The organism is Pseudomonas sp. RIT-PI-S (assembly GCF_025642975.1).
In the GTDB taxonomy this organism is placed as follows: domain Bacteria; phylum Pseudomonadota; class Gammaproteobacteria; order Pseudomonadales; family Pseudomonadaceae; genus Aquipseudomonas.
This window is the reverse complement of the sequence record NZ_JANZKJ010000005.1, coordinates 1-56,074: the sequence shown is the minus strand read 5'-3', so window position 1 is coordinate 56,074 and position 56,074 is coordinate 1. Positions and strand designations below refer to the sequence as shown.

Here is a 56,074-nt window from a genome sequence, read left to right as displayed (position 1 = left end):
CCACACGCATGAAAGTCCTGGTGCATGACGGGTTCGGCGTCTGGCTGGCGGCACGCCGGTTGAACCAAGGCAAGTTCCACTGGCCTGGTATTCGCCGTGGTTCTGAGATGGAACTGAATCACGAGCAACTTCAGGCTTTGGTGCTGGGTCTGCCATGGCAACGTGCAGGTTCTGGAGGCTCGATCACACTGCTTTAACGGCTGCCATTAGCCTATCGGTCTATCGCTACGACGCGACTGCTCTGGCAAAATTCGGCGCATGACTTCTTCGCCCAATCTCGACCAATTGTCCCCCGACCAACTGCGTGCTTTGGCAGCGCAGTTGCTGTCGCAAGTCGACACGATGGGCAAGAAAATCAACCGTGATCAAACAGTCATCGAGAAACTGACCTTCGAGATTGCACAGCTCAAACGCTTGAAGTTTGCCAAGCGCAGCGAGCAGATGAGTCCTGAGCAGGCCAGCTTGCTTGATGATCTGATCGACACCGACATAGCCGCGATTGAAGCAGAGCTTCAGGCTTTGCAAACGGTGCCAGCGGCAACCGAGAAAAAGCAGAAGCCCAAACGCACTGCCTTGCCACCGGAGTTTACACGCACACTGATCCATCACGAACCGGATAACACTCACTGCCCATGTGGCTGCGCGCTGAAACGCATCGGTGAAGATATCAGTGAGAAGCTGGATTACACACCGGGCGTCTTCACCGTCGAGCGTCATGTCCGTGGCAAATGGGTCTGTGATGACTGCGAAACGCTGATCCAGGCACCGGTTCCGGCTCAGATCATCGACAAGGGCATCCCGACTGCCGGGCTGCTGGCCCACGTCATGATTGCCAAGTTTGCTGACCATTTACCGCTTTACCGTCAGGAATCAATCTTCGGTCGGGCGGGCCTGGCGATTCCACGTTCGACCTTGGCTCAATGAGTGGGCATGACCGGCGTGCAGTTGCAGCCGCTGGTCGATGCACTGCGCGAAGTAGTCCTTGGGCAACAAGTCATCCACGCAGATGAAACACCGGTGCAGATGCTCATGCCGGGAACAAAGAAAACTCACCGTTCCTATGTGTGGGCCTACGCCACCAACCAGTTCTCGGACTTGGCAGCGGTGGTTTATGACTTCAGCCCCAGCCTTGCCGGAGAGCATGCTCGCAACTTCCTGCAAGGCTGGAGGGGCAAGCTGGAATGTAACGATTTTGGCGGTTACAAAGCCAGTTTCGAACTCGGCGTGACCGAAATCGGCTGCATGGCCCATGCACGGCGCAAGTTTTTCGAACTGCACGCGACGAATAAGAGCACGCTCGCCGAGCAAGCCCTGCGCTTTATCCAGTTGTTATACGAAATCGAGAGCGAATTGCGCGATCTGGAACAGGATTTACGGCGCCGAATACGGCAAGAAAAAGCCGTACCAGTGATGGAGATGCTGCATGCCTGGATGATCGCCCAGCGCAACGTCGTGCCCGAAGGTTCGGCTATCAGCAAAGCGTTGGATTACAGCCTGAAACGCTGGGAAGCACTGTCGCGTTATCTTGAGGGCGGGGCTGTGCCGATAGACAACAATTGGGCTGAAAACCAAATCAGACCATGGCTCTTGGGCGCAAGAACTGGCTCTTCGCAGGATCGCTACGCAGCGGCAAACGGGCGGCGGCGATCATGAGCTTGATCCAGTCTGCGCGGTTGAATGGTCATGATCCGTACGCCTATCTGAAGGATGTCCTCACACGCCTGCCGACGCAGCGGGCGAGTGAAATCGATCAGTTGTTGCCGCATAAGTGGGTGCCAGCCTTGCTTAGGCTAAGTGAATCGGGCGTACGTTAAGAAACCCCTTCGAGTATGACAAATGTTCCAGTCGCAACACCCACGCGCAGGGCCTTGGCCGCTTGGTATTCTGCGCTTTCATAGAAGCGTTTAGCGTCGGCGAACGAATCGAACTCGAATATCATATGCCGCTCATGGGCTGCACCTTCGAGGTTTTCATACTGTCCTCCTGCAATAACCTTCGGGTTGAAAGGTCGCATTGCATCGCCTGCGGCTTTTGCATAAGCGGCGTAGGCCGTTGCATCCGAAATGCTCACGTGCCCGATCAGGTATCCTTTTGGCATGCTTGCCTCTCTTTCAATGGGTATATTCAATTCAACGCAGGGCGTTCAATACAGCCGCCTGCGTCGCGGCTATTGGGTTATAGCTACTGGCTCTGCTTCGACGCCAACGGCCTGAAAGGTACAGGTCGCCTGCTGGCATCCTGGTGATCGACCATCCAACCGGGGTAGTAGGGAGGTAAAGCACTTACTGCCTCCAGACGCGCCAGCTCCTCGTCCTTAAGAACGACATTGACTGCATCCAGGTTATCTTCCAACTGGTCAATCCTTTTGGCGCCGATGATGACGCTCGTGACATGGGGTTTGGCCAGCAACCAAGCGAGCGCCACTCTTGCGACGGAAATACCGCGCGCATCGCCGATGGCGCGCATTTCTGCGACGCAGGCCCAAGCCCGATTCAGATCGACGGGTGGAAAGTCGAAATTACTGCGCCGCGCCCCCTCCTCGGTTGATGCTCCAGGGCCGAACTTCCCCGAAAGCAGTCCCCCCGCAAGAGGCGACCACACGAGTAGCCCCATCTGCTCTTCAATGACAAGCGGCACCAATTCGCGCTCCACGTCACGTCCGGCAATGGAGTAATAGGCCTGAAGCGTCTCAAAGCGTGTGGCATTAAGTGCTGCGCTCAGCCCTAGCGCTTTGCCGATCTTGCCCGCGTGCCAATTTGAAACGCCGACATAACGGACTAGCCCTTGACGCGTTAGGTCGTCCAGGGCCCGCAGCGTTTCTTCTATAGGGGTCACAGGATCACTGGCGTGAATCTGGTAAAGGTCAATATGATCGACCTGAAGGCGTTCTAGGCTTCGCTGCACAGAATCCATGATATGACCGCGCGATGCCCCTTGATCGTTGGGATTAGAGCCCATTACGCCCGCAGTTTTGGTAGCCAGCACAACCTCTCTGCGTGGCACGCCGAGATCTCTCAATGCCTGGCCCAAGATGCGCTCCGACTGACCGAAAGAATAAATATCGGCGGTGTCTATGAAGTTGATCCCTTGCGCCAGAGCGTGGGCGATCAACCTGTTGGCTTCGCCCTGTTCAACCGCGCCGATTGCAGCCCACATACCCGCGTCAGCATTACCACCGAGTGTCATCGTGCCCAGGCACAGCTCGGATACATACAGGCCCGTACGGCCAAGTCGCTTGTATTTCATGACTTCTCCTCCGAGATCGATGGATGAAAATGAGCACAGCAGCGGGCCAGTATCGTCGGCGCGAGTGGACTTCAGACAGACTGAGATTTACCAGCTCGGAACTGTCCGGCAATCAATGCGACGCGCGCGCCATACAGACGCGCTGTCTCCAGATCTCCCGATGACATCTCTTCGGGAGAGGCATCCGCAGGCGTCTGCGCCATGGGTGCGATGTAAGAACCCATGCGGTTCAAATCGTCGCGTTTCGACGCCTTGACGTTCGCGGGTTTGATGTCCAGACCAACCCAGATCCCGGCGTGCTGCCCAGAGAGCAGGAAGAAATACTCAAGTGTATTGAGCTTGTCGCCGTTGATGCTCGCGCTATTGGTGAAGCCGCCAAAGATTTTGTTTTGCCATGCGCCTTCGAACCAGGGCTTGGAAGAGGCGTCTGCAAATTTCTTGAACTGCCAGCTAGGGCCGCCCATGTAGGTAGGCGAACCGAAGACGATTGCGTCTGCGCCTGCGAGTATTTGCCAGGCATCGTCGGGGATATTGCCCTCGGGGTCGATTGCAACCAATACAGAGTCGGTGCCAGCACCTTCGGCGACGGCAGCTGCCATTCGTAAGGTGTGGCCGTAGCCTGAGTGATAAATGATGACAGTTCGGATTGGCGTGGAAGTTGAGTTCATGAGCGCTCCCTTACATGTTCTGGAGTTGTGGACAACCTGAGAGCTACTCTACTGAGTCAAAAATGAGTTATAAATCATCCGAATCTGAACGCACTGTTATCTAATTGGTGAACAATGCCCAATCTTCAGGCACTTATGATTTTTGCCCGCGTTGCGGAAATGATGAGTTTCACGCGGGCCGCTGAAAGCCTGGGAATCCAGAAGGGGCGGGTGTCGACGGTGATTCGTGAGCTGGAACGGGAGATGGGCGCGACCCTCCTGCACAGAACAACACGCAGCGTGCAATTGACCGAAGACGGTCGTAGTTTCTATGCACGTGCTCGTGACCTGCTGGCCGAAGCTCAGGACGTGCAGTCCATGTTCGCGAACAGCGGTGCCCCTCTGAGGGGAAGGTTGCGCGTAGATATGCCGACTGAGTTGGCAAAGACCGTCGTGATTCCCGCTCTGCCGCAACTAATCAAGGCCAATCCTGAGTTGGAGCTGGAACTATCCAGCACGGATCGCCGTGTCGATCTGGTTCAAGAAGGGTTTGATTGCGTGATTCGTCTCGGGCCGATCTTGGACGACAGACTGATCGCCCGCTCGCTCGGCAAACTGCGCATGATGAACGTGGCGAGTCCAGGCTATCTGGCAAAGTACGGCGTACCGCAAACACTCGACGACCTCCTCATCCAGGGTCACCAGATGGTTCACTACACGCCGACACTCGGCGCCCGACTCGCTGGTTGGGAATATCCGGAGGGTGATAGCTACGCATCACTTGCATTGCCAGGGGCGATTCAAGTGAATAACGTGCAGACCTATCATGCTGCGGGCCTAGCGGGGATTGGACTGATTCAGGCCGGTTATTTGGCCCTTGCGCACCACATCAAAAGCGGCGATCTGGTGGAAATTCTGCCCGATCTACGACCAGAGCCACTGTCGGCTTCGCTCGTAGTCGCGCATCGGCGTAACCTTTCCAAGCGCGTCCGGGCCTTCATGACTTGGATTGAGAGTGTATTGGAACCCTATTTTGATTAGCCGCTAGAGTGGGCAACATGTGACATCGTCACTTGTCTCACGGCGGCTGCTTGCAAGACGTATTTACCGTACGCTTACCTTGCAAGGTATGCCATGGCAGGCGCATTAGCGCTTACAACGGCAAGTGGGCGATCACCGCGCTACCCTACGACAGGCTGAGCTTGCGGGAAAAAATCTTGCTCCTTGCCCTCGTATGGTCCGAGGATCACGCAGCTGCCTCGATAGGTGCACTTGCCCGAGTTGGGCAGTTCAGCAACAGCCGTTACGGATGTGCTCGCTACATCGCGCAGTTACGGAAAAGCGGTGTGATCAAGTTGGTCAGGACTGAACGCTGGAAATCAGATATCAAAGACGCTGTGCGCTATATGTTAGAAGCCACAAAGTGGTCGGCCAACGTTGCTGCAGATGAGCTTCATCCCACCCCCATGCCCACCAAGGAACTACTCGAACAGCTTCGAAGCCGACTTGGACACAGAAGTTGGTATTGGTGATGAGGAAACGCTCGTCACCATTATTCGAGAGAATGCAGAGGACGAGGCCATTCAGTACGCTGAGGACCAATTGTATCGCCACAACATGGACATGACAGCTGAAGCCAAAACGCGGGAGGTAATGCGATCCCTAATAGAAACCACTCCATTGGAAAGCACCCTTGCCTCTTCTTGGGAGGCGGCAAAATCCTCACGCAGAGCTTTTGATGAAAAAATCGCCAACAATCGGAAGCATGCGTCGAATATGTTTCCCAACGCAGTCCTGCGCCGGGCGACAGCTAGGGCAGCAAAGCCCGATGCACGGGTCGTGAATCGTAACCCTGAACAGGTGAGTCGACTATCTAGGGTTTTGCATGATCGGATCTTCGGAGGTGATGACGCGTTCTTTGGCTGGCCGTTGTCTCGCTATTACGCTTAAGTGATCATGCCGAGGTTGATCTCCGGTACCAGATCAAGCACCCCACAAAAGCCTTACACGGCGCCGGTCCTGGACAGGCCTAGAACTACCCTGGAAATTATCACCGCAGCTCTACCCTGGGCTCTGGCCGGACACCGAAGCTATGGTAACCCTGCCGTCTCCCGACCTGATTTCGCTGCGCCTAACGAATCCCTACTCGGTGATGAAACAATCCCCGCCGTAGGAGATACAGACTCATAATTGCCTCAGCGTAGTGGATCGCCAGACAACGAACGATCACAAGCAAGCTTTAACAGGGATGCGCTAGACGAACGAATTCTCCTCACTTGCATAAAGCGTCACACGGGTTCAGGGATAATCCATAGCTAAGGCGTACATGTTAGTGCTATTTGCATATGCCTAACCCCATGGCCCAATTCCGTGAAACGGGTAGTCTTCGCAACCGCCACGCGAATGGTGCCAGTGGATGAAATGCCTGCGTGCCTGATCTGACTCGTGATTGGTTAAAGTCCAAGCTAGTCACCAATCTAGGGTAGGCATACGCTCCGCTAATTAGCAGAAGTCTCAGCCGGCGACACGCATCGCGGGCTGGATGACTGGTGGTGAATCCGTGGCTGATCATCGACTAGGTATCATGCCTACCTGCTCTGAAGGAGATGCATTCACGGCGTCGCGTCACAGCGAATCGATGACGTTCACAATTTCCTCGTTTCTTGCAACGGCGAAAAGCATCGCCGCCCTCTCGATCAACAGTACCCCTGTTAAGACGAGCATTGATAGGACAAAAAACGACGGGACTTGACCGAGCGCGGTAGCCGAAAGGCTGGGAAACACATCCAGCAACACTGAAGCAACACTGATGAGTGTTCCGTTGAACTCAAAGAAGTCAATCCGTACACACCCAATGCACCAGAGGCAAGCACAACGCAGTCGTTCCGGTGCTTGAGCTTCGCGCTATGGTTTTAAAGCCGCCTTACGAATTACCAATTCTTTCTTTGTAATCTCTCCCCTATCCAGAACAGCCTGCAAAAGGCCTGCGCCAAATTTGATTCGAAGGATCTCGACCTCTACAAGCTCATCCGAAAATCTGCTGCCACGGGCGATGCGATTGAACAGTCCTCTAAATGTCAAATAACTCGTCTGTTGACGGTCTCGGAGATGGATTGCTCGGATCATGATTACCTGGGAGCTGGTCATGGCCGGCACGAGCTTGACGCAGAGCGCCAACCAACTCTATGGCATGCGCCTACTGTTGGGTGCAGCCCGGGCTTTCATCCGCCTCCATTGCTCGAGCCTGATCACAGCAGTCACTACCCACCTCAGCTTGACATCACGTCCAGCCATTGAGAATGGACTCTGCGGTCAGAATGACGTCTACGAAGCTCGCCCAATCCAGCGATGCTCGGCACCCTCCTCGTCCACCAAAGTATGTTGGTCAACTACTGCGTTAAGTTTTTCTTAGGAACGGCAGGCGCCAAGCCTACATTGAACTGATGCGGTCGCCGCCAGTTGTATCGTTCCATCAGGAACCGGCCGATATCCTGTTGAGCTGGCGAAGCGCTCATGTAGACCTCCGTCGGTATCCATTCAGTTTTCAAGCTTCGAAACCGCTCATTGGCGCGTGGTCATGGCAGTTACCCCGCCGACTGATGCTCTGTGTGAAACGGTATCGCTATAGTCCCTGGCGGAAACTCCGGCTGCCGTATTGGCTGCTCTAATCGCTGTGAAACAGCACATTCTGACGCCGGCCACGCTGCTTATAGGCATATCCAATGCCTTGATCACCAGGGCAGCGTCAGGCCTGCGCCACTGCTCTCTTTGGGGAGAAACGCCTACAGAGGATTAGAAGTACTGCTACTCCGATGGCCATACCTGCCCATACAAGGCGAAGCGAAGCCATCTCATCTCGCAGAACGCCGGCGAAGAAAGGCATTGTTCCAGCGATGAGATATCCTCCCCCTTGGACGAATGCTAACAATGAACCGGCTTCCCCGGGGGACTTAGCATGATCTAGAGTCACGATGAGGGAAAGCGGGAACAATGCCCCAATTCCCAGCCCGAGAAGAATGGTGGCAAGTGTTGCCAGTTCACGAGGCGCGCCGATCAAACATCCTAGTCCTAAGATCACCAGAAATATGGCCAGGGCGAGCGGGGCTCTTCGATCAGGAAATCGATGGATCAAAGATGAAACCATGAAACCTGCAACGACCTCAGTAAGCGTAAGTGCTCCCAAGAGATACCCGGCATTGGCAGCTGGCCAGCCCAATTCGATGTAGTAGGGTGGAAGCCAGGCTAGAACCAACGTGTATGCACCAGTTCCTACGCCGAAAAACGCCATGAGGAGCCAAGCTCGAACATTTCTAGCTGGCAATGCCATGGGATTGCACTGAGCTCGCTTGTCGCCAGCAAAGCCCACCCAAATGGCGAGGGTGATCATCGCGGGAATTGCCGGGACGCCAAGTGTCAATCTCCAGCCGACATGATCGGCAATTGGTGCTGAGGCAGCGGATGCTATGGCCGCGCCTGCCATGATACCGGTGGTAAAGAGTCCCATCAACGTACCTGCGCTCTCCGGGTACATACGCTTGATATATGCGGGCATCAAAGCTTGTGTGATAGCGATACCTATCCCACCCAAGGCAGCAGTAGCGATCAGGCTCGAGGAGTGGTCGACACAAGCCCTTATCCCACTTGCAGCGGCAATAAGCAGCAAGCCAATGGCTACGCCTTTATTTTCGCCTATCCGCCTTTGTAGCCAAGGCCCTCCCAACGCAAACACTCCCATCATCATCACCGGAAGCGCGGTCAGCAGGCTTGCTTGCGTATTTGTCAAGGCTAGGTCTTTTTGGAGGATACCAAGTAGGGGGCCAATAGAGGCCATGATTGGTCGCAGATTGATGCCTATTAATAGAGCCAACGCAGCAATCAGCGTTCTCGATGGGCGACTATCCATGTCATTTTCCTCGCAGAAAATCATTAGTACGACGGTTGAATTCATGAGCGCTGGAAACGTTGAAGACATGTCCACTGCCAGGCACCACGCCGACTACTGCACATCTGATCTGATCTGCAATTCCCCGGGATTCGGATATAGGGCTCATTGGGTCTTCCGCTCCGGCCAGCACAAGGGTTGGCGCGTTGACGAGTCCAAGCTTCTGGCCTACGTCGTAAAACTTCATTCCCTCACACCAGTTGATTTGGTTACGCGAGTCTTGGATCGCTGCTTGTGCATGCCATGCCTGGTACCAGGCCATACCCAGTGGGGAGACAGCGAAGGCCTTGCCGACCAGATCAGTCCAGCTCGATTTAAAGCGCTTGAGACACCCATCAGATTGACGAAGAGCCTCAATCCAAGCATTCAGCATTTGTTGTCGGTTGGGCGTGGCCATTGTTCTGAATGTCCCCGCAACTATCAGTTTGTCGACAGCCTCCGGGGACATTGTTGCCACCTCCAAGGCGACCATTCCTCCGAGTGACAACCCGACAAGGGCCGCGCTCTCCAACCCTAAAAACTCTAACAGAGCTAATGTCGCTTGGCCTTGTTCGTACGCGGTAAACCTCCTTCCAACCGGCCCTGATGCGCCATGCCCAAGTAGATCTGGAACAATGACGCGGTGGCCCAGGCGCACCATTTCAGCGACTTGAGGCGTCCATGCGCGTCCAGTGTTACTCAGTCCATGGAGAAGCAACACCGGTGCTCCAGATCCGGCATCGAAGTAGTAATAGCGGTCTCCACAGTGATCGAAAAATGCCATAAGTGCTCTCTCGTAAAACTGCATTCAGCGACAGGATAGCTTAACGTTAAGATACCTGGAAAGCAGTATGGTCCAAGTGACTTGGGAAATGGCATTGCGTCTACCAGCAAAGGACGGAGGAGCTATGAGAGATCACGTAGATTTTGTGGTGGCCCAGTGGGCAAAAGCGATGCCCAGCGTGGATACATCCTCAATGGAGATCTTCGGGAGGATGGTACGTATCCAGAAGCACCTGGAGCGTCTGAGGGCAGAGGCTTTGACCCAGTACGGGTTCAAGGAAGGAGAATTCGATGTGCTGGCCACTCTTCGTCGATCCGGAGAGCCTTATCGACTCACTCCAACTGAGCTGTATCGATCTTTGTTAGTCACTTCGGGTGCGATGACCAACCGCTTAGCCAGACTAGAAGGCGCGGGTATGGTCGAGCGAATTGTCGATGCTCAGGACAGGCGTAGCGTGCAGGTGTCGCTTACTGTAAAGGGAAGAGCCCTGATTGAGGATGCGGTCGGGACACATACAGAGGTTCAAAATCTCGTTCTTGCACCATTGACGTTTGAGCAGCGTCAGGGACTAGCCGAGCTTCTCAAGACCGTTCTGTCGAGCCTACCCGGCGAGGGTGCTCCCACCAAATAACCATGGATAATTCAGGAGGAATTTCCAATGCTGCACAGCAATTATCTCAAGCAACTGGATCTGCAAGACATCGTCGTTTTTTTGAATCTCCTTGAGCAGCGTAGCGCCAAGCGAACCGCTGAGCTGATGAACATCAGCCAACCTACCGTGAGCTACTGCCTGAAAAGATTACGTGGGTGTTTCGATGACACGCTGTTTGCTTCTGCTCAGGGGGCATTGCTCCCAACAACGAAGGCCGAAAAGATCGCCCCTTATCTGCGCGTGGTCGTCGAGTCTGTGAACCGCTGTGCGGAAGAGGAAACGGGTTGGCCGACGGCGGCAGTCAATAAGGTGTGGCAGGTCTGCGCCCCTGAGCATTTCGAGTTGTTGCTCCTGCCGCGTTGCTTGCAGTCCCTAGCCAAAACACATACGAATGTGTCACTTCATTTAGAGCGGCTGAGCCGAGACCTGCCCATCGATCGATTGATTTCTGGTGATGTCGACATCGCCATAGGCTTCGGTCCCGGGTATCACCAACTACATCCTGAACTTGAGTGGCAATCCATTTTGAACGACGAGTTCTTCTGTCTAACTAGTTATCTCAAGCCAGGTGCTGGGGGCGTTATGAGCCTTGATGAGTTCTGTGCCTCACCGCATGTCTACCCGACACCTTGGCTCTCTGAGAAAAACATGGTCGATGGCTGGCTCGAAAAAATCGGGAGATCTCGACGGGTTTTGGTAAGGGCCAACGGGTATCAAGCGTGCGTAAATATCATCTCGGCGGTACCCGCAACCTTGGCCCTACCGGCCAAACTACTTCCTCTGCTTCGTGTTCCTGAAAACGTAGTGGTCTGTGAGCCACCCATGGGATTCCCGAGATTTACTTTGGACATGATCTGGGCTAAGGAACGTAGCCAAAGCCAGGATATCGCAAGCCTAAGAAGGCTGATCCAGAGCGCTTCAGAGGATATTTTGAAGATTTAGTGAAATACGGTTTTAAATTTTCCGAGACCAGTTCTAATTCTTAAAACCAGTATCAATCGATTTTTTCTTACTGTGTGTGTTCAGCCGGTAGCAACCATCGCTACCAGAACTCACGCTCAAGAAGGAATGTTCGATGCTGGCTCAAGCTCAATCATTAGTTTTCCCGTTCTACCGCCAACCTACTCCAGGCTACGGCTTTGAGTGCATTTATGCCGTTGATGCGGATATCCGGGTACTCACTTCAGTGACCACTGATGAACTGTATGGCGATCTTGCCCACAGTGGCGTGGTAATTTACCGAGACTTCGGTGACACCCTTCAAGATTTCAATGACTTCGTCAGTGCACATTCATCCAGAGTGACCTTTGACCCAGCTCGTAAAACATCAACGGCTAATACTGCCGAAATCGACGCTGGTTTCCATGAAATGGGCTTGCATCGAGAGAATGGAAATTTACCGTTCAACCCGGATATTCAATGGTTTTTCTGCCTTGAGGCTGCTGCTGTAGGGTCTGAAACTACCATGTGTGATGGTCAGAAAGTTTTGTTCGACCTCTCGGCAAAGACCCGTAAGTTGTTCGAATCGCGGGATATAAAATACTCGCGCCGAATCCCATGGAGCAATGTAAAGCGCTTTCTGAGCGTCGAGCTTCAGATCCCATTTGAAAAAATTACCGATGAGCATCTGGAGGTGGTCAACCGCGAGGTGCCGGGGCAAACCCACCGCCGAGTTGACCAAAATTTAATTCATTCTCAGCTGATTATCCCCGCTGTTGAGATCAGCTGCTTCAGTGGTAGAAAAGCGTTTTGCAACTCTATGCTGGGCCCGAGCGTTAATTACGAGCCACCTCGCATCACTTCGGAAAATGGAGATGAGATCTCACTCGACATCTGGGATGAAGTGAAAGATGTGACTTCCCGCAACACCTACAGCCATTTCTGGAACAAGGGCGACATTGTCGTAATTGATAATACGCGGGTGATGCACGGACGCCGGCGGCTTGATGATCCTTCACGTCGTATTTTTGGGGCTCAAAGCTATTCAAAATGGAAGTGGTGCCGGCAAATACCTGCTTAACACTGTCATCAAAACGCTGGCTTTGCATAACTATGGGTTGATGGTACTCACCGCCACCGAGCAGGTTCGGCATATTCTCGGCCAGATCGTCACGAATCTGGATGACCTTGGGGATGCCGAGCCCAGTCGTGTGAAGGATCCGGGGGGCAATTGGGGCACCTATTACGCCCACGCTCCTCGCGTGGTTGTATCCCGGCTGACCTCACCAGCGTCTTGGGCTCATAAACCCTGCACCTTGGTACGCCCGCGAACCTTCGCGCTACCAGCATCCGCTTAACGTAGTTATGCCCGGGGGACAGTGCTCGCCCGGGCATTTGAGGCTTATCTATGAACACAAATAAGCGTTACGAGAATTTCATTGTTTTTCTCGCACCACTGATCAACAGCGTCGGGGGCATCGCTATCGATCTTTATGCACCGAGCATTCCCTCGATAGGCCGAGAATTGGCGGCCAGTCCAATGCTCATGCAAAACACGATCACGATTACGCTGTTGTGCTACGCGGTGGGCCAGCTCTTCTTCGGAATTATGGCCGATGCGTGGGGGCGTAAGCCTGCTGTACTGCTGGGGCTATCGGTGTTCCTGGCGGGGAGCATCATGGCTGCCACGTCGTGGTCTATCGAAATGCTTCTGATCGCTAGGGCTCTTCAAGGTTTTGCCATTGGAGCGTGCCAGGTCGTGGCGCGGGCGCTCCTCGTAGACAACGTCAAGGGGCCTCGCTTTGCAGTAGCGATCATCTATCTGAGTTTGGCCTTTGGATTGGGGCCGGTTGTAGCTCCATACGTCGGCGGTGCAATCGAGGTGCATTTGGGCTGGCGATACAACTTCGTCCTGTATGCCGTTTACGGGTTGGTGGTGTTGGCTTTTGTATTGGCAGGGCTTAAAGAGTCGCTCGCGCCTAAGTGCAGGAGAAGTCCTCTCCAAACATTGGCGGGTTACGGCGTGATCCTCGCAGATACCCGGTTTCGGTCTTCGGTCACCATTTTGGGTGCCAGCTTTTCCGCATTCTTGCTTTGGAATGTCATAGGGCCCTACATCGTGCAGGATCGTCTGGGTTATAGCGCCCAATACTTCGGAACAACGGCTCTGGGGGTGGGAGCTTGCTACCTTGCGGGAACGCTGCTCAATCGCTTCCTGATACGGATTGTATCACCAGGCACCTTAATGTGGGCCGGCGCTGCAATGTTCATCGCGGGGGCAGCGATGATCGCTTCATCGCCCAATGAGCTCAGCCTGCTCAACGTATTAGTTGGCATCATGCTGATTGCCTTTGGCCAAGGCTTTATTTTCTCCAATGCCATGGCGCGATCTATGTCTCTTTTTTCGGATCGGGCTGGAGTTGCTGCGAGCCTTCAAGGTTGCCTGATGCTCGCGTTCGGCTCAGCCGCTTCAGCCGCAGCGAGCACGTTGCCTTTGCACACAAACCTTGGAATCGCAGCAGTGTTCTTTGTGCTGTTCCTCATATCACTGACGGGCATGCTGACCCTTCGCCAGGCCCATAGGACGGCGCTCGCATGATGGCGATGGTTATTATTCTGAGAGTGGTGCTCGGTGTTTTCTGGTTTTGGGCGGGACTGAGTAAATGGATCTACGGCTTCGATGCCGCAGCGTTCTTGCAAAGTGCCTTGGCAAACCATGCAGTGCTTTCGACACCCTACTCTGGCCTGCTCACTCCTGCGATTGAATGGGCTGGGAAGACGGGCATTTCTGTGATCAACGTTGTCATACCATCGATGGAGCTCGCACTGGGCGTGTGGTTTCTGTCTGGCAAAAAAATCAGGGGCGCAGCTCTGGGCCAGACAGGCATCAGTTTGCTATTTGTTACGTGCGGGGCCATCAGCTGGAACCCCTTACTGGTCGCAAGCTCTGCTCTCCTGCTGTTTGCGCTGGTTTCTCAACCTTTTCTCGGTGGGCGGGTTGGGAATGTAGTCTCAGAGCGTGGCGGGATAGCCTGAGATCCACCGGTGCTTTGTACCGCAGGTGAGCTGTAGCTGACCCAAGACTTGATCCGCTTGATACAGAGGATCACCCTTGGTACTGCCCGAATGCCCAATTTGTTGGGTATCGGATAATCGTTCCTAAAGTGACCATTCCCCGGGGGGGCCACATGTTCAGTCATTTTTTGAAGTTGAAAACGCTGGAAGCCCCGGTCTGCCAAGCTTTGAGTATTCAGCCACTTTTAAGGGGGGATGAGCCTCGCACCCAGAACATTCGATAAGCAATCCATCGCTCATCCCCCCCACATCCCCAAGGAACCGCAAATGACCGAACTCAAGCAGCACCACGTTGTGGCCAACGGCATTCGCCAGCACATCACTGAAGCTGGTACCGGCCCTGTGGTGCTGTTCTGTCATGGTTTTCCTGAGCTTGGCTTTTCATGGCGGCACCAACTCCAGACGTTGGCTGTGGCTGGCTACCGGGCTATTGCCCCGGACATGCGTGGCTATGGCGCTACCGATGCGCCGACCGATAGCAGCCAGTACAGCATTCTGCATCTAGTCGGCGACATGGTCGGCCTGTTGGGAGAACTGGGCATTGCCCAGGCGACCATCGTTGGCCACGACTGGGGTGCGCCGGTTGCCTGGACGGCCGCGCAGCTGCGGCCGGACCTGTTCCACAGCGTGGTGGGCATGAGCGTGCCGTTTGCCCCACGCGGCCCGTACAGTGCCCTGGAAGCCGCACGCCGTGCGGGTCGGGACAACTACTACCAGCTGTATTTCCAGCGCCCAGGCGTGGCCGAGCGGGATTTTGACAAGGACCGCACGGCGGCGATCCGGCGCATGATGTGGACGCTCTCGGGCGGGCCCGCCAAGCCTTGGCCTGGGCTGATCGGCGCGGAAGGCGCGCTGGATGCCTTCCATGAACCGGAGCGGCCGATGGCTTGGATCAGCGACGCCGAATTGAGCGTGTACTACACCGCATTCGAAGCCACGGGCTTTACCGGTGCCATGAATTGGTACCGCAACCTCGAACGAAACTGGGAGCTGGGCGCGGCCTTCCAAGGGCTGGCGATCAAGCAACCGGCCTGGTTCATCACCGGGGCCAAGGACCCGATCTACCCGTTGTTCAAACCCTTGGTCGAAGCGCTACCGCACACGGTGCCGGGCCATTTGGGTACCACGGTCATTGCACAGGCGGGACACTGGGTGCAGCAAGAAGCGGCTGAACAGGTGAATCAGGCGCTGCTGGCGTTTCTCGAGCTTGCCAAGAGGCACCAGTTGCACGCTTGACTCAATCACCCTGTCTGGGCCAACGCCTGGGCTAGGTCTGCCAGCAATGATGCCGTCGCTTCAAGCCCTATATGCAAACGCACCACCGGGCCGGCCAGGCGTTGCTCGCCGTGACGATCGCCGTCCACTACCACCGCCAGGCTCTCGAAGCCGCCCCAGGAGGCGCCGATGCCGAACAGTACGAGTGCATCGACAAAGCGGTCAGCATTGAAGCCCGGCTGGAACTCTACCGAGAACAAGCCGTTACTGCCGCTGAAGTCGCGCTTCCACAGGCGATGGCCCGGATGGGTGGGCAAGGCGGGATGAAACACCCGGGCTATCGCTGGTTGCACCTGCAGCCACTGGGCCACTTCCAATGCCTGGCGCTGGTGAACAGCCAGCCGTGCCGCCAGGCTTCGGGCGCCTCGCAGCACCAGCCAGGCATCGTCGGGGCTGACCGTGTTGCCGAAGGTGTCGCTCATGGCCGACAAAGGCGCGAAGGCGCCCCGCCGGGTACACACGCTGCCCATCATCACATCGCTGTGGCCAGCCACGTACTTGGTCAGGGCCATGATCGAGATATCCGCGCCCAAGGCCAGTGGGCGGTACAGGTAGCCCGAGCCCCAGGTGTTGTCCACGGCCAGCAGAATGCCGCGAGGCTTGCACAAGGCTGCCACGGCTGGCAGGTCGATCAGCTCGAACAGTGAAGACCCTGGTACTTCGGCGTAAACCATGCGTGTGTTATCGCGGATTAGCGCCACGAGGTTTTCGCCATTGGCCGGGTAATAGTCGTAGGCGATACCGAACGCCGCCAGAAACTGCTCGGCGAGCCGGCGCACAGGCGCATACACCGCGCTGGTGATCAACACGTGGTCGCCTGGGCGCAGGTAGGCCTGGAACACGTGGGCGGCCGCGGCAAGCCCGGTGGCGAACAGCTTGCTGCGGTAACCGCCCTCTAGCTCGGTGATCAGGTCTTCGAGCGCATGGGCGCTGGGGTTGCCGCGGGCGCCGTAGCTGAGCACCCGCTCATGCTCCCGGCGAGCGCGCGCTTCACGCATCTGTGCCACGCTGTCGAACAGCACCGTGCTCAGCCGTGACACCGGTGCGTTCACCCCGCGCGGGCCGCTGCCGGCCAGGGTACGGCCGCTGTGCACCAGTTGCGTGTGCACTGCCGGGGCCGCGCCTAGTGGGCGAAAGCTGGCGCGTTCCTGTGCGGTCATCTGGCCCAGCAGGCCAGTTTCCCATGCCAGGTACTGGCGCGCCGCGGCTTTGTTGCCTGCATGGCGGTCGTGCACGAAGAACAGGAAATCAATGCGCTCGGCGTCGCTCAACGGTGCACCGCCCTCTTCCACCGGCAAGCCCTCCAGGCTAGCCAGCCAGCGGACGTTGGCGCGCAGCGCCGGTGGCAGCTCGTTGGCGGCCAGTTGCGCCACGCCCGGCTCTGGCGTGAACAACCACAAGGGCCCAGCGGTGCCCTCGGCGAGTGCGGCGAGCGTGCTGCGTGTGGCCCAGCGGGAGCCACGCAACCGGCGTGCGATAAACGCAGCGCTGGCGCGCAGGTCAAAAACCGCGGCCGGCCTTTCGTCAAGGTTGGCCTGGGCCAGCGCCACCGACAACTCCGGCACGGGGGCCAGCGCTAGCCCGCTGTGCAAACCTTCTAACAGCACATAGGCCTCATGGCCTAGCTGGCGCAGCCAACTGGCAACCACGGGCGCGCGTACGCCGTCATCGTCGAACACCACTATCCGCGCACGGCGAACGCCTACGTACAGGTCGGTGGCCTGGATCAACTGCCCGCCGGGCGTATGCTGGGCGCCGGGCAGCGAGCCTTGGGCGAATTCCTCGGGGGTGCGCACGTCGCAGAGGAACAGGCTGCGCATGGCATCGCCCGCCCACTGCCTGACCTGGGCGGCGCTCACGCTGGCCACGCCGGCACGTTGGGCGAGGCGTTGCGCGGCCAGTTGCAAGGCACCGCGCTCGTCGGGGGCCGTGGGGTATTGGCGGCTTTGGCCATGTTCCAACGCCAAGTCGGCGAGAAACCAGCCTTGGGTGCCGTTCTCCAGGGCGAACACCGGGTTAGGTACGCCGAGGTTGATCAGGGTTTGCGCGCCGATGATGCTCCGGGTGCGGCCAGCGCAGTTGATAACGATGGGCGTGTTGTTATCGGCCACCATGGTTTGCGCGCGCAGGCCCAATTCGCCGTTGGGGCAACAGGCCGCGCCCGGAATGCTCATCTTGTTGAATTCATCCAGCGGGCGGCCATCGAGCAGGGCCAGCGGGCGGCCGTTGGCTTGCCAGGCGGCCAGCTCCGTGGCGCTCAGGCGCGGCGTATGGCAGGCCTGTTCGATCAGCTCGCCAAACGCCTTGGACGGCACATGCACGCCGGCGAACAGCTCACGGCCGCTGGCTTGCCAGGCCTGAGCGCCGCCCTGCAGCACCCACACGCAGGCATAGCCCTGAGCATTCAAATGTTGCGCCGCGCGGCTGGCCAGCCCTTCTTCACCATGGTCATACAGCACCACCCGCACCTGGCGGTTCGGCGCTAACCGTGGCGCGTCCAGCTCCAGGCGGCTGTAAGGCAGGTGCACGGCGAAAAACAAATGCGCCTCGCCGTACTGGCCATGCTCTCGCACGTCGAACAGCGCCAGCTCCTCCTGATCGAACAGCCACTGCTCGAGTTGATCGCTGCTAAGGGTTGCGCTCATGTTCACTCCACTACCAGGGATTGTTCCGTGGGCGCCAACGCACGCGCCCGTTCATACGCCGTGCTCACCGCTGGCCGCGCCTTGATGCGTTCGCGCCAGGCCGCGATGGCCGGGTACTGCGCCAGGTCGATGCCCTGGCGCGCCGGTTGTATCCAGGGGAACAGCGCGATGTCGGCGATCGAGTAATCGCCGGCGATGTAGGGCTGGCCCGTCAATGCCTGTTCGAGCACGCCGTATATGCGCGCGGCCTGCCCCTGGAGCAGCTCCAGGGCGAAGGGGATCGGCTCGGGGGCTTTTTCGCGGAACACCTGCAACTGGCTCAGGTAAGGGGCCACCTGCCCTACCTGCCAGAACAGCCACTGCTGCACCTGCAGGTACGCAACGCTGCCTGCCGGTGGCAACAAGCGCTGCTGCTGGCCCGCCAGGTAATTGAGGATGGCGCCGGATTCAAACAGCGACAGGCCCACGGTGTGGTCAACGATGGCCGGGATGCGGCCGTCGGCGCTGATCGCCCTGAAGGCCGGCGCGTGCTGCTCGCCAGCGCGGATGTTCACCGGCACCAGGCGATGCTCCAGCCCCAGCTCCTCAACCAGGATGCCCAGTTTGAGGCCGTTGGCGGTGGGCCAGTAATAAAGGTCGATCATAGCCCGTACGCCTCGATGGACGGTTCCATCTGGGACTTGTTATACGCCAGCACTCGACCGTCGTCCTGCACCCCATAACGGCCCTCGAGGGATTCGAGTGGCCGGCCATATAAGTGGAAGTGCAGGGTTGGCCGCTCGCCGCTGACCTGGATGCTGTGCAGGTCTTCGCCGAGAAAGCTGATGGGGGTGCCTGGCTGCACCACCACTTCGCGTTCCACCGCCAGGCGTGCTCGGGCCGGATCGCGGCCGTCGTCCTCGCGGCGATACACGGTGTTGAGCTCCTCGCCTTCAACGGCAACGATCACCGCCCAGGTTTCGTGGTTATGCGCCACGGTGCGTTTGCCCGGCAGCAATGCATTCAAATACAGGGTGGGGCCTTCGCCATCGTCGTTCAGGCGGTAGCGAAAAGCAGTCTTGCCCTGCCCTGGCACCGGCGGCGGGAATTCGTCGAAGTTGAACAGCTGGGTGTGGGCAGTCAGACCTTCGAGCAGGGCCGTGATGCGTTCAAGGGCGGCGCGGTCGACAGCGTCCGCGTTGATCAAGCGGACCTCATCGAGCAGGGCCTGGACCACGGCGACACGGGGATGGCTCATGTTGGGGTTCCTCTGTGACAGGAGCGCGTTCACACGCTCAGGTGATAAGGGCTGAGGTTGCGCAGCACGTAGCCCTGCGGGGCGCGTCGGCGGGCGGATTCACCCCCGGCATGGCGCAGGAAGGCCTGGGTGCGCGCCTGGGTGGGCTGGTTGAACAGCCGCTCGGCATTGCCGTGCTCGACGATCACCCCGTGCTCGGTGAAATACACCTGGTCGCTGATGTCTTCGGCAAAGCGCATTTCGTGGGTGACCAGCACACAGGTCATGCCCTCTTCGGTCAGCTCGCCAATCACGTTGAGCACTTCGCCGACCATTTCCGGGTCCAGCGCGGAGGTGACCTCGTCGAACAGGATCAGCTCTGGCTGCATCGCCAGGGCGCGGGCAATCGCTATCCGCTGCTGTTGTCCACCGGAAAGCTCGCCAGGGAACGCCTGGGCCTTGTGTTGCATGCGCACTTTGGCCAGCAATGCCAGGGCCTGTTCTTGCGCTTGCCGGGCTGGCATGCCCAGCACCTTGCGCGGCGCCAGGGTGAGGTTGTCGAGCACCGAAAGGTGCGGGAACAGGTTGTATTGCTGGAACACGAACCCCACCCGCTGGCGCAGCTGGCGGTAATCCGCCTCGCCGTGCAACTCATGCACCGCAGTGCCGGCCACTGTCAGCTCGCCCCGCTGGGGTTTGAGCAGCCCTGTCAGGCAGCGCAGGATAGTGGACTTGCCCGAGCCAGACGGGCCGATGATCGACACCGCCTCGCCCTTGCCTACATCCAGGTCGATGCCCTTGAGCACGGGCGTGTCGTCAAAGGCCAGGTGCACATCGCGCAAGCGCACCAGGTGGCTGTCAATAGAAGGCATAACGGCGCTCCAGGCGTTGGGTCAGGCGGGAGATCGGAAAGCACCAGGCGAAAAACAGCGCCAGCAAGCTGAGGTAGATCAGCACAGTGAAGGGGATACGGTTGACCGTGTTACTGGCGATCTGCGCCGTGTCGATCACGTCGTGCACGCCTACGAGGGACGCCAGAGCGGTGCCCATGGTGATGATCGCGTAAAGGTTCATCCACGGCGGCAACATGCGCGTAAAGCACTGCGGCAGGATTACTTGGGTGAACACCTGGGCGCGGCTGAACGCCAACGACCGCGCGGCCTCCCACTGTGTGGCGGGGATTGAACCGACCGCCCCCCGAAGGATCTCCGCCACGTTGGCGCTCGCCGGCAATGCCAGCCCCAGGGTCACCTTCAGCCAGTCGGGGAAGGCCACGTAATGGCCGAACAAGCGCAGCTCGAAGGGAAATACATAAGTGGTGAAATAGATCAACACCAGCCAGGGCGCGTTTCGAAAAACCTGCACCCAGAGCCGGGCCAGCGGCCGTAGCGGTGAGAAATTCAACGCACCGATCAGCACACCGGCGAGACTGCCAGCGGCCATGGCGGTGAGGCTGATCAATACATTCTGGCCCAGGCCCACCAGTAATGCCGGCGTCCACTCCACCAACGCGGCGAGCGTGTCATTGGCCATAGCCGGGCATCCTCAGGCGGGTTTCGAGGGCGCGGCCAGCGGCATTGACCAGTAAACCCAGCACGCCATAGAAGACCAGCAGCAAGATCATCAGCTCAATCACATTGTCGCTCTGCGTCCAGATCATGATCGAGGCGTAAGTCACGTCGTTCACCGCGATGGCTGAGGCAATGGCGGTCATCTTCACCAGGTCGATCAAGTTGTTCACCAGGGCGGGCAAGGCAAAGCGCAGGGCGAGCGGAAGTTGCACATAGAACAACCGCTGGGGCGTGCTCAATGCCAGCGAGCCCGCCGCCTCCACGGTGGTGGCGGGCACCGCTTGCAGCCCGGCGCGCAGTGCTTCGGCATGAAACGCGCCCTTGTGCAGCGAGATCACCATCACGACCCAGGCGAATGGCGTAAAGGGGTTGCCCGCACCTAATGCCTGGGTGAGCAGCATGTTCAACACAAGAAAGGCGCAGTAGAGCTGCACCAAGGTTGGGGTATTGCGTGTGAGCTCCACGAACGCCCTGGCTGGCAAGGCCAGCGCACGGCGGCGGCTCACCAACGCGCACGCCAAGGCCAGGCCGACCACCAGGCTGCCCACCGCGCTGCACAGGCACAGCGCTAGGGTGGTCAACGCGCCGTCCACCAGGTTGCCGCGGCTGTAGGCGTCGAGCAAAAACTGGTAGTTGAGCCCTACCCTGCTCAACGCCTGTATCAACTCGTTCATGGCCGGCCCTCATCGGCATCGCCGTCGCGTAACAGCGCGCAAGCCGCCGCGATACGCGGGCCCGCTTGGGCTACGGTTCCGGTGGCGGTGGCGATGGAAAACCGCAGCCACGGCGACAGGCCATAGGCGCTGCCGGCGATGGCGGCTACGCCCTGCTCAAGCAGCCAGGCCGCGAGGTCCGCGTCGGTGTCGATGCGCAGCCCATCCGGGCGATAGCGGCCCAGCAACCCGGCGCAGCGCACGAACACGAAGAAACCGCCCTGGGGCACCAGCACCTCAAGGCCTGGCACCTCGCTCAACGCCTCCACCAGCAAGTCGCGGCGTTCACGATAGGCAGCCACCTGCGCAGGCAAGAACCCCAGCCCGCCTTCGAACGCGGCCAGGGCCGCCGCCTGGCTGACCGAGCTGGCGCCAGAAGCAGCCTGAGACTGCACCACCGTCATGGCCTGGGCCAGCGCGTGCGGGCCGGCGCCAAAACCGATGCGCCAGCCGGTCATTGCGTAGGTCTTGGACACCCCACCTACCAACAAGGCGCGGGCTTGCAGGTCCGGAGCCAGGTTGAGCACGCTGCGCGGCGGGGCGCCGTCGAAGCGGATGTGTTCGTACAGTTCGTCGAGCAACACCCACACGTGGGGGTACCTGCGCAACACCTCGGCCAACGCGCTCAGCTCCGCATCGCTGTAGAGCGCGCCGCTAGGATTGCCGGGGCTGTTCAGGATCAGCCAGCGGGTGCGCGGGCCGATGGCGGCCTCCAACTGCTGCGGCAGCAGTTTGCAGCCCTGCTCCAACGAGCACTCAAGCAGCCTGGGCACACCCCCGTTGAAGCGCACCGCGTCTGGAAAGGTAGGCCAGCACGGCACGGGAACGATCACTTCGTCGCCCTCGTCGAGGGTGGCAGCAAAGGCGTTGAAGATAACCTGCTTGGCGCCGTTAGCGATCACCACTTCGGGCAGGGTGTAACGCAGCTGGTTCTCACGCTCCAGTTTGGCCACTACCGCTGCGCGAAGGGCTCTCACTCCGGGGGTGGCGGTGTATTTGGTATCGCCGGCTTGAATCGCCGCCCATGCCGCGGCCTTGATGTGTGCCGGAGTGTCGAAATCCGGCTCGCCGGTGGTGAGGTCCAAAACGTCGCGGCCCTCACCACGCAGATCATTGGCACGCGCCTTGGCCGCGGCGTTGGGTGAAAGGCTTACGCGCTGAACGCGTTGGGAGAGGCGCAGGGTCATTCGGGCATAGCCTCCAGGGCAACGACCTTGCCAGGGTTGAGCACGTTAAGCGGGTCGAGCGCACGCTTGAGGCGGCGCATCAGGTTCAGTTCCACCGAGCTTTTATAGCGCGGCAGCTCATCGCGCTTGCGCAGGCCAATGCCATGCTCGGCGCTGATCGACCCGCCGTGGGCGTGCACGTTGTCGTGCACCACGCGGCTCAGCGCCGAGTACCGGGCCATATGCTCGGCCACGCTCATGCCCAAGGGGCTGGCCACGTTGTAATGCAGGTTGCCATCGCCCAAATGGCCGAAGGTGTAGTGCCGTACCCCTGGGAACCGCGCCTGCAGTCGCTCGGCGGTGCTGGCTACGAAGGCTTCCATGCGGGCAAGCGGCAGCGAAATGTCGTGCTTCATGTTGCGCCCTTCACGGGCCTGGGCCTCGCTCATGTTCTCGCGCAGCTGCCACATCGCCTGGCTCTGCGCCAGGCTCTGGGCAAGGCTTGCATCGACGATCAGGCCCTGGGCCAAGGCGCCTTCCAGCATCCGCTCCATGCATTCCAAGGCCTCGTGGTGTTCGCCGTGATAAGACAGTTCCAACAAGGCGTACCAAGGCTGCTCCAGGCGATCGAAGGGCAGCACGCTGCCGGGAAACTGCTCGGCAACCAGCGCCAGGCAGCCAGCGGACATCAGTTCGAAGCCAGTCAGCCCAGCGCTAAGGCCGGCACGGGCGTGTGCCAGCAGCGCCACGCCGTCGCCCAAACTGTTGAAACTTACATAAGCGGTGGCGCGGCTGGCGGGCAACGGGAACAGCTTGAGCGTGGCGGCGGTGATGATCCCCAGCGTGCCTTCGCTACCGATGTACAGGTCTCGCAGGGCGTAGCCGGTGTTGTCTTTGCGCAGCCCACGCAGGCCGTGCCAGATCTCGCCTTCGGCCGTCACCACTTCCAGCCCGAGGGTAAGGTCGCGGGTGTTGCCATAGCGCAGCACCGCGGTTCCCCCGGCATTGGTGCCCAGGTTGCCGCCAAGGGTACAACTGCCCTCCGCGCCCAGGCTCAAGGGGAATAACCGGCCGGCGCCCTCGGCGGCCAGTTGCACCTGGCGCAGGATGCAGCCGGCTTCGGCGGTGAGCGTGTCGTTGGCGGTGTCCACTTCACGGATCGCATTCATCCGCTCAAGGCTCATCAGCACTGCGCGCCCGCTGTCATCCGGCGTGGCGGCGGCCATCAGCCCAGTGTTGCCGCCCTGTACCACCACGCAGGCGCCATGTTCCGCGCACAGTCGCACCACCGCGGCGACCTGTTCGGTGCTGGCGGGCCGCACGAAAGCACGTGCCTTGCCGTGGTAATGCTGGTGCTTATCGCTCAAGCGGCTACCTGCGGCAGCGCCCGGCTCGGCGTGGCGTTCACCCAGCACGGCCACCAGGGCCTGCAATAAGGGATCGGTCATGGCAGGGCCTGCAGCGGCGCGGAATCCTTGAACCTGTCGTGTAACGCATACAGCGCCTGCGAGGGTTCCATGCCGGTGCGCTTGCCCAGGTCAATCAGCCAGCCGCTGCGGTGCCAGTCACGGATGATCGCGTCCACCCGGGCCTGGAAATCATGCTCGCCCTTGCGCACCCACATCACCGAGTCCGAAGGGATCAACTCAGTGGGCAAGGGGCTTTCGTAGCCGGCCCATTCATCCTGGTTCAGCAGTGCGCGCATGGTGGGCGCCACGTGCACCGCCGCCACGCAGCCATTGCCACGCAGGCTCAATAAAGACTCCGCCTGGCTGCGGAAGGCTTTGATCTGCGCGCCATATTGTTGCAGCGGCTCGATGAAATTACTGCCTTGGGACACGCAAACAGGCTTACCGGCGAGGTCTGCCCATTGCTTGATGCCGGCGCCTTTGCGGATCACCGCTGCCCCACCGACCTGCTCGTAGGGGGTGGGCGGATAGTCCAGGATCTGTGCGCGTTCGTCGGTGTATTGCATGTTGGCGATCAGCACGTCCACCTTGCCCTGCTGCAAGAACTGCACGCGATTAGGTGGCAATACTGCGACCGTTTCCACCGCAACGCCCAGGCGTTTGCCCAGTTCGTTGGCGAGCTCGACGTTATAGCCCACCGGTTGTTGCGTCTTGGGATCGAGCGTGCCGAATGGCAACCCGGTGAGCATCACGCCAACGCTCACGCGGTGGCGTTCGTTGAGTTTGTCGAGGGTGGCGTCGGCGCTTGCGTTCAGTACGTGGAGGGCGAGCAGCGGCACTAAGGCGAGCCCGGCGATATTCAGGTTCATGTGGAGCGCCTTGTATGGAAGGGCGGGCGTATCAGAGGCCGAATTGATCGGCCGCCAGGGGTTCGATGTGATGGCGCTGTTCGGCCTGTACCAGCCAGCCGCTCCGGTGCAGGCCTTGCACGATGGGGTCCAGGCGGGCCTGGGTATCGCCTTCGCCTGGGCGGGTCCAGATCACCGAGGGCGCCGGGTTCAGCTCCGGCGCTAGCGCGGTATAGCCGCTCCACTCCGGGTTACTCCCGAGCAGCGGCTTGATCAGGGTGGCGTCATGCACGGCGGCCACGCAATTGCGGCCTTGCAGCGCCAGCAGGGATTCCGCCGAGCTTTTGAACGCCTTGATATCGGCGCCGATTTCGGTCAGCGGCTTGATGTAGCTGCTGCCCTGAGAGGTGCATACCGGTTTTCCGGCGAGATCCGCCCAGGCTTTCACCGCGCTGCCCGGCGGCAATGCGGCGGTGCCGCCTACCTTGTAGAACGGCGTGGGCACATGGCCGAGCAGGGTGTCGCGCTCGGTATTCCACTCCATGTTGGCGATCAGCAGATCCACCTTGCCCTGCTGCAGGAACTGTACGCGGTTAGCCGGCAGCACCGGCACCAGCTCCACTTTCAGCTTCAATTGGCGCCCGAGTTCCTCGGCGAGGTCCACGTTGAACCCCACGGGTTGCTGAGTGGCCGGGTCCAGGGCGCCGAAGGGCCCACCCGACAGCATTACCCCTACCCTCAGCTCTGCACGCGCCTGGGCCCGATCCAGGGTGGCATCGGCGCAGGCTTGGGCCGCGCACAGCGCAGCCAGCATGCCAACGGTCGTTTTCATCGCTCGACACAAGCCCATGGGTATTCCTCAAAACCGTTGGTAGAGGCCGCGATGCTAGGGAGGGGCAAAGGGTAAGGGAAATGAAAATATTGCCTATCGTTATAACTTCGGCGGCCTTTACAGGTTGCCGCCTAGAAGAAATGCCATTTCTAGCCACTTTGCGCTAGGAATAGGAATCTATACATTAGTGCTTGTAATGAATTGCTTGCCGAGTGTGATATGAGCCCTACCCTGGACCTTGCCCTTCTACGCACGTTCGTCACCGTTGCCGATGCCAGCAGCTTTGCCGAGGCGGGCCAGCTGCTCGGGCGCACCCAAGGATCGGTCACACAACACCTGCAACGCCTGGAACAGCACGTAGGGGTAGCGTTGCTGCGCAAGCAGGGCCGTAACAAGCAGCTGACCGAGGCCGGCCAGCAGTTGCTGCGCCACGCGAGGCAAATGCTTGCGCTGAACGACGAGGTTGTGGGTGCACTGCGCCAGGACGGGCCCAGTGGCGTGCTCCGGGTGGGCTCGCCCCATGACGTGGCGGATACCATCCTGCCGCCGCTGCTTACACGCATCGCCCGTGCGGCGCCCAACGTGCGCTTGGAAATCGACGTGGGCCGCAGCCCCTTCCTGATGGAGGACCTTCACCGTGGCAAGGTCGACATGGTGATTTCCACCCGCCAGGATGAGCGCTTGCAGGGCGTTGCGTTGCGAACCTCACCAGTCTGGTGGATCTGTGCGGCACATTATCGGCATGACCCCAGCCAACCCCTGCCGCTGGTGTTGGTGGACGAACCCAGCATTTATCGGCGCCACGCCCTTCAAGCCTTGGAGCAACACGGCATCGCCTGGCGCCAGGCTTATGTTGCTTCGAACCTTATCGGCATCAAGGCCGCAGTCCGCGCCGGGTTAGGGATTACGCCGCGCAGCATGGAGCTGCTAGGGCCAGACATGCGGGTGCTGGGTGAGCATGACGGGCTACCCCGCTTGCCGGACGTGACCTATTACCTGTGGGTGCGCCCAGGCTCGCTGAATCCGCTAGTACGCAAAGCCTATGAGCTAATCACCGAAACGTGAGCCGCGTTAGCGGCAAGGGTACGTACAGCTTGAGACTGGCTTGGGATCCAAGTAAGCCGTGCAGAACAGGGAACTACCCTTCTACAATGCACACCCACTTGTGGTTGTAGCGATACGGCGCACGAGTGAAGGAAATATCCGAAACTAATTTCATTCCGTGCTGTTGCAGAGTCCGGGTCAGTTGAACGAGTGTATCGGCTTCGATAGTCATTGCGGTTGCCTCGTGGAATTTACTGCATTCATAAATCTCGACCATCGAGTTTTTGCAGAAATTCCATCTTTACCGCTCTTGGCTAGTTGATTACCTGACGTACGGTAGTTTGCCCGCAATAGTTGCCCGATAATCGCGAGGGGTGAATCCAGTGGCAGCCTTGAACTGCCGGCTGAAGGCGCTGTGGTCGGTGTAGCCGCACTGCAACGCCACTTCGGTGACAGGAAGCGGGCCCTGCAGCAGGCGGTGGGCCTGCTCCAGGCGAGCTTTTTGAATGAGTTGCCTGGGCGTCAGATGAAACACTCGCTTGCAGTAACGCTCAAGTTGGGCTGCTGACATATCTGCAATTTCCGTCAACTGCGCCAGGCTCACGCCGGTATGAAAGTGGCTGCGGATAAAATCATCCACAGCGGCCAGGCGCTGATACGCCGGGTGAGTATCAGAAGCCGCCTGCACATCAAGGGAAATGCCCGCCAGGCCGATGATTTCGCCGCTGCGGTTATATAAGGGCCATTTATGCGTCAGGCACCAGCCGGGTTCTCGGCTTCCATATAAATGCAACTCCAGTTGGCCTTCCAGAGTCGTGCCCTGTTTCAATACGCGCAGGTCTTGTTCGGTATAACCCGGGCCGAATTGCGCGGGAAATACCTCAGCGCTGGTTTTGCCCAGCAACGCTTGTTGCTGCTTCACCCCACAGCGTTGAACCAGCGTGCGGTTGGCCAGCAAGTACCGCGCGTGATGGTCCTTGAGGAATATCGCAGCGTTGGCGATCAGGTCCAGCAGCGGCAGCAACAGCGCCGCACCGGTCAGCAGAGCGTCCATAGTCTCGGGCAGCGCCCGGTCGGGCGCCTGGAACAAGGATGACAATGCGGTGGGGGTCATGGCTGGGCACTCTCCGCTCGAGGTGGTGCGAGGTTAACCCGGATCTAAGCCGGCCATTGTGCTGATTTCGTCATCGCGGGATTGCAAAACCATCAAGCCTGTCGGCGTCGGCCGGGCCAAGCTATTGCCATCCCAAGCGCAGCCTTGACCCGGAGGCCTGATGAAAACAGTGCAGGTGATCGACTCCCATACCGGCGGCGAGCCTACCCGCCTGGTGCTTAGCGGTTTCCCCCCATTAGTGGGCGGCAGCATGGCCGAACGCCGCGACGCCTTGCGTGAGCACCACGACCAGTGGCGGCGCGCCTGCTTGCTGGAGCCGCGCGGCAACGATGTGCTGGTGGGCGCCCTTTATTGTGAACCTGTGTCGCCGGGCGCCACCTGCGGGGTGATCTTCTTCAACAACGCCGGCTATTTGAACATGTGTGGCCACGGCACCATCGGCCTTATCGCGTCCTTGCATCACCTCGGGCGGATCAGCCCTGGCGTGCATGCGGTGGACACGCCAGTTGGCCAGGTCAGCGCCACCCTGCACGAGGACGGCGCAGTGACCGTGCTCAATGTGCCGTCCTGGCGGTATCGCCAGCGGGTGCCGGTCGAGGTGCCGGGCCACGGGCAGGTGACCGGAGACATTGCCTGGGGTGGCAATTGGTTCTTTCTGGTGAGCGAGCACCCGCACGCACTGGAGCTGAGCAACGTCGAAGCCTTGATCGAGTTCACCTGGGCGGTGCTGAAGGCGTTGCCGGCCCAGGGTATCTACGGTGAAAACGGAGCCCTCATCGACCACGTGGAATTGTTCGCCGCCGATGCACATGCGCACAGCCGCAACTTTGTGATGTGCCCCGGCAAGGCATACGACCGCTCACCCTGCGGCACCGGTACCAGCGCCAAGCTGGCCTGCCTGGCGGTCGACGGCAAGCTGGCGCCCGGGGAGCGCTGGGTGCAGGCAAGCATCACCGGTAGCCAGTTCGAAGCCAGCTACCAGTGGGAAGGCGGGCGAATCCGCCCCTCTATCACTGGCCGCGCCCACATGACCGCCGACAGCACCTTGCTGATCGATGAACACGACCCCTTCGCCTGGGGCATTCCAGTGGCGACCATCCAGGAGTGACACCGATGACCACCAACATCTTCACCGGCTGTATTCCCGCGCTGATGACCCCTTGCACCGCTGAGCGCACACCCGACTTCGACGCCTTGGTCGCCAAAGGCCGTGAATTGGTGGATATCGGCATGACCGCCGTGGTGTATTGCGGGTCCATGGGCGACTGGCCGCTGCTCACCGAAGCGCAGCGCCAAGAAGGCGTGGCGCGGCTGGTCGCCGCTGGCGTGCCGACCATCGTCGGCACCGGCGCGGTCAACACCCGGGAGGCGGTGGCTCATGCGGCGCATGCGGCCCAGGTGGGCGCCCAAGGTCTGATGGTCATTCCACGGGTGCTGTCACGGGGTGCTTCGGCCGCGGCGCAAAGGGCCCACTTCGCAGCTATCCTCGCCGCGGCCCCAGGCTTGCCCGCGGTGATCTACAACAGCCCCTACTACGGCTTCGCCACCCGCGCCGACCTGTTCTTCGAGCTGCGCAGCCAGCACCCGAACCTGATCGGTTTCAAGGAGTTCGGCGGTGCCGCCGACCTGCGCTACGCTGCCGAACACATCACTTCCCAGGACGACGCCGTTACGCTGATGGTGGGCGTGGATACCCAGGTAGTGCACGGCTTCGTCAACTGCAACGCCACCGGCGCCATCACGGGCATCGGGAATGCCTTGCCCCGGGAGGTGCTGCACCTGGTGGCGCTGAGCAAGCAGGCGGCGGCCGGAGACGCCAAGGCGCGGCGCCTGGCCACCGAGCTGGAGACGGCCCTCGCGGTGCTCTCGTCCTTCGACGAGGGGTGCGACCTGGTGCTGTATTACAAGCACCTGATGGTGCTCAACGGCGACAGCCAATACCACCTGCACTTCAACGTCACCGACGTGCTCAGCGACGCTCAGCGCCGTTACGCCGAAACGCAATACGCGCTGTTCCGCCAGTGGTACGCCAGCTGGACGGCGCAGCATAGCGCTGCCTGATTTTTCGCCAGGGGATACCACAAATGACAGAGGCCTTGAGCTCCAGCGCGCCGGTGGAGGCGGATGTGGCCATCGTCGGCGCGGGGATCATCGGTGTGGCGTGTGCCGTGCAGCTATCACGCCGGGGCCGGCGAGTGGTGGTGATTGATCGGCAGCCACCGGGGCGTGGCGCCTCGTTCGGCAATGCCGGGCACCTGGCCACCGAGCAGGTGTTCCCCATCGCCGACTTGTCCATCCTCAAGCGCTTGCCCGCAATGTTGATGGACCCTCTCGGCCCCTTGCGCCTGGACTGGAACTACCTGCCACGCGCCCTGCCCTGGTTCGGGCGGCTTTTGTGGAGCCTGCGCCCGGCCTCTTTGCAGCGCACCGTGGCGGGCCTGCGTGCCCTCAACGAGAGCAGCCTGGGCGCCTGGCAGCGCCTGTTGCGGAGCATTGATCAGCCTGGCTTGCTGCAGGAAGCAGGCTCGGTGCTGGTGTTCGAACGGGCCGAATCGCGGCAGGCGATCGAGGCGCTGCTCGGCCGCCTGCGGCAGCACGCGGTAGCGGTAGACCTGTGGCCCGCCGCAGCCCTGCGCGAGGCGGCGCCGCAACTGAGCGATACCCTCCAGGGCGGGCTGTTCTTTCCACTTACCGGGCATTTTCTCGACCCTTACCGGGTGGTCCTCGAGCTGGTGCAGGTGGCCAAGGCCAGCGGCGTGCAGTTCATCCAGCAGCGGGTCACAGGCGGGCATCTGCAGCCGCAAGGCGTAACGCTGGTGGCCGACCAAGCCCGTGTTGCCGCGCGCCAGGTGCTGATCGCCTGCGGGGCGCATTCGGCCGAGCTGACCGCCGCACTCACCGGCAAGCGGGTGCCCTTGGACACCGAACGCGGCTACCACTTGATGCTGCCCCGGGAGCACGGGCGGTTGCCGTTCGCGGTGACATCGTTGGAGCGCAAATTCATCATGACGCCCATGGCGGACGGCCTGCGCCTGGCCGGCACGGTGGAGTTCGCCGGATTGCAACGGCCGGCGAACATGCAGCGCGCCTGGCAGCTGCACCGGTTGAGCCAGGGGCTGTTCCGCGAGGCGTTGAGCGCCGAGGGAGCCACGCCATGGATGGGCTTTCGCCCTTCTCTGCCGGATTCGCTGCCCATCATCGACCAGGTGTGCGAGGGCCGAGTGTTGCTCGCCTTCGGCCATCAGCACCTGGGGCTGACCCAGGCGGCGATCACCGCCGAGCTGATCGCCCAGGCGGCCTGCCCTGGGGCCATGCCCCACTCGCTACCCGCGCTTGACCCGTATCAGCTGGCGCGCTTCTGAGCACCCGCGGTTGCGCTACGGGATAACCGCCCTCCTGGCCGCTGGCCGGTTCAGGCGGGGTTGAACGGATCAGCCATCGCCGCCCAGACCTGCGGCCCTGCCTTCATTTCACTGTCGGTCAGCAGGCAGCCATCCAGCATCGCTTCAAGGCCCTGGCGGTCCATGTCGATGCCGATCAGCACCAACTCCTGGCGGGCATCGCCTACCGTGGGGTCCCACTGGGCGAGGATCTCGGCTCGTTGTTGTGGGTCCTCCGGCCATTGCTGCGGCGCTACGGCGGTCCACCACACCCCCGCCTGGCTGTGCCTGCATAACGCACCGGCCTGGGACCAGTCGAAGGCCTCGGCCGGGCGGCTGGCGAGCCAGAACAAGCCTTTTGAGCGCACCACCCCCGGCCACTCCGTGCTTATCGCGGCATGAAAGCGCCCGGGATGGAACGGCCGGCGAGCCCGGTAGACGAAGCTGCCAATGCCATAGGCGGCTGTTTCCGGCACGTGCTCACCGCGCAGCTCGCTGAGCCACCCGGGTGCGTTGGCCGCTTGCTCGAAGTCGAACAGCTGGGTATCGAGCAGCCTGGCGAGCGGCACCTGCCCAAACCGCGCGGTTTCGATGCGCGCCCGGGGGTTCAGGCGCCTGAGGATGGCGTGCAGTTGTTCACGCTCCAGGTCGCTGATCAGGTCCAGTTTGTTGAGCACGATCACATCACAGAACTCCACCTGCTCGACCAGCAGGTCCACCACGCAGCGGGTATCGTCCTCGCCCAAGGACTCGCCGCGGGTGTGCAGGCTGTCCTCGCTGCCGTAATCGCGCAGGAAGTTGAACGCGTCTACCACCGTGACCAGGGTGTCGAGGCGGGCGACGTCAGAGAGAGACACGCCATCGTCCCCGGCAAAGGTGAAGGTTTCGGCGACCGGCAGGGGCTCGGAAATGCCCGTCGACTCGATTACCAACTGATCGAAGCGCCCCGCCCGCGCCAGCTTGCCAACCTCTAGCAGCAGATCCTCACGCAGGGTGCAGCAGATGCAGCCGTTGCTCATTTCTACCAGGGAGGCTTCGGTGCGCGACAGTGCCAGGTTGCCCTTGCGGATTAGCGCCGAGTCGATGTTCACCTCGGACATGTCGTTGACGATCACCGCAATCCGGCGCCCTTCCCGGTTGGCGAGGATATGGTTGAGCAAGGTGGTCTTGCCCGCACCGAGAAAGCCGGACAGCACAGTGACGGGCAAGCGTGGGTCTGGTGTGGCGGCGGGATTTTGCGAAAGGGTCATCTCTGCGCTCCGGGCATAATCTGCGGGGCATAGATAATGTTATGTTATAACAATGTAGTCAATAGCCACCTTTATTCTTCAGCCGCGCAATTTCGCGCAGCGTTGACTTCCCGTACCAGCGGGCTATACCCAAGTGCTCATACACCGGACACAGGGTTCCTCCATGGATAACTTCCGCCCTGGTCAGCGCTGGCAGTCGGCCAAAACACGCACCCCTACCACCCCGCTCCCACCCCTCTGCGGGCTCAGCCTCGCGGTGATGTTCGCCATTCTTGCCCTGCCCTCCGAGAGCGCTCGCGCCGACAGCTGCGAGCGGCGCACCACCGTGCTCGCTGGCGTCGCCAGCGGGCCTTGCGTATTGGGCACGGGCGAGCAGTTGCAGGTGACTCAAGGCGGTGAGCTGGCCGTCACTGGCGCGGCCGCCGTTGCCGTAAGCCCTGGGGCCACGGCCCGGCAGGTGCTCAGCAGCGGCCACCTCGCCGGGGCCTACGGCGTAGACATCACCGATGCCACCTTGGCCGGCAAGCTGCTGAACACGGCGGGCGCCCTGCTCAGCGGCGAGCAAGGCGCGGTGCGCGTGGCCAATGGCACCCTGGGAGCATTTGCCAATGCAGGCGAGGTGCTGGTGACCGGCCGGCCGCAAGGGGATTCCGCCGCCGTGCAGATCGACCACAGTACAGTCAAAGGCAATGTCAACAATGCCGGCACGATCACCGCCAACTCGGCTTATTCGGCCGTGGTGCTGCGCGCGGACCAGGTCGGGGGAGACGTGAAGAACAGCGGTGAAATCAACGGCCACTACGTTGGGATGTCGATCGAAAACACCGCCATCGCCGGCTCATTCAACAACAGCGGCACCATCACCGGTGGCGGCGCGCTGTTCATCTCCAACAGCACGATCGGCCAGGACTTCATCAACAGCGGCGTGGTCAGCAGCACCTTTTCGTTGAGCCGAACGAGCATCGGCCGGGACTTCATCAACACCGGCGTGATCGATGGCTCGGACTTCGCCGTCATTACAGATGCCCATATCGGCGGCAACCTGATCAATACCGGCGGCATCTACGGTGGTTCCGGCGCAGACATCACGGCAGACATCCAGGGCAGCCTCATCAATAAAGGGGCGATGTACAGCGGTATTGGCGCCTTCGGCATCGATGGCGCCATCGGTGGGGGCATCTTCAACAGCGGCTCCATCGTCGGCGGCTTGGGCGGCGGCACCGGCGCCGTCATCAATGCGCAAACGCCAGAGCTGGTGAACTCCGGCTATATCAGCGGCTCTGCCACCGGTTTGTATATCGGTACCGGCGCAGTGATCGGCCACCTGGTCAACAGCGGGATCATCGAGGGCGACCAGCGGGCCCTGGTGATCGATGCCGATGCAGCGGTCGGCGATGTGCACATTACAGGCAACCGGGCCCGGTTCGCTGGCTTGGTCCAGGCGCCAGCGACCCCCTTCTTCATCGACACAGGCGCGACCTATCAGCTGCTACCCGGCGACCAGCTGCAGGTCAAATCGCTGGCCAACCAGGGGAGGCTGGTTCTAGGCGCACCCAGTACGGCATTTGGAGAGCATTCGATCATCGACGGAGATTTCGTCCAGGCCAGTGGCGGCGTGTTGCGCACCGAAGTGGCCGATTCCAGCCGGTATGGCCAGGTGGTCGTCACCGGCACTGCTTCCCTGCCCTCGCAGGCGCGCATCGAGGTGGACGTGGCCGCCGCCGGCCAGCCCCTGGATGTGGGCCGGCTGCAGAACGTGCTCAGCGCGGGCACGCTGGTGTCGGACGGCACCTTCAACGTCAGCAGCAACTCGACCTTGTTCGCTTTCAGCGCCGTGAAGGATGGCAACACCCTGGACCTGCTGCTCGCCGCCCGCTCCCCCACGGGCGTGCAAAGCGCCGTCACCGCCGCTGGGCTCGGCCAGGCCGCCCACGCCGCACAGGTTGTCGACCGGGAGTTGGCCAAAGGCAGTGCCAGCGCGCTGGCCCCTTATTTCGCCACGGCCACCAGTGAGGCTCAGGTGGCCGGCGCCGTGGCCGCAACGCTGCCGATGGGCAACCAGGCGCTGCGGGCCAGCCAGACGGCGCTAACGTCGATCAACCGCGTGGTCAACCAGCACCTGGCCACCACGACGGCGCTGGGCGGGCCGGGGCAGCCGGGCTCGCCTTTGTGGGCGCAGTCCTTCAGCTATGGCGGCGCTCGCCCAGAGGCAAGCGAGAACGCAGCGGGCACCGTCATCGGCATGGATACCCGCCTCGCCAGCGGCAATCGGGTAGGCATGGCCTTCGCCTACAGTGAGGGCAGCGCCTCGGCTGGAGGCACCACCGCCCAAGGGTCACGCCTGGACCTGTGGCAATTCATGGCCTACGGCAGCCACCCCTTGGATGACCACACCGACGCGCGGCTGTATGCCGGCGCCGGCAACAACCGCATAAGCGCACGGCGCGACCTGGAACTCTCGGGCAGTGGCGGCGCGGTCAACGCCGATTACAACAGCCTGATCGCCACCGTCGGCAGCAGCATCGGCCAGGTGATTGCCCTTGGTGAGGGCACGCGATTCATGCCCTCGGCGCGGCTGGAGTACAACCACGTACATGAAGGTGCCTATAAAGAGCGCGGCCCTGCCAGCGTGCAGCCTTTGCTGCTGAGCGTGGCCGAACGTGACAGCAACCAACTGGTCGCCGGCCTCGACGGCGCGCTCGAGCATGCGCTCACGCCATTGACCCGGCTGCGCCTGGACCTCGGGGTGGGCTATGACCTGCTCAACGAAAACCCATCGACCTCGGCGGCCTACGCCGCCGCACCCGGCGAGCGCTTCAGCGTACGCGGCGAGGCCAGCCAGCCCTGGCTGCTCAACAGTGGGCTGGGGCTAGTATCCCGCTGGCAGAACGGCACCGAACTGTCGGTGAATCACGAAGTGCAACGTCGTAGCGATTTCAGCGAGCAGATCACTGCCGTGCGGCTCGTCATTCCTTTTTAGGTGGCGCCGGGCACGCCGGGCCGCGCGTTTGGCGGCTCCTGCTTGTTTAAGCCAGCGCAACGGGCCAGACTCCGCCGCACCCACGGAGGAGTGATCATGGATCTGCAACGCCGCAACAATGTACGCGTCACTGGCGACGGGCCCGCGACCCTGGTGTTCTCCCATGGTTTTGGTTGTGACCAGACCATGTGGCGCCATCTGGTCCCCGCCTTCAGCGAGCGGTTCCGCACTGTTTCCTATGACCTGGTCGGGGCGGGCAAGTCAGACCTCACGGCGTACGACCCGGTTAAATATGATCAGCTCGCCGGCTATGCCGAGGACGTCAACGAACTGATCGAACACTACGGCCAGGGCCCGGTGGTTTTCGTGGGCCACTCGGTCAGCGCCATGATCGGCGTGCTCGCCGACCGGCGTCGGCCCGGGCAGATCGCCGGCCACGTGATGGTGGGGCCCTCGCCTTGCTACATGAACAGTGCCGGTTACGTCGGCGGGTTCGAACCGCAGGACATCGCTTCGCTGCTCGAAACCCTGGAAAGCAACTACCTGGGCTGGTCGAGCAACATGGCCCCGGTGATCATGGGGGCGCCTGGGCAACCTGCGCTCGGCGAAGAGCTGACCAATAGCTTTTGCCAGACCGACCCTGAGATCGCCCGCCAGTTTGCCAGGGTGACCTTCCTTTCCGATAACCGTAGGGACGTCGAGGGCCTTGCCACCCCCGCGCTGATTCTTCAGTCCACAGACGACATCATCGCCCCCACCGCCGTTGGCGAGTACCTGAACCAGGCAATGCCCAACAGCACGTTGTGCATCATCGACAATGTGGGGCACTGCCCTCACCTCAGTGCACCTAGCCCCTGCGCGGCCGCCATGAGCACGTTTTTCTCCACATGGGCGTTTGCGTGAGATGACCGTTGGCCAGGCACCGCTTGGTGCCGAAATATTGTTCGAGAGCGCCGCCTGCGGCCTGCTGGTCACCTCCGAGGACGGGCTGATCCTCCGTGCCAACGCCACCTTCTGCGCCTGGCTGGGTTACCAGCAGCACGAGCTGGCCGGCCGGCGCTTCCAGGACCTGCTCACCATGGGCGGGCGCATTTTTCATCAAACGCACTGGCTGCCCTTGATGCGCATGCAAGGTTCGGTGCGAGAGGTGAAGCTGGAGTTGCTTGGCCAACACAGGCAAACCGTAGCGGTGCTGATCAATGGCGTTCGCTGCGAGCAAGGCGGGGCTTTCTTCCATCAATTGGCGGTGTTCGGCACCGCTGACCGGGACCGCTACGAACGCGAAATTCTTGCCTCGCGCAAGTTGGCCGAAGCGGCGCTGCGGGAAAAGACCGCCGCCGAGGCGGCCTTGCTCGACGCCCAGCGCAAGCTGAGCTTGGACTACGAAGCCGCCAAGGATCGGGCCTCGTTCGCCGAGCAAATGGTCGCCATCGTCAGCCACGACCTGAAAACGCCGCTGACCGCCATCGGGCTGGCCAGCGAGGTGCTTGGCCGGGGCAACCGGGACGCCAAGGAGTCTCGGATACTGGGGCACATCAGGCATTCGGCGCAGCGCGCCGAGCGAATGATCCGCGACCTGCTGGACTTCACCCTCGTGCGGGTCGGCCGGGGCATTCGTATCGTCCCCGAGCCTACGGACCTGCATACGGTGATCGGCCGCTGCGTGGAGGAGATACAGGTGGCGTTCCCCGCCGCTGTGTTGCGCCATCACGCGCACGGCAGTGGCCTGGCCCCGCTGGACAGCGACCGTGCGCAGCAGGTGGCCGCCAACCTGATCGCCAACAGCATCGCCTATGGCGAGCCCGGCCAGGCCATCACTGTCACCTCCAGGATCGAGGGCACCCGCGCCAGCCTTTCGGTCCACAACACTGGGCGGCCGATCCCGGAAAACATCCGCGACCGGCTGTTCGAGCCGATGGTGCGCGGCATCACCGGCGGCGACCGGCGCAGCGTGGGCCTGGGGCTGTTTATCGTGCGCGAGGTGGTCGAGGCACACGGCGGCCGTGTAACGGTCGACTCCAGCGAGGCCGAGGGGACAACCTTCACGGCATGCTTCTATGCGGCGCCCGCTTCTCTCGAGCAAGTAGGCTAGCGGAGCATGGCCGCTTCTCGGGGGGCGGTATATCCCGGGGTTTGAGCACCATTCAACCGGGCGCTACGTGCCCAGGCCCTGGATAAACGCCGCGGCCTCGTCCAGGGCCCGCTCGCCCATGGCCTGGTTGCGCGGCTCCTTGAAGAACTGAACGAAACCATGCTCCACGTCCGGGTACAGCGTGTACTGCGCGTCGACACCGGCTTGACGCAGTTTTTCGGCATACGCCAGGCCCTCGTCCTTGAGCGGGTCCAGCGCCGCGGTGATCACCAGCGCCGGCGGCAGCGCATGCAACTGCGCGCGCAGCGGTGCGACTAAAGGGTCCCGGCGGCGCTCAGGGCTCCCGGGTACGTAGCAGTTGAAGGTCAGCGCCATGGCGTCGCGGGTGGGAAAGTACGTGTCGGCCAGTGCCTGCCACGACTGGGTTTCGCCGTTGCCGTCGACATTGGCATAGAACAACACCTGGCCTGCGATGCGCGGCCCGCCGCGTTCACGGGCTCGCAGGCAGGCGGCCGCGGCCAGGTTGCCGCCCGCGCTGTCGCCACAGACCGTGATGCGCTGCGGGTCACCGCCCAATTGCCCGGCGTAGCTGGCCAGCCATTCCAAGGCAGTGAAGGTATCGTCCAGGCCGGCCGGGAACGGCGCCTCCGGGGCCAGGCGATAGTTCAGCGACACCACCAGCGCGCCGCTGCGATTGGCCAAGGCACGGATCATCACATCGTGGGTGTCCAGGTCGCCGGCGATGAACCCGCCGCCGTGCATGAACAACACCACCGGCAACGGCTGCCCCTCGGCGGCCGGGAGTGGCACATACACCCGTGCTTGCAAGGTCCGCTCCGGATCGTTGGCCGCGATCTCTATATCGAACACGTCCGCCACCGGGTCCGGGGTGCCCGCCTTGGATATCATCGAACGGTAGCTGTTGCGGCCTTGCTTGGCGAAGGCCAGCAGGTCGGGGTTGGGTTGGTAGGGCTCGTTCGTCATGGCAGAACTCCGCCTTAGCGCGGGTGGCAGGGAACCAGGGTTGCCTGGGGTCAATGCAACAACTACTAACACGTGGTGCGCCGCAGCGTAAGCTTTTATCGCTGTGGCGCAACGGCAAAACCGCCGCCAGCACAGGCTGGCGGCGGCTTCATTACCGGCACACGTCTTAGTTGAGATGAGCCTTGAGCTCCCCCGCTGCCTGGCGCAGCGCAGCCTGGACTTCCGGCACGTCGCTCAGTGGGTTGAGCAGGCCGTAGTCATGGATCATGCCGTTGTAGCGCACAGCGGTCACCGATACGCCGGCGGCGTCCAGCTTGCGGGCATAGGCCTCGCCTTCGTCACGCAGCACGTCGAGGGCGGCGGTCTGCACCAGCGCCGGCGGCAGGCCCTGCAGCTGCTCGGTCGTGGCGCGCAGCGGCGAGGCGTGGATGTCGGCGCGCTGGGCGGCGTCGGTGGTGTAGTTGTCCCAGAACCACTTCATCATGTTGCGGGTCAAGAAGTGCCCTTCCGCGTACTGCTGATAGGAGGCGGTGTCGAAGCTGGCATCGGTCACTGGCCACAGCAGGGCCTGGAAGCGCAGCCGTGGCGTGCCTTTCTCTTTCGCCATCAGGCTGACCACCGCCGCCATGTTGCCGCCAACACTGTTACCAGCCACGGCCAGGCGGGTGCCGTCCACGCCGATGCTCTTGCCATGCTCGGCTACCCAGCGAGTGGCCGCGTAGGCCTGGTTGATCGCCGTGGGGTAATGCGCTTCAGGGGACGGCGTGTAGTCCACATACACCGCCACCGCGCCGGAACTCACTACCAGGTCGTGGATCAACCGTGCATGGGTGGGGTAGTCGCCCAGCACCCAGCCGCCGCCATGGAAGAACATGAACACCGGCAGTTGGCCTTTCACGCCGGCCGGGCGCACTACCGTCAGCTTGATCGGTTGGCCGTCGGGCTCGATGCGTTGCTCGCTCACTTCAGTGCCGCCAAGGTTAACTTTTACCGAGTTCTGTGCCCCGGTGAGCACCGCCCGGGCGTCTTTGGGCGAGAGTTGTTCCAGCGGCTTGCCGCCGCCGCTGTTGAGGGCGTTGAGGAAGGCCTGGGTGCGGTGCTCGGCGGCAGCGTCGGTGTCGGCGAAGGCGCTGCCAACGGACAGGGCAAGCAGCGTAGCGGTCAGGGTTTTGCGCAAGGAGGTCATGTTCCGTCATCTCATTCAAGGGGGCATCGCTTTAGATGCCCGTGGCAAGGGTATATGGCAGACGTGAAAGGCAGGCTTTGAACACTCAGCCCAAAGTGCGTTGCGGCGCCTTGTGCACCATGGTGTAGGCGTAATCCACGCCCATCCCGTAAGCGCCGCTGTGCTCCAGCACCAGTTTCATCACCGCTTCGTAGGTGTCTTTGTGGGCCCAGTCACGTTGGTACTCAAGCAACACCTGCTGCCAGGTCACCGGGATCGCGCCCGCTTGCACCATGCGCAGCACCGACATGTCATGGGCTTCCTTGGTGGTGCCGCCGGAAGCATCGGTGACGATGTACACCTCATAACCCTCGGCGAGGGCTTCCAGCGCCGGGAAAGTCAAGCACACCTCTGTCCACAGCGCCGCGATAATCAGCTTCTTGCGCCCCGTGGCCTTGACGGCTTCTACCAGCTTGGCGTCTTCCCAGGAGTTCATGGAGGTCCGTTCGATCGGCCGCTGGGTTGGGAACACGCCAAGCAATTCCGGCCAGATGTAGCCACTGAAGCTTTCGGTTTCCACAGACGTCAGCAGGGTCGGCACGTTGAACAGCTTGGCCGCCTTGGCCAGGCCCACAACATTGTTCTTGAGGGTCTGGCGGTCGATCGACTGCACGCCGAAGGCCATCTGAGGCTGATGGTCGATCAGGATCAGCGCGGAGTTCGCAGGATTGAGCAGTTCGCGGTTGGACATGGTTCATTTCCTTTTGAGTGGGTGTGAAAGCAGGTCTGCTGGGCGGTTGTCTGTGTTCGCCGCGGCATGGGTGTACTGTAGGGCTAGCCAATCAATGCAACAATTACCTAGAATCGAGACTTATTGATTCTAGAAAAGGGACAATTGCGAATGGACCGGATCGACTGCATGCGCGCCTTCGTCGCTACCGTGGATGCCAACGGCTTTGCCGCCGCCGCGCGCGCCATGCGAGTACCGCGTTCGAAGGTGAGCAAACAGATTCAGGCGTTGGAAGAAAGCCTCGGCGTGCAGTTGCTGTTGCGCACTACTCGCAGCCTGCACCTGACCGAAGCCGGCACCGAGTACTACGAAGCCTGCCGCGAACTGCTGGCCTCTCTGGACGAAGCCGAGCAGCGGGCGCGGAGCGGCCTGGCGGAGGTCCAGGGGGTGCTACGGGTGAATGCGCCCATGTCCTTCGGCCTGAGCCAACTGGGGCCGCTGCTGCCCAAATTCCACAGCCTGCACCCCAGGCTGGAATTACAACTGGTGTTCAGCGACCAGCAGGTGGACCCGATCAAAGGCGGCTTCGATGTGACCATCCGCATTGCCAGCCTCGCTGACTCCTCCCTGGTTGCCCGGCAACTGGCCCCCGCGCCTCGCGTACTGGTCGCTGCCCCTTCCTACCTGGAGCGCGCCGGCCACCCCCAACACCCCCGGGACCTGGCCCAGCATGCCTTCCTCAACTACGGCTACCTGCAAAGCGGCGCGACCTTGCAATTGAGCAACGGCCGGGAAACCCAGAACGTCCACGTGACCGGCCCGCTGCACGCCAACAATGGCGACCTGCTCGCCCAGGCGGCCGAAGCCGGCATGGGCATTGCCCTGCTGCCGACGTTCATCGTGGAAAAGGCACTCGCCAACGGCGGCCTGATCGCGGTGATGTGCGAGTGGCAGGCACCGCCGATCTCGATCAACGCGGTGTACCCCACTGCCCGCCGCGTGCCCATGAAAACCCGCGCCTTCCTGGATTTTCTCAAGCATGAACTCGGCGGTGCGCAGGCATAGGCGCAGCGCGGGGCTACACTGGATCGGTCGAACTATCGAGGGCTTTGCAATGAGTGACGCAGCATACGTTCCGCCCAAGGTCTGGCAGCACCTGGCGCCGTCCGGCGGGCATTTCGCCGGGATCAACCGCCCCGTTGCCGGCGCTACCCATGAAAAAGCATTGCCGGTGGGCAAGCAGCCGCTGCAGCTCTATTCACTGGCCACACCCAACGGGGTGAAGGTCACCATCCTGCTCGAAGAGCTGCTGGCGCTAGGCAAGGAGGCCGAATACGACGCCTGGCCCATCCGCATTTCAGACGGCGATCAATTCTCCAGCGGTTTCGTGGAGGTCAATCCCAACTCGAAGATCCCGGCGCTGCTGGACCGCAGCGCAGCCACCCCGATCCGGGTGTTCGAGTCCGGCTCTATCCTGCTCTACCTGGCGGAAAAGTTCGGCGCCTTCCTGCCCGCAGACGCAGCCGGGCGCACCGAAACACTCAACTGGCTGTTTTGGCAAATGGGCGCGGCACCGTACCTGGGCGGCGGCTTTGGGCACTTCTATGCCTATGCGCCAGAGAAGCTCCAATACCCCATCGACCGCTTCGCCATGGAAGCCAAGCGGCAACTGGACGTGCTCAACCGCCGCCTCGGCGAACAGCACTGGCTGGCCGGCAGCAGCTACAGCATCGCCGACATCGCGGTATGGCCGTGGTATGGCGAGCTGGTGCGCGGCAACCTTTATTCGGCAGGGGAATTCCTCTCCGTTCACGAGTACACGAACGTGGTTCGCTGGGCCAACACCATCGCCGAACGCCCCGCGGTCAAGCGCGGCAGGCGGGTGAATCGCACCTGGGGCGATGAAGCCGAGCAGCTGGCGGAACGGCACCAGGCCAGCGACCTGGATTGAGTACCCCGTGAACCAAGGCATGCGTGCCCACTGCCTGGACTTCCGGCCGGTCGACCTTAATAGGCATGGCGGGCTGTGCGTTCGCTTCCGGGAGGACATGCTGCGTTGCGCCTTTGGCTCCGCGCGCCCAGGGATAAGCGCCGAGGACGCTCACCGCTACCTGCAGCTGCTGCACAGGCGGGAAAGCGAATTGCCCGGCAGCGTCGTGCACGCGTGGAGAGCGGACTGCATCGTGGGGCAGGTGGAGATGTCACGGCACGAGGGCGATGCAACCATTGGCTACATCCACCTGTTTTACGTGGTGCCAGAATGGCGTTCAAAAGGCGCTGGGCCGCTGCTGGAAGCCCATGCCGCAGGCTTCCTGTGGCGAGCCGGCTGTACGCGGCTGCGATTATCAGTGAGCGAAACCAACCCCCGGGCCCGGATGTTCTACCTGCGTCACGGCTGGGTAGACATCGGGCCTCGCCGCGATCAACCGGCCCTAAGGCTGCGGCTGATGGAAAAACCGATCGGCACCTTGGAAGGTCGCTCAGGAGCGACGATCAGTCTTTGACCTCGATCTTGTACAGCGTGGTCTTCAGCGCCGGGCCCTGTTTGGGATCGTAGAAGTTCATGTCCGGGATGCGCGAATCGGTCACATAAACGGTGCCATCCGGGCCTTGGGTGAAGGTGTCCGGCCAGCGCATGTCCTTGTCCTGGAGCAGCACCTTGAGGTCCTCACCTTGGCGAACCTTGATGGCGTGATCCTCCACCGAGCTGACGTACATCGTGCCTTTGTCGTCGATCAACAGGCCGTCCGCCGGGCCGTTCTCGCCCACCTTCTGCACCTTGCCAGGCAGCTCGCCCAATGCGGCGGATTGCAAATCCGCGGTGCCGATCTTGTAGAGGGTGTTGCCCTTCACCGCTTGCCAATACAGCGTATCGCCGTTGGGTGACAGCGCGATGCCGTCCGCGGAGAACTGCACCCCTCGCCCATCGGGGCGCTGCAACGGCTTGCCGTCGGCCTTGACCATCACGCCTTTCTCGAACTGCGTGCTTGACGCGCCGTCCAGCGCCCGGCGGGCCTTGCCGGTCTCCAGGTTGACCACCACGATGGCCCCGCTGGTGCCGGAGTCGGTGATGTAGGCGAACTTGCCGTCCGGGCTCAAACGCACGTCGTTCAGGTAGCTGCCCTGCGGCGCCACGTCCAGCCCGAACGGGTACACCTTCGCCACGCGGTTGCTGGCCAGGTCTATCTTCACCAGCTTGGGCGCGCCGGCCACCACTTGGGCTTGCGCGGGCGCACCGGCGTCGATCACCCAGAGGCTGCCCTTCTTGTCCGCCACCACGGACTGCACGCACACCCAATGATCGCCCGCGCTGAGGCTGTCCTGCTTGGCGTTGCGCCAGGCGTTCCAGTTGGCGTCGGGGTAGGTCTTGAGGTCGCCGTTGGGCAGCAGCTCGGCCACGGACACCTCGGAGTCTTCGGTCCAGCGTGGGAAGTTCACGAACAGCCGGCCGGATTCGCTGGCCGTTACCCCCGTGACCTGATGGTCGAAGCTGGCGACCTTTTTCAGGCTGTAGCTCGGCTCGGCCACCGCGCTCTGTGCGACCGTCATGCTGGCCAATAAGGCCGCGAGGGCGAAGGGGACAAAATTCGCTCGTAGGTTCATAAGCACTCCGCGATGTTGTGATTTAACGGCAGTGCAAAATGGAGCCTGGCATTTTGCCCTTGGTTCAATCTTATGATCCCCTGGGCGCGGGTGCCGGAAAAACGCCAGCGCAGGCAAGCCCGGCGCCCAGGGCCCCACGCCAGGCAGGTAGCCAACCCCTAGCACCGCCCTTACACTGGTTCGCCCCCGGTATTTCAAAGGACGAAACACAGTGAGCGCCGCCCTCCCCCAGATCATCATCGAGCCCCTCGCCGAGCGCCATCTCGAAGGCATCACCGCGCTTTATAACGAACCGGCGGTGTGCCGCCAGGTGCTGCAGATGCCTTGCCAGCCCATCGAGGTATGGCGCCAACGCCTGGCTGCGGCCACCGACCGGAACGTGAAACTGGTCGCCGTGCACGGCGGCGAAGTCATCGGCAACATTGGCCTGGAACAGTATTCGCGTATCCGCCAACGGCATGTGGGTACGGTCGGCATGGGCGTGGCCAGCGCCTGGCAAGGCAAGGGCGTGGGGTCGATGCTGATCGGTGCCGTGCTGGACGTCGCCGACAATTGGATGAAACTGCGCCGGGTGGAACTGACGGTGTACGCGGACAACGAAGCCGCCATCGCCCTTTACCGCAAATTCGGCTTCGAGACCGAAGGCCGTCTGCGCGACTACGCCGTGCGCGACGGCGTGTACGTGGATGCCCTCAGCATGGCGCGGCTGGCCTGACTGCCGCGCCCCGCCGACCGCATGCTCAGCCAATGCTGGCCAGGCTGGCCGATAGCAGGCGCAGGGCGTGCGCCTCCGCGCCGATCTGATCGTCGCCGTCGATAAACACTGCGCAGCTGGCCGTATGGGCACCCTGGGTCGCTCGGTAAATCGCCACGGTACTGCCCGGCCCGCACCCCCTGTGCCCGCACAGCGTCAAGCCGCCTTCCGCCACCCCCACCATCAAGCCCAAGGCATACCCGGGCGCCACCCAGGGCCGGCCTGGTATCGGGCCGCTGAGCACAAGCGGCCGCTGCATTTCCTCGCGCAGCGCCGGTGGCAGCAGCGGCCCGCCCAGCAACCGATCCAGCAGCAGGGCCGCGCCGGACAGCGGGCCGACCAGCAAGCCATGGTAGACCCAGCCAGGGTCATAACCCGGCGCCACGCCCCGGCTTACGTTCTCCAGGTCTGCACGGCTTCGCGCAAAGAAAACGCCGGGCACGGCCAACGGCGCCAAGACACGCTGCTCAACTGCCTGCTCGAGGGGAAGCCCAGTCAGGCGTTCGATCAACTGGGCCACGAACAGATAGCCCACATTGGAATAGCGCCATTGGGTACCGGGGCGATAACGCAACCGGGCGGCGTCGAGCCGCTGCAACATGGCCTCGGCCGCCCATGGCGCGTCACCCGCCGCCACTGCGGCAGGGTAGTCGGCCAGCTCGCTGTAATCCGCCAGGCCCGCCTGGTGCTGGAGCAGCTGACGCAAGCTGAAGGGGCCTTCCGCCACCAGATCGTCGAGGCCGATCAGGCCGTCGCGCACCAAGGACAAGGCCGCGGCGGCCAACACCGTCTTGGTAAAGCTCCACCAGGGAACGACAGCATCAGGTTGCTCACGGTGTAGCGCAACACCGTTCGATACCAGAGAACACAGCATGGGATAAATGTCCTTATTCAACGGCGCGTCGAGGCTGTCATTAGCCCTGAGAGCCGTAGACGCTGCAGTTTAGCCAAAGGTTAGTAGCGCACATCTTCAGCCGTCATTCGCCCGATGCGGCCAAGGGTGTACCCGCAAATGCCCAACAGCACCAGTGCCGTCAGCACCCCGCCGGCCATGATGTAGAAACCAGGGCGCAGGCGATGCTCGTGTTCGGCGATGCTACTCATCGAGGGAAACCAACCTGAATACACCAGTTGGACCGGCCCACCTTGGGTGTACTGGGTATCTTCGCTGTAGAACGCATCCACGTACTCGCCCTCATGCGCCTCGCCGGCGCTGTCGCTATAGCGGTACTGGATGATCGCCGCCCGGCTGTTTCGCGGCAGCCATTCGATACGGGTAACGGTGCCGGCAGCATCGACGGCGCTCAGTTGCAGCGCGCTGTAAAGGCTACCGTCGCGCCTGGCCATGGCGGCGATGCCCAATAGCACGATGCACGCCAGGGTCAGCAAAATGACGCGCGTATAGAGATTGTCGCGCTCAGCTTCGCGGGGGTAATACATAAACGGTCCTTCGTAGCGTTTCATGGAAAGTGTAAGGCTCATTCAAATCGGCTCGAGGATCGAAAGCCTTAGCGCGATCCTGCCGCGAGCGCGATGCTTCAGTCGACCAGGTCACCCCAGCAGCCGGGGCGCGGCTGCGTTTGTGGGGCCGGGCAACGCCCGGGGATACCCGGCCCTGTATGCACCCTGGGCGCCAGGCTCTGCCCGCCCTGGCACCTGCCCAGCCTTAGCGGCCCGCGCCATGAACGGCCGGCTTATTGCGCCACCTTGAGCGTGTTGAGCCTGACGATCAGCATGGAAATATCCGCGGTTTGCACGAAGAGGTCATAGGCCTCCAGGTACAGGTAGGCGCGGGTCTTTTCCAACCCGGCGCTCTGGCGGCACACCACCCTGCGCGCCGCGCCTTGCAGCGAGGCGACGGTTTGCGCGGCAGGGGCGGAGTCACCCACCTTGCAGGCAAAGGTGTCTGCCAAGGCTTTGCCGTCTCTGCCCGCGGAACGCTCGATATAGCTGATATCGCTTCCAGCCTTGATGTTTTGCCAGTCGCCGATCAGTTCGACGCCTGCGGGGCTGCGCCCCTGCTCCAGCTTGCCAGCGGGCTCCTGCCTGGCCACGGTGGCGAGGTCGATGAGCCCGCGCCAGCGAATGCTCACCTGATCGCCGGTCAATACGTCAGCCGTTTGCACCCGCCACAGGCCAGGGCCGGGGCCCTTCTCCAGATAAAGGTCCAGCGGGCTGTCGGTGACTTTCACATCAGGCCTGATAGGCAAGGTCGCGTTGGAGCTGAACTGCAGGTGGCTGAGCGTGCCGATCGGTTGCCCTTGCGGCAACGTACCAACCTGGGCCAACAGCGCAGGCGGCACCTGCGGCGTCGCAAGATTGGGCGGCAACTTGCGCCGCACCACGGCTTTGGCGAGCTGGTCCAGGGTTGCAGGTGCTGCGCACAGCGCATCGATCAGCCGGCCGCGTTGCGCGGCAGTCAGCGCGCTGCCAAGCGGCTGGGCGGGCGGTGGCAGCAAGCTGGACTCATCCATCCGATAAACCTGCCGGGCACTCGCTTGGCGGGTGGAGCAGTCCACTGCGATACGCTCGATCTGGCCGCTGTAGTCGTTATCCTGAGCCTCGCTCAACCGAATGCGTTCGTAGTCGATGCCCACCCACGCCAAACGTTGACCGCCTTTCACGATCAGGCTGCTGGGGTCGATCATCAATACGTCTTTGTCTTCGCCTGGAAGGTGCCGCCAGCCGCCACTACCAACGGCCTGGCATAACTCTCGGGCCGTGGCTTGCGCCGTGGGAGCAGGTGCTGCCACGGCAAACACTGCAGTCCAGCCGCTCGCGCTGCGGTAGTCCATGCTCAACGTCTGCGTATCGCAGTTAGCGAATAGCCGCGCCTGGGTGGCCGGTTCGGCGCCTTGCGCGGGCACGTCGATCAGCGCCATGGCGTTCGGCGCCATCTTCAATGCCGTATCCAGCGGCCGCGGCTGGGCCAGCACGCGCATCGCCATCGCCTGCTGCCGTGCTTGCCGCTCGGCTGCAGCCCGCCTGGCCTCGGTATCATCATTGCCACGCAGGGCGCAGCCGGCCAAGGAGACAGCAACGGCGGCAGCGGCCAGCAGGGTCGGCTTCGGGAGGTAATGCATGAACGGTCCTTCGTAGCGATTCTGGGAGGGATAAACCCACCTGAATCGGCAGAAGGACCGCAAACTTTAGCTCAGGATCGTCCGCAGCACAGTTCTACAGATCGATCCGCACCACCCCATCGCTGCCGTTCGTGCGCCACAGCTCATGTTGCTCGTCCACCGGCGCTTTCACCGTGACGAACAGGGTCTTGTTGTCCGGGGACGCCTCCAGGCTGTTGGGGTGCACTGGCAGCGGCACGTGCTTGACCAATGCATAGGTGTTGGCATCGAACACCATCACCCCGCCCTGGCCGCTGTGCTCGCCATGACGGCTGCCACGGTAGGTGACCGCGAACTGGTGGGTCAGCGGCAGCGCCTTCACGTCCAGCAGGCCTTTGCCATTGGTAGGCAGGCGCTTGATGAAGGTTTTGCTGGCCAGGTCGAACACGAACACCTGCTCGGAGTTGGCGTCGGTGATGTAGAGCCTGCCGGCGGGCTTGTCCAGTGAGAGGTTGATGAAGAAGTGCTTGGAGGCCTTGGGATCATCGGCCGGTGTTTCGCCGGTGGAGAAGCGCTGCACCACTTTGCCGCTCACCGGGTCGATGGCCAGCAGCTCGTCTTTGCCGCCCTGCCCCGCGTACAGCACGTTGGCCTGTGCGTCGTAGGCCATGCCGGCCGTCCACATGCCGGTGTCCAGCGTGTGCAGCAGGGCGAACCGCTCGCCGTCGACGATCCACACCTTGCCGCTCTCCCCCGGGCTGCTGGCGAAGATCAGGTTGTGCTGCTCATCTACCACCAGCTTGCGCACGTGAGGCATGCTCAGGGTGCCGTCTTCTTCGCGAACAGGGGTTGCCAGGGCCAGGGTTCGCTTGACCAGGCCGGTGTTGGCGTCGATCTCCGTCAGGGCGCCGTCGAAGGCATTGCCGGCGTAAAGGGTGTGGGTCTTGTGGTTCATGGCCAGGCCGAAGGGCTTGTCCGCCAGCTGGACGGTCTGTTCCGGCCGCAGCGTGCGGGGATCAAGGCGGTAGATAAAGCCCGCGGTCTTGGGCTCGAACGAGGGCGCGGAGGCCACGAACAACGAGCCGGCGGAGAAGTCCCCGACCACTTCGTACAATCCCTGGAAGCCGTCCTGGCGCAGCGCCGGCGCGTTCGCCAGAGCAGGCGTCGGTGCCTGGCTCAGCGCGGCGCATCCGCTGAGGTAGCTGGCAGTCAGCATGAGCATGCCCAGCAAGGCGGGCTTGGGGTGGAGCTGGATCATGAAACCTCCTGGTCCTGCGAATTGGGTTCGTTGCAACCATCACGCAGGGCCAAACGTGGGGTTGCGCTACAGGCCAGACGAAACCCGACGCCGTTAAATTAGCGGCACAATCACTTCAGGGTTTTATGAAGTAATTATTTGCCCGTCGGGATTGGTCCCACCGGGCGAGGTGACCAGAATCGGCGCATCACAAGCACAATAAAAGGCGATGCCCACGATGGACCGCACCCAGCCCACCCCTCCCGACAGCACCCACCGCCAGGTGCTGGCCGCCGCCGAAGCCCTCGTGGCCGCGTTCGCCGGCAACCAAACCGACGCCTACTTCGCCGCGTTCAGCGAAGACGCCACCTTTGTCTTTCACACCACCCCTGAAGTGCTGGAAAACCGCGCCGCCTACCGCCAGCTGTGGGACAGCTGGCAGCGTGAAGGTTTTCGAGTGCTCGGCTGCCAGTCACGCAACCCAAGGGTAAGCCTACAGGGGGATGTGGCGATCTTCACCCACGACGTCGCCACCCACCTGAGGCTCAACGGGCAAGAGATCGAAAGCCTGGAACGGGAAACCATCGTGTTTCGGCAAACCGCTCCCAACGGCGGCTGGCTGGCCTGCCATGAACACCTGTCCCCCATGCCGGAACCCCAGCCTCAGGGCTGAGCGGTAAGCGACAGACACCCAGCTGAATAAAACAAACAATAAGAGAGCGCTAAAAATGGCCTTGGACATCTTCGTGGTATTCATCTATGGCGCCGGCATGCTGCTGCTCGGTTGGTACGGCATGCGCCGGGCAAGGAACCATGAGCAGTTCCTGGTCGCCGGCCGCAACCTGGGGCCGGCGTTCTACATGGGCACCATGGCCGCCACGGTGCTCGGGGGCGCGTCCACGGTCGGCACCGTGCGCCTGGGCTACGTGCACGGCATTTCTGGCTTCTGGCTGTGCGCCGCGCTGGGCGCCGGCATCATCGTGCTCAACCTGTTCCTCGCCAAACCGTTGCTCAAGTTGCGCATCTTCACCGTCACCCAAGTGCTGGAGCGCCGCTACACCCCCATGGCGCGCCAGGCCAGCGCGGTGATCATGTTCGCCTACGCGCTGATGATTGGCGTGGTGTCCACCCTGGCCATCGGCACGGTGATGCAAGTGCTGTTCGGCCTGCCGTTCCTGGCCTCGGTACTGCTAGGCGGCGGCGTGGTGGTGATCTACTCCACCATTGGCGGCATGTGGTCGCTGACCCTCACCGACATCGTGCAGTTCATCATCAAGACGGTTGGGCTGATGTTCGTGCTGTTGCCCATCTGCCTGTACCGGGTGGGGGGTTGGGATGAACTGGTGGCCAAGCTGCCGGCCACGGCGTTCAACTTCACCACCATCGGCTACGACACCATCCTCACGTACTTCCTGATTTACTTCTTCGGCATTTTGATCGGCCAGGACATCTGGCAGCGGGTATTCACCGCCCGCAGCGAAGGGGTGGCCAAATACGCAGGCTCCATCGCCGGCGTGTACTGCGTGCTCTATGGCCTGGTGGGGGCGTTGATCGGCATGTGCGCGAAAGTTCTGCTGCCTGAGCTGCCTAACGCCAACAATGCGTTCGCCGCCATCGTTCAGGCCGCCTTGCCCGATGGCATCCGCGGCCTGGTGATCGCTGCCGCCCTGGCGGCGATGATGTCCACCGCCAGCGCCGGCCTGCTCGCCGCTTCCACCACCATCACCGAAGACCTGCTGCCCAGGCTGCGCAACGGCCAGCCCTCGAGCCTCAAGCTGGCGCGGTTGTTCACCCTGCTGACCGGCCTGGCGGTGCTGGCCATCGCGATGGTAGTCAGCGACGTGCTCGGCGCCCTGACCCTGGCCTATAACCTGCTGGTGGGCGGCATGCTCATCCCCTTGCTTGGGGCCATCTACTGGAAGCGCGCCAGCACCGCCGGTGCAATCAGCAGCATGACCCTGGGTTGCCTCACCGCGCTGGTGTTCATGTTCAAGGATGGCCTGGAAGCCAACACGCCGATCTACTACAGCCTGGGCATTGGCTTGGTCAGTTTCGTGCTGGTCAGCCTGCTGTCGCCACGGAGGGCCGTGGGGATCGCCCAGGCCACGACGCTGTAGAACGGGCAACGCGACGCTCAATACAATTTCCATAAAGGACTGCCATGACTACCTGCGGTGAATTCCTCGTCAAGCAACTGCGCGCCTGGGGCGTGGACACGGTGTTCGGTATTCCCGGCGTGCACACCGTTGAGTTGTACCGGGGCCTGCCCCACAGCGGCATCCGCCATGTGACGCCACGCCACGAGCAAGGGGCCGGGTTCATGGCTGACGGCTATGCGCGGGTCAGCGGCAAGCCTGGGGTGTGCTTCATCATCACCGGGCCGGGCATGACCAATATCGCCACCGCCATGGGCCAGGCCTATGCCGACTCGATTCCCATGCTGGTGATCTCCAGCGTGAATGAGCGCGCGCGGCTGGGTCTGGGCAACGGGTACTTGCACGAGCTGCCAGACCAGCGCGCGTTGGTTGCCGGGGTCAGTGCCTTCAGCCATACCCTCATGAGCGTGGATGAGCTGCCCGAGGTGCTTGCCCGCGCCTTCGCCGTGTTCGACAGCCAGCGGCCGCGCCCGGTGCATATCGCGCTGCCGCTGGACGTGATCACTGCCGCGGCCGGCCACCTGCCGGTGCTGCCGCGCGTCATATCGCCACGCCCCACGCCGGCGCCGGGCCCGCTCCAAGCAGCCGCTCGCCGCCTAAGCCAGGCCCGGCGCCCGCTGCTGTTGCTCGGCGGCGGCTGCGTTGAGGCCGCGGCCGAAGCCCAGGCGCTGGCCACGGCCCTGGATGCGCCCACCGCGCTGACCATCAACGCCAAGGGGCTGCTACCACCCGACCACCCGCTGCTGCTGGGCAGCAACCAGTCGCTGCCGCCGGTGCGCCAGTTGGCGCTGGAGGCCGACGTGGTGCTGGCCATTGGCACCGAGCTGGGCGAAACCGACTATGACGTAGTGTTCGATGGCCATTTCCGCATCGCCGGTGAACTGATCCGCGTGGATATCGACCCCCAGCAGCTCAACCGTAATCACCCGGCGACGCTGGCCATCCAGGGCGATGCCCGCCTCGCCATGCGGGCGCTGCTCGACGAGTTGCCGCCGCGCGAGGCCAATGCCGACAGCCCTGGCGCCCAGCGAGCCGCCCAGGCGCGGGCGCGGTTGGCGCAAGAGTTCGCAGGCTGGAGCCACTATCGCCAGCTGTTCGATTGCATCCTGAGGGCGCTGCCTCAGGCGCGCTTCGTTGGCGACTCCACTCAAACCGTTTACAGCGGCAACCACCTGGTGGAGCTAGACGGCCCGCGGCGCTGGTTCAACGCCTCCACCGGCTACGGCACCCTGGGCTACGGGCTGCCCGCGGCCATCGGCGCGAAACTCGCTGAACCGGCCCGGCCGGTGGTGTGCCTGATCGGCGACGGCGGCTTGCAGTTCACCCTGCCGGAGTTGGCCAGCGCTGTGGAAGCCGGGGTGGGGGTGGTCGTGCTGCTGTGGAACAACCAGGGCTACGGCGAGATCAAGCGCTACATGGAGAGCCGCGACATCACCCCGCTGGGCGTGGACATCTATACGCCAGACTTCATCGCGATCGCCCGGGGCTTCGGCTGCCAGGCAGAAAAGGCCCGCGACCATGCACACCTGAGCCAGCTCCTGGGAAATGCGCCGAGTGACCGGCCGCTGCTGATCGAAGTGAACCAGGCACCCCCTTTCGCGCCGTAGGCGCCAGCCTTGGCAAGGTAGATGGCTGACCCTGTAGGGCTAGGCGAGGCCCCGGAATCTGCCCCACCCGGAGCTGGCCTTACTGTAGCCGAGCTTGCGCTGGACCCCGGAACCTCCCGAGGATCAGGGCACCAGCGCGACCGTGCCCTTCATCAAAACCTGGTGGCCTGGATAGGTGCAGAAAAACACGTAGCGCTGGGCGGGATCGAGGCGGCTGAGCTCGAAGGTGGTGGAGTCGGCCTCGCCACCGCCGATCAGGCGGGTATGTGCGATCACCCGCGCATCCCCGGGCTTGAGGTAATCGTGCTCGGCGCCAGCCTGGGCACCGTCCTCGGCGACCCCGGGCTGGTCGTCGGCGGTGGTCAGCACCCAGTTATGCCCCATCACTGTCTTGGGCATGGTCCCGGTATGGGTCAAGTGCAGGGTGAAGCGCTCGCAGCCCCGGCTGACGTCCAGGCTTTGCACACTGTAGGTCATCAGGTCGGTGCCATCGACCGTGGCTTCACAGCTGGCCCCCAGGGCGTGTGTGCTGGCCAAGGCCAGTGCGGCTAAAACAGCGGCGTTGCGTAACATCGTGAACTCCATGGTGGCTCTCATTGCTCGATATGAAGCTGGCGCAGCGCCGGGTCGTCGGCGATTTGCCGTTCGGTGAAGGGCAAAGCTGGCCAGTGCCCGGCGGAAAACAACCGGGTCTGGTCCTGATGCTGGGGCGAGGCCGGCTCGCTCGCCTGGGAAAACGCCAGCAACCCGCTGGCCTCGGGACCTTGGGCGGTGAAGCGCACCAGTTGCAGGTAACTGCTGCCGGAGATCACCTGACGGCGGCTACCCTCCGGCACGCTCTGGATGGCGTTGTACACACCCAGGTGCCCATCGGCGCCCGGAACCGGAATCGCGTCGGCGCCCTGCCCGCTCACTTGGATCTGGCCCCAAGGGGCGTCGATCCGTTCGCCCAGGCTCTGCGCCAGCCACTGCCGCAGCAGCTGAGCGGACGCAGGGTTGGCCAGGTCGATACCGCGCGGTGTGTGCAGCGGGTCGGCCGGGTCGAAGGGGTAGCGCCATAGGCTGGCGTTGTCGGCGAACCGCGCCATGAAGCCTGCGAACACCTGCAAGCCCGGCCCGGCGCTGAGGTTAGCGGTACGGTCCCAGGCGGCCAGTTCGGCGCAGGCGTCTTTCACCCCCGCCTCGGCAGCCGAGCCCTGCTGCGCACAGAACGCCAACAGGTCCGGCAGCACCCAGTCGGCGCTAGCCACCCGGTTGCCGGTGACCAGGTTGCGCAACGCGTCCGCATCGATCGACCGGGCGGCTTCCAGCTGGCCCAGGGCGAAGCGGGCGCGGGCACCCAGCGGCCCGCCGCTGCGCGAGACCAGCGGCGAATAGCCCTCCAACGGCTGCGCCGGCTGGGTCAGCCAGGCGCTGTCATTGCTGTTTTGCACCAGGTCCCGGCGGGCCAGCGCCGGCAGCTGCTCGGCCGGCACAATGCCGGGCTGCGCGGCGCGGGGGTCCTGGCGCCAGGCACAGGCGGCGAGGTCCCCGCGCAGCCCCGGTAAGCCCTGGGCGATCAACTGCGGCAAGCCACAGCGCCGCAATTGTTCATCGCTGAGGTTTGGCACCACCGAACGGTTCAGGTACAGCACCCGGCCGTTGTCGTCCGCGGCCAAGGTGTTCACCCACGGGATGCCCTGCTGGGCGCTGACCACCCGCTGCAGCGTAGCGGTGCTGTCGGCCCGGTTGATGGCGTCCCACTGGCCCAGCACTCGGGTGTTCTCCAGGTTGGCATCGCGGATGGCCCAGGCTTGCGTGCCGGTCCAGCCCAACCGCCCTGGCCAGTTGAGCAGGGGCCCGTACTCGGAGACGTACAGCGTGTGGAGCAAGCTGCGGACCTGGCCATCCTCGCCCTTCACACTGACGCTCACCGGCTCCCGCCGCAGCGCCACCGAGCGGCCGTCCACCAGGTAGTGGTCCGGGCGGGCGGGGTCCAGCGCGAGGCGGTACAGGGTGAAATGGCTGGAGGTGTCTACGGTATGGGTCCACGCCAGGTGCTGGTTGAAACCGATATTGACCAAGGGCAAGCCGGGCAAGGCCGCGCCCATCACGTCCAGTTGCCCGGGGATGGTCAGGTGCAGCTGGTAGAAGCGCATCGCGCCGCTCCAGGGAAAATGCGGGTTGGCCAGCAGCAGGCTGCGTGCTCCCGCGGCGCGCTGGTCGCCCACAGCCACCGCATTGCTGCCACGCTCCAGGCGCAGCCGCTCGGCCCGCGCGGCCACGCTAGCCGAAGCCATCGTCACCCCGGCGGCTGCCTCACCGGGGGGCGCGGCGCCGGCAACGGCGTCGATGAACTGGCCAAGGCCGCCTTCCACCAACAGGCGCCGCGCCAGGCTGAGCAGGTCCGCGCGTTGCAGCGGCCGCACCCAAGGCTGGCCGGCACAGCTCAAGGCACCTGGCGCTTCGTTGAGGTACCGGTTGAACCCGGCCACATAGCCCTCCAGCCGATCGCTGATGACGCTGGGCTGTGCCTGGTCGAAGGCGGCCAGCGCATCGGCCCGGTTGAGCCAGGTGTAGAACAGGTCTGAGGCGAGGTTGCTCACCTGCGCCGAGGTTTGCCCTTGCCCGCCAAAGTACCGCGAGCGCTCGCCCCGCGCCGTCAAGGCTTCTTCCAGCAGCAGGCAGGCGTTGTCCCAGGCGTACGCATAGCCGATGCCGAAGCCCAGCCCGCGCTCGTCGGCGGCGCGGATATGCGGCACACCGTAGGCGGTCCAGCGGATGTCGGCGGCCAGCCGCGGCGTCGCCTGGGCGCCCTGCAATGCCAGGAGGGTGAGGGCAGCGATGCCAAGGCGAGTGGGCAGGTTGTTCACGTCAGCGGCACCTTCGAGCGAAATATCCAGCAGGAACGACCGCCGCCGGAGGAAATTTAACCGTCACCTTTTACTTGACAGCCCTGCCCCCCTGCCCCGGAATACGCAGCCACAACCGAGCCTTG

At 62.2% G+C, this 56,074-nt stretch carries 51 protein-coding genes and 2 pseudogenes (1 of these 53 cut by a window edge); 25 read left to right on the top strand and 28 right to left on the bottom strand.

The genetic code is table 11. The features are described 5' to 3' along the window. Both tnpB and OGL93_RS09515 read left to right on the top strand, forming a co-directional pair. Positions 1-197, top strand: partial view of an IS66 family insertion sequence element accessory protein TnpB gene (gene tnpB, locus OGL93_RS09520; RefSeq protein WP_263262390.1) — the 3' portion only. It extends 139 nt beyond the left edge of the window; 197 of the gene's 336 nt are visible here — the last part of the coding sequence; the start codon falls outside the window, past its left edge; the stop codon is at positions 195-197. Between the two features lie 61 nt (positions 198-258). Next, positions 259-1,814: pseudogene (locus OGL93_RS09515) on the top strand (IS66 family transposase). Here OGL93_RS09515 and OGL93_RS09510 read toward each other — a convergent pair. The 3 genes from OGL93_RS09510 to OGL93_RS09500 form a co-directional block, all read right to left on the bottom strand. Further along, on the bottom strand, positions 1,811-2,098 hold the full coding sequence (locus OGL93_RS09510; protein WP_263262389.1) for a DUF1330 domain-containing protein: 288 nt from the start codon (positions 2,096-2,098) through the stop codon (positions 1,811-1,813). The pseudogene OGL93_RS09515 and the gene OGL93_RS09510 sit on opposite strands and share 4 nt — an antisense overlap. Positions 2,099-2,181: 83 nt before the next feature. Then, positions 2,182-3,246 carry an aldo/keto reductase gene (locus OGL93_RS09505; protein WP_263262388.1) on the bottom strand — a complete coding sequence of 355 codons (1,065 nt, stop codon included), beginning with the start codon at positions 3,244-3,246 and terminating at the stop codon, positions 2,182-2,184. Positions 3,247-3,317: 71 nt separating this feature from the next. Beyond that, positions 3,318-3,914 (bottom strand): flavodoxin family protein, encoded by a 597-nt coding sequence (locus OGL93_RS09500; protein ID WP_263262387.1) that lies wholly within the window; start codon positions 3,912-3,914, stop codon positions 3,318-3,320. Positions 3,915-4,028: 114 nt separating this feature from the next. On the opposite strand from OGL93_RS09500, the gene OGL93_RS09495 reads away from it, so the two are divergent. Both OGL93_RS09495 and OGL93_RS09490 read left to right on the top strand, forming a co-directional pair. Continuing rightward, a complete protein-coding gene (locus tag OGL93_RS09495; protein WP_263262386.1) occupies positions 4,029-4,934 on the top strand; it encodes a LysR family transcriptional regulator in 906 nt (301 codons plus the stop codon). Between the two features lie 465 nt (positions 4,935-5,399). Then, on the top strand, positions 5,400-5,843 hold the full coding sequence (locus OGL93_RS09490; protein ID WP_263262385.1) for a hypothetical protein: 444 nt from the start codon (positions 5,400-5,402) through the stop codon (positions 5,841-5,843). A gap of 1,439 nt (positions 5,844-7,282) precedes the next feature. Here the strand turns inward: OGL93_RS09490 and OGL93_RS09485 are convergent. From OGL93_RS09485 to OGL93_RS09475, 3 genes and pseudogenes are all read right to left on the bottom strand, one after another. Then, positions 7,283-7,646: pseudogene (locus tag OGL93_RS09485) on the bottom strand (DDE-type integrase/transposase/recombinase); the annotation flags it as partial. Further along, positions 7,639-8,796: an MFS transporter gene (locus OGL93_RS09480; protein ID WP_263262384.1), complete on the bottom strand. Its 1,158-nt coding sequence runs from the start codon at positions 8,794-8,796 to the stop codon at positions 7,639-7,641. The gene OGL93_RS09480 and the pseudogene OGL93_RS09485, both read right to left, overlap by 8 nt. Position 8,797: 1 nt before the next feature. Beyond that, positions 8,798-9,598 carry an alpha/beta hydrolase gene (locus tag OGL93_RS09475; protein WP_263262383.1) on the bottom strand — a complete coding sequence of 267 codons (801 nt, stop codon included), beginning with the start codon at positions 9,596-9,598 and terminating at the stop codon, positions 8,798-8,800. 124 nt (positions 9,599-9,722) lie between these two features. Here OGL93_RS09475 and OGL93_RS09470 point away from each other — a divergent pair, with 124 nt between their 5' ends. The 7 genes from OGL93_RS09470 to OGL93_RS09440 all read left to right on the top strand — a co-directional run bounded on the left by OGL93_RS09470 (position 9,723) and on the right by OGL93_RS09440 (position 15,500). Further along, positions 9,723-10,229 carry a MarR family transcriptional regulator gene (locus OGL93_RS09470; protein WP_263262382.1) on the top strand — a complete coding sequence of 169 codons (507 nt, stop codon included), beginning with the start codon at positions 9,723-9,725 and terminating at the stop codon, positions 10,227-10,229. Between the two features lie 27 nt (positions 10,230-10,256). After that, the gene (locus OGL93_RS09465) at positions 10,257-11,192 is read left to right on the top strand and encodes a LysR family transcriptional regulator (RefSeq protein ID WP_263262381.1); all 936 of its coding nucleotides are present in this window, start codon (positions 10,257-10,259) and stop codon (positions 11,190-11,192) included. Positions 11,193-11,325: 133 nt separating this feature from the next. After that, positions 11,326-12,270, top strand: a complete 945-nt coding sequence (locus OGL93_RS09460; protein ID WP_263262380.1) for a TauD/TfdA family dioxygenase — start codon at positions 11,326-11,328, stop codon at positions 12,268-12,270. Further along, a complete protein-coding gene (locus OGL93_RS09455) occupies positions 12,197-12,547 on the top strand; it encodes a thermostable hemolysin (protein ID WP_263262379.1) in 351 nt (116 codons plus the stop codon). Before OGL93_RS09460 ends, OGL93_RS09455 begins: the two co-directional genes overlap by 74 nt. Before the next feature lie 50 nt (positions 12,548-12,597). Further along, positions 12,598-13,788: a multidrug effflux MFS transporter gene (locus OGL93_RS09450; protein WP_263262378.1), complete on the top strand. Its 1,191-nt coding sequence runs from the start codon at positions 12,598-12,600 to the stop codon at positions 13,786-13,788. Continuing rightward, on the top strand, positions 13,785-14,225 hold the full coding sequence (locus OGL93_RS09445; RefSeq protein WP_263262377.1) for a hypothetical protein: 441 nt from the start codon (positions 13,785-13,787) through the stop codon (positions 14,223-14,225). Before OGL93_RS09450 ends, OGL93_RS09445 begins: the two co-directional genes overlap by 4 nt. 306 nt (positions 14,226-14,531) lie before the next feature. Next, positions 14,532-15,500 (top strand): alpha/beta hydrolase, encoded by a 969-nt coding sequence (locus OGL93_RS09440; RefSeq protein WP_263262376.1) that lies wholly within the window; start codon positions 14,532-14,534, stop codon positions 15,498-15,500. Between the two features lie 5 nt (positions 15,501-15,505). Here OGL93_RS09440 and metC read toward each other — a convergent pair whose 3' ends face one another. Genes metC through OGL93_RS09390 form a run of 10 tightly spaced genes read right to left on the bottom strand, consistent with a single transcriptional unit; the run spans position 15,506 to position 25,939 of the window. After that, positions 15,506-18,184 carry a cystathionine beta-lyase gene (metC, locus tag OGL93_RS09435; protein WP_263262375.1) on the bottom strand — a complete coding sequence of 893 codons (2,679 nt, stop codon included), beginning with the start codon at positions 18,182-18,184 and terminating at the stop codon, positions 15,506-15,508. 2 nt (positions 18,185-18,186) lie between these two features. Then, on the bottom strand, positions 18,187-18,828 hold the full coding sequence (locus OGL93_RS09430) for a glutathione binding-like protein (protein ID WP_263262374.1): 642 nt from the start codon (positions 18,826-18,828) through the stop codon (positions 18,187-18,189). After that, a complete protein-coding gene (locus OGL93_RS09425; RefSeq protein WP_263262373.1) occupies positions 18,825-19,421 on the bottom strand; it encodes a cysteine dioxygenase family protein in 597 nt (198 codons plus the stop codon). Before OGL93_RS09425 ends, OGL93_RS09430 begins: the two co-directional genes overlap by 4 nt. Before the next feature lie 29 nt (positions 19,422-19,450). Beyond that, positions 19,451-20,272 carry an amino acid ABC transporter ATP-binding protein gene (locus tag OGL93_RS09420; protein WP_263262372.1) on the bottom strand — a complete coding sequence of 274 codons (822 nt, stop codon included), beginning with the start codon at positions 20,270-20,272 and terminating at the stop codon, positions 19,451-19,453. Further along, positions 20,259-20,933 carry an amino acid ABC transporter permease gene (locus OGL93_RS09415; protein WP_263262371.1) on the bottom strand — a complete coding sequence of 225 codons (675 nt, stop codon included), beginning with the start codon at positions 20,931-20,933 and terminating at the stop codon, positions 20,259-20,261. Before OGL93_RS09415 ends, OGL93_RS09420 begins: the two co-directional genes overlap by 14 nt. Continuing rightward, the gene (locus OGL93_RS09410; RefSeq protein WP_263262370.1) at positions 20,923-21,645 is read right to left on the bottom strand and encodes an amino acid ABC transporter permease; all 723 of its coding nucleotides are present in this window, start codon (positions 21,643-21,645) and stop codon (positions 20,923-20,925) included. The genes OGL93_RS09415 and OGL93_RS09410 overlap by 11 nt, the downstream gene beginning before the upstream one ends. Continuing rightward, complete coding sequence (locus tag OGL93_RS09405; RefSeq protein ID WP_263262369.1) at positions 21,642-22,871, bottom strand: aminotransferase class I/II-fold pyridoxal phosphate-dependent enzyme; 1,230 nt, start codon at positions 22,869-22,871, stop codon at positions 21,642-21,644. Before OGL93_RS09405 ends, OGL93_RS09410 begins: the two co-directional genes overlap by 4 nt. After that, positions 22,868-24,298 (bottom strand): FAD-binding oxidoreductase, encoded by a 1,431-nt coding sequence (locus tag OGL93_RS09400; protein ID WP_263262368.1) that lies wholly within the window; start codon positions 24,296-24,298, stop codon positions 22,868-22,870. The genes OGL93_RS09405 and OGL93_RS09400 overlap by 4 nt, the downstream gene beginning before the upstream one ends. Next, on the bottom strand, positions 24,295-25,128 hold the full coding sequence (locus OGL93_RS09395; RefSeq protein WP_263262367.1) for a transporter substrate-binding domain-containing protein: 834 nt from the start codon (positions 25,126-25,128) through the stop codon (positions 24,295-24,297). Before OGL93_RS09395 ends, OGL93_RS09400 begins: the two co-directional genes overlap by 4 nt. A gap of 31 nt (positions 25,129-25,159) precedes the next feature. After that, positions 25,160-25,939: a transporter substrate-binding domain-containing protein gene (locus OGL93_RS09390; protein WP_263262366.1), complete on the bottom strand. Its 780-nt coding sequence runs from the start codon at positions 25,937-25,939 to the stop codon at positions 25,160-25,162. A 219-nt stretch (positions 25,940-26,158) separates the two neighbouring features. Here OGL93_RS09390 and OGL93_RS09385 point away from each other — a divergent pair, with 219 nt between their 5' ends. Further along, positions 26,159-27,004 carry a LysR substrate-binding domain-containing protein gene (locus tag OGL93_RS09385; RefSeq protein WP_263262365.1) on the top strand — a complete coding sequence of 282 codons (846 nt, stop codon included), beginning with the start codon at positions 26,159-26,161 and terminating at the stop codon, positions 27,002-27,004. 301 nt (positions 27,005-27,305) lie between these two features. On the opposite strand, the gene OGL93_RS09380 is transcribed toward OGL93_RS09385, so the two are convergent. Next, positions 27,306-28,097, bottom strand: a complete 792-nt coding sequence (locus OGL93_RS09380; RefSeq protein ID WP_263262364.1) for an AraC family transcriptional regulator — start codon at positions 28,095-28,097, stop codon at positions 27,306-27,308. 160 nt (positions 28,098-28,257) lie between these two features. Here OGL93_RS09380 and OGL93_RS09375 point away from each other — a divergent pair, with 160 nt between their 5' ends. Genes OGL93_RS09375 through OGL93_RS09365 form a run of 3 tightly spaced genes read left to right on the top strand, consistent with a single transcriptional unit; the run spans position 28,258 to position 31,459 of the window. Beyond that, positions 28,258-29,205, top strand: coding sequence for a 4-hydroxyproline epimerase (locus OGL93_RS09375; protein WP_263262363.1), 948 nt, complete (start codon positions 28,258-28,260; stop codon positions 29,203-29,205). Between the two features lie 5 nt (positions 29,206-29,210). Beyond that, positions 29,211-30,158, top strand: a complete 948-nt coding sequence (locus OGL93_RS09370) for a dihydrodipicolinate synthase family protein (protein ID WP_263262362.1) — start codon at positions 29,211-29,213, stop codon at positions 30,156-30,158. Between the two features lie 23 nt (positions 30,159-30,181). Further along, a complete protein-coding gene (locus OGL93_RS09365) occupies positions 30,182-31,459 on the top strand; it encodes an FAD-dependent oxidoreductase (protein ID WP_263262361.1) in 1,278 nt (425 codons plus the stop codon). A gap of 50 nt (positions 31,460-31,509) precedes the next feature. Here the strand turns inward: OGL93_RS09365 and zigA are convergent, their stop codons facing one another. Continuing rightward, on the bottom strand, positions 31,510-32,727 hold the full coding sequence (gene zigA / locus OGL93_RS09360; RefSeq protein WP_263262360.1) for a zinc metallochaperone GTPase ZigA: 1,218 nt from the start codon (positions 32,725-32,727) through the stop codon (positions 31,510-31,512). 163 nt (positions 32,728-32,890) lie between these two features. On the opposite strand from zigA, the gene OGL93_RS09355 reads away from it, so the two are divergent. The 3 genes from OGL93_RS09355 (at position 32,891) to OGL93_RS09345 (ending at position 37,799) form a co-directional block, all read left to right on the top strand. Beyond that, positions 32,891-35,707, top strand: a complete 2,817-nt coding sequence (locus OGL93_RS09355) for an autotransporter outer membrane beta-barrel domain-containing protein (RefSeq protein ID WP_263262359.1) — start codon at positions 32,891-32,893, stop codon at positions 35,705-35,707. Between the two features lie 96 nt (positions 35,708-35,803). Further along, positions 35,804-36,610: an alpha/beta hydrolase gene (locus OGL93_RS09350; RefSeq protein ID WP_263262358.1), complete on the top strand. Its 807-nt coding sequence runs from the start codon at positions 35,804-35,806 to the stop codon at positions 36,608-36,610. 1 nt (position 36,611) lies between these two features. Continuing rightward, positions 36,612-37,799: a PAS domain-containing sensor histidine kinase gene (locus OGL93_RS09345; protein WP_263262357.1), complete on the top strand. Its 1,188-nt coding sequence runs from the start codon at positions 36,612-36,614 to the stop codon at positions 37,797-37,799. A 63-nt stretch (positions 37,800-37,862) separates the two neighbouring features. On the opposite strand, the gene OGL93_RS09340 is transcribed toward OGL93_RS09345, so the two are convergent. The 3 genes from OGL93_RS09340 to OGL93_RS09330 form a co-directional block, all read right to left on the bottom strand. Next, complete coding sequence (locus OGL93_RS09340; RefSeq protein WP_263262356.1) at positions 37,863-38,783, bottom strand: alpha/beta hydrolase; 921 nt, start codon at positions 38,781-38,783, stop codon at positions 37,863-37,865. Between the two features lie 166 nt (positions 38,784-38,949). Next, positions 38,950-39,969: an alpha/beta hydrolase gene (locus tag OGL93_RS09335; RefSeq protein WP_263262355.1), complete on the bottom strand. Its 1,020-nt coding sequence runs from the start codon at positions 39,967-39,969 to the stop codon at positions 38,950-38,952. Positions 39,970-40,054: 85 nt separating this feature from the next. Further along, positions 40,055-40,699, bottom strand: a complete 645-nt coding sequence (locus tag OGL93_RS09330) for a hydrolase (RefSeq protein WP_263262354.1) — start codon at positions 40,697-40,699, stop codon at positions 40,055-40,057. Positions 40,700-40,849: 150 nt separating this feature from the next. On the opposite strand from OGL93_RS09330, the gene OGL93_RS09325 reads away from it, so the two are divergent. The 3 genes from OGL93_RS09325 to OGL93_RS09315 are packed head-to-tail and all read left to right on the top strand — an operon-like array spanning position 40,850 to position 43,182. After that, a complete protein-coding gene (locus OGL93_RS09325) occupies positions 40,850-41,743 on the top strand; it encodes a LysR family transcriptional regulator (protein WP_263262353.1) in 894 nt (297 codons plus the stop codon). 49 nt (positions 41,744-41,792) lie between these two features. Next, on the top strand, positions 41,793-42,629 hold the full coding sequence (gene yghU, locus OGL93_RS09320; RefSeq protein WP_263262352.1) for a glutathione-dependent disulfide-bond oxidoreductase: 837 nt from the start codon (positions 41,793-41,795) through the stop codon (positions 42,627-42,629). A gap of 7 nt (positions 42,630-42,636) precedes the next feature. Continuing rightward, the gene (locus OGL93_RS09315) at positions 42,637-43,182 is read left to right on the top strand and encodes a GNAT family N-acetyltransferase (protein ID WP_263262351.1); all 546 of its coding nucleotides are present in this window, start codon (positions 42,637-42,639) and stop codon (positions 43,180-43,182) included. Here OGL93_RS09315 and OGL93_RS09310 read toward each other — a convergent pair. Then, positions 43,172-44,281: a major royal jelly family protein gene (locus tag OGL93_RS09310; protein ID WP_263262350.1), complete on the bottom strand. Its 1,110-nt coding sequence runs from the start codon at positions 44,279-44,281 to the stop codon at positions 43,172-43,174. The two genes, OGL93_RS09315 and OGL93_RS09310, sit on opposite strands and share 11 nt — an antisense overlap. Before the next feature lie 211 nt (positions 44,282-44,492). On the opposite strand from OGL93_RS09310, the gene OGL93_RS09305 reads away from it, so the two are divergent. Continuing rightward, positions 44,493-44,996, top strand: coding sequence for a GNAT family N-acetyltransferase (locus tag OGL93_RS09305; protein WP_263262349.1), 504 nt, complete (start codon positions 44,493-44,495; stop codon positions 44,994-44,996). A gap of 25 nt (positions 44,997-45,021) precedes the next feature. On the opposite strand, the gene OGL93_RS09300 is transcribed toward OGL93_RS09305, so the two are convergent. The 4 genes from OGL93_RS09300 to OGL93_RS09285 all read right to left on the bottom strand — a co-directional run bounded on the left by OGL93_RS09300 (position 45,022) and on the right by OGL93_RS09285 (position 49,355). Then, positions 45,022-45,909 (bottom strand): serine hydrolase domain-containing protein, encoded by an 888-nt coding sequence (locus tag OGL93_RS09300; RefSeq protein WP_263262348.1) that lies wholly within the window; start codon positions 45,907-45,909, stop codon positions 45,022-45,024. 80 nt (positions 45,910-45,989) lie between these two features. Next, a complete protein-coding gene (locus OGL93_RS09295; RefSeq protein WP_263262347.1) occupies positions 45,990-46,475 on the bottom strand; it encodes a DUF3592 domain-containing protein in 486 nt (161 codons plus the stop codon). Positions 46,476-46,729: 254 nt separating this feature from the next. Next, positions 46,730-48,118, bottom strand: a complete 1,389-nt coding sequence (locus tag OGL93_RS09290; protein ID WP_263262346.1) for a hypothetical protein — start codon at positions 48,116-48,118, stop codon at positions 46,730-46,732. Positions 48,119-48,212: 94 nt separating this feature from the next. Further along, complete coding sequence (locus OGL93_RS09285; protein ID WP_263262345.1) at positions 48,213-49,355, bottom strand: YncE family protein; 1,143 nt, start codon at positions 49,353-49,355, stop codon at positions 48,213-48,215. Between the two features lie 217 nt (positions 49,356-49,572). Here OGL93_RS09285 and OGL93_RS09280 point away from each other — a divergent pair, with 217 nt between their 5' ends. The 3 genes from OGL93_RS09280 to OGL93_RS09270 are packed head-to-tail and all read left to right on the top strand — an operon-like array spanning position 49,573 to position 53,097. Beyond that, positions 49,573-50,007 carry a nuclear transport factor 2 family protein gene (locus OGL93_RS09280; protein WP_263262344.1) on the top strand — a complete coding sequence of 145 codons (435 nt, stop codon included), beginning with the start codon at positions 49,573-49,575 and terminating at the stop codon, positions 50,005-50,007. 55 nt (positions 50,008-50,062) lie between these two features. After that, the gene (locus OGL93_RS09275; protein ID WP_263262343.1) at positions 50,063-51,451 is read left to right on the top strand and encodes a sodium:solute symporter; all 1,389 of its coding nucleotides are present in this window, start codon (positions 50,063-50,065) and stop codon (positions 51,449-51,451) included. A gap of 44 nt (positions 51,452-51,495) precedes the next feature. After that, a complete protein-coding gene (locus tag OGL93_RS09270; RefSeq protein ID WP_263262342.1) occupies positions 51,496-53,097 on the top strand; it encodes a 5-guanidino-2-oxopentanoate decarboxylase in 1,602 nt (533 codons plus the stop codon). A 123-nt stretch (positions 53,098-53,220) separates the two neighbouring features. Here OGL93_RS09270 and azu read toward each other — a convergent pair whose 3' ends face one another. Both azu and OGL93_RS09260 read right to left on the bottom strand, forming a co-directional pair. Beyond that, on the bottom strand, positions 53,221-53,670 hold the full coding sequence (azu, locus tag OGL93_RS09265; RefSeq protein ID WP_263262341.1) for an azurin: 450 nt from the start codon (positions 53,668-53,670) through the stop codon (positions 53,221-53,223). 20 nt (positions 53,671-53,690) lie between these two features. Then, positions 53,691-55,949 carry a penicillin acylase family protein gene (locus OGL93_RS09260; protein WP_346659638.1) on the bottom strand — a complete coding sequence of 753 codons (2,259 nt, stop codon included), beginning with the start codon at positions 55,947-55,949 and terminating at the stop codon, positions 53,691-53,693. Positions 55,950-56,074: the final 125 nt, after the last annotated feature.

Bases quoted from the DNA above. Each gene is read 5' to 3' on its own strand.
- OGL93_RS09330 (WP_263262354.1), bottom strand. From the start codon at position 40,699: ATGTCCAACCGCGAACTGCTCAATCCTGCGAACTCCGCGCTGATCCTG.
- OGL93_RS09505 (WP_263262388.1), bottom strand. From the start codon at position 3,246: ATGAAATACAAGCGACTTGGCCGTACGGGCCTGTATGTATCCGAGCTG.
- OGL93_RS09445 (WP_263262377.1), top strand. From the start codon at position 13,785: ATGATGGCGATGGTTATTATTCTGAGAGTGGTGCTCGGTGTTTTCTGG.
- OGL93_RS09270 (WP_263262342.1), top strand. From the start codon at position 51,496: ATGACTACCTGCGGTGAATTCCTCGTCAAGCAACTGCGCGCCTGGGGC.
- OGL93_RS09460 (WP_263262380.1), top strand. From the start codon at position 11,326: ATGCTGGCTCAAGCTCAATCATTAGTTTTCCCGTTCTACCGCCAACCT.
- OGL93_RS09425 (WP_263262373.1), bottom strand. From the start codon at position 19,421: ATGAGCCATCCCCGTGTCGCCGTGGTCCAGGCCCTGCTCGATGAGGTC.
- OGL93_RS09500 (WP_263262387.1), bottom strand. From the start codon at position 3,914: ATGAACTCAACTTCCACGCCAATCCGAACTGTCATCATTTATCACTCA.
- OGL93_RS09280 (WP_263262344.1), top strand. From the start codon at position 49,573: ATGGACCGCACCCAGCCCACCCCTCCCGACAGCACCCACCGCCAGGTG.
- OGL93_RS09390 (WP_263262366.1), bottom strand. From the start codon at position 25,939: ATGAAAACGACCGTTGGCATGCTGGCTGCGCTGTGCGCGGCCCAAGCC.
- OGL93_RS09355 (WP_263262359.1), top strand. From the start codon at position 32,891: ATGGATAACTTCCGCCCTGGTCAGCGCTGGCAGTCGGCCAAAACACGC.
- OGL93_RS09370 (WP_263262362.1), top strand. From the start codon at position 29,211: ATGACCACCAACATCTTCACCGGCTGTATTCCCGCGCTGATGACCCCT.
- OGL93_RS09275 (WP_263262343.1), top strand. From the start codon at position 50,063: ATGGCCTTGGACATCTTCGTGGTATTCATCTATGGCGCCGGCATGCTG.
- OGL93_RS09395 (WP_263262367.1), bottom strand. From the start codon at position 25,128: ATGAACCTGAATATCGCCGGGCTCGCCTTAGTGCCGCTGCTCGCCCTC.
- OGL93_RS09380 (WP_263262364.1), bottom strand. From the start codon at position 28,097: ATGACCCCCACCGCATTGTCATCCTTGTTCCAGGCGCCCGACCGGGCG.
- OGL93_RS09325 (WP_263262353.1), top strand. From the start codon at position 40,850: ATGGACCGGATCGACTGCATGCGCGCCTTCGTCGCTACCGTGGATGCC.
- OGL93_RS09375 (WP_263262363.1), top strand. From the start codon at position 28,258: ATGAAAACAGTGCAGGTGATCGACTCCCATACCGGCGGCGAGCCTACC.
- OGL93_RS09365 (WP_263262361.1), top strand. From the start codon at position 30,182: ATGACAGAGGCCTTGAGCTCCAGCGCGCCGGTGGAGGCGGATGTGGCC.
- OGL93_RS09450 (WP_263262378.1), top strand. From the start codon at position 12,598: ATGAACACAAATAAGCGTTACGAGAATTTCATTGTTTTTCTCGCACCA.
- OGL93_RS09510 (WP_263262389.1), bottom strand. From the start codon at position 2,098: ATGCCAAAAGGATACCTGATCGGGCACGTGAGCATTTCGGATGCAACG.
- OGL93_RS09310 (WP_263262350.1), bottom strand. From the start codon at position 44,281: ATGAACCTACGAGCGAATTTTGTCCCCTTCGCCCTCGCGGCCTTATTG.
- OGL93_RS09350 (WP_263262358.1), top strand. From the start codon at position 35,804: ATGGATCTGCAACGCCGCAACAATGTACGCGTCACTGGCGACGGGCCC.
- OGL93_RS09385 (WP_263262365.1), top strand. From the start codon at position 26,159: ATGAGCCCTACCCTGGACCTTGCCCTTCTACGCACGTTCGTCACCGTT.
- azu (WP_263262341.1), bottom strand. From the start codon at position 53,670: ATGTTACGCAACGCCGCTGTTTTAGCCGCACTGGCCTTGGCCAGCACA.
- OGL93_RS09495 (WP_263262386.1), top strand. From the start codon at position 4,029: ATGCCCAATCTTCAGGCACTTATGATTTTTGCCCGCGTTGCGGAAATG.
- OGL93_RS09345 (WP_263262357.1), top strand. From the start codon at position 36,612: ATGACCGTTGGCCAGGCACCGCTTGGTGCCGAAATATTGTTCGAGAGC.
- zigA (WP_263262360.1), bottom strand. From the start codon at position 32,727: ATGACCCTTTCGCAAAATCCCGCCGCCACACCAGACCCACGCTTGCCC.
- OGL93_RS09470 (WP_263262382.1), top strand. From the start codon at position 9,723: ATGAGAGATCACGTAGATTTTGTGGTGGCCCAGTGGGCAAAAGCGATG.
- OGL93_RS09475 (WP_263262383.1), bottom strand. From the start codon at position 9,598: ATGGCATTTTTCGATCACTGTGGAGACCGCTATTACTACTTCGATGCC.
- OGL93_RS09440 (WP_263262376.1), top strand. From the start codon at position 14,532: ATGACCGAACTCAAGCAGCACCACGTTGTGGCCAACGGCATTCGCCAG.
- metC (WP_263262375.1), bottom strand. From the start codon at position 18,184: ATGAGCGCAACCCTTAGCAGCGATCAACTCGAGCAGTGGCTGTTCGAT.
- OGL93_RS09420 (WP_263262372.1), bottom strand. From the start codon at position 20,272: ATGCCTTCTATTGACAGCCACCTGGTGCGCTTGCGCGATGTGCACCTG.
- OGL93_RS09455 (WP_263262379.1), top strand. From the start codon at position 12,197: ATGATCCTTCACGTCGTATTTTTGGGGCTCAAAGCTATTCAAAATGGA.
- OGL93_RS09295 (WP_263262347.1), bottom strand. From the start codon at position 46,475: ATGTATTACCCCCGCGAAGCTGAGCGCGACAATCTCTATACGCGCGTC.
- OGL93_RS09480 (WP_263262384.1), bottom strand. From the start codon at position 8,796: ATGGATAGTCGCCCATCGAGAACGCTGATTGCTGCGTTGGCTCTATTA.
- OGL93_RS09300 (WP_263262348.1), bottom strand. From the start codon at position 45,909: ATGCTGTGTTCTCTGGTATCGAACGGTGTTGCGCTACACCGTGAGCAA.
- OGL93_RS09285 (WP_263262345.1), bottom strand. From the start codon at position 49,355: ATGATCCAGCTCCACCCCAAGCCCGCCTTGCTGGGCATGCTCATGCTG.
- OGL93_RS09410 (WP_263262370.1), bottom strand. From the start codon at position 21,645: ATGAACGAGTTGATACAGGCGTTGAGCAGGGTAGGGCTCAACTACCAG.
- OGL93_RS09335 (WP_263262355.1), bottom strand. From the start codon at position 39,969: ATGACCTCCTTGCGCAAAACCCTGACCGCTACGCTGCTTGCCCTGTCC.
- OGL93_RS09430 (WP_263262374.1), bottom strand. From the start codon at position 18,828: ATGATCGACCTTTATTACTGGCCCACCGCCAACGGCCTCAAACTGGGC.
- OGL93_RS09405 (WP_263262369.1), bottom strand. From the start codon at position 22,871: ATGACCCTGCGCCTCTCCCAACGCGTTCAGCGCGTAAGCCTTTCACCC.
- yghU (WP_263262352.1), top strand. From the start codon at position 41,793: ATGAGTGACGCAGCATACGTTCCGCCCAAGGTCTGGCAGCACCTGGCG.
- OGL93_RS09415 (WP_263262371.1), bottom strand. From the start codon at position 20,933: ATGGCCAATGACACGCTCGCCGCGTTGGTGGAGTGGACGCCGGCATTA.
- OGL93_RS09290 (WP_263262346.1), bottom strand. From the start codon at position 48,118: ATGCATTACCTCCCGAAGCCGACCCTGCTGGCCGCTGCCGCCGTTGCT.
- OGL93_RS09465 (WP_263262381.1), top strand. From the start codon at position 10,257: ATGCTGCACAGCAATTATCTCAAGCAACTGGATCTGCAAGACATCGTC.
- OGL93_RS09400 (WP_263262368.1), bottom strand. From the start codon at position 24,298: ATGACCGATCCCTTATTGCAGGCCCTGGTGGCCGTGCTGGGTGAACGC.
- OGL93_RS09340 (WP_263262356.1), bottom strand. From the start codon at position 38,783: ATGACGAACGAGCCCTACCAACCCAACCCCGACCTGCTGGCCTTCGCC.